Annotated in this window: 50 protein-coding genes and 2 pseudogenes (1 of these 52 cut by a window edge); 24 read left to right on the plus strand and 28 right to left on the minus strand. The window is 72.4% G+C overall.

All coding sequences use genetic code 11. From position 1 onward, the window contains the following. Positions 1-129 precede the first annotated feature (129 nt). From ACFWV2_RS09980 to ACFWV2_RS10000, 5 genes are all read right to left on the minus strand, one after another. Complete coding sequence (locus ACFWV2_RS09980) at positions 130-1275, minus strand: DUF475 domain-containing protein (RefSeq protein WP_384404408.1); 1146 nt, start codon at positions 1273-1275, stop codon at positions 130-132. Between the two features lie 29 nt (positions 1276-1304). Next, positions 1305-1880: a TerD family protein gene (locus tag ACFWV2_RS09985; RefSeq protein WP_360783773.1), complete on the minus strand. Its 576-nt coding sequence runs from the start codon at positions 1878-1880 to the stop codon at positions 1305-1307. Positions 1881-1962: 82 nt separating this feature from the next. Beyond that, the gene (locus ACFWV2_RS09990) at positions 1963-2538 is read right to left on the minus strand and encodes a TerD family protein (protein ID WP_384404410.1); all 576 of its coding nucleotides are present in this window, start codon (positions 2536-2538) and stop codon (positions 1963-1965) included. A 160-nt stretch (positions 2539-2698) separates the two neighbouring features. Then, entirely contained in the window at positions 2699-3157 is a 459-nt protein-coding gene (locus ACFWV2_RS09995) for a peroxiredoxin (protein ID WP_384404412.1), read from the minus strand. 116 nt (positions 3158-3273) lie between these two features. Beyond that, a complete protein-coding gene (locus ACFWV2_RS10000) occupies positions 3274-3696 on the minus strand; it encodes a DUF3052 domain-containing protein (RefSeq protein WP_384404414.1) in 423 nt (140 codons plus the stop codon). 427 nt (positions 3697-4123) lie between these two features. Here ACFWV2_RS10000 and aceE point away from each other — a divergent pair, with 427 nt between their 5' ends. Together aceE and ACFWV2_RS10010 are read left to right on the plus strand one after the other, a co-directional pair. After that, positions 4124-6856: a pyruvate dehydrogenase (acetyl-transferring), homodimeric type gene (gene aceE / locus ACFWV2_RS10005; protein ID WP_384404416.1), complete on the plus strand. Its 2733-nt coding sequence runs from the start codon at positions 4124-4126 to the stop codon at positions 6854-6856. A 98-nt stretch (positions 6857-6954) separates the two neighbouring features. Next, complete coding sequence (locus ACFWV2_RS10010) at positions 6955-7809, plus strand: ion channel (protein WP_384404418.1); 855 nt, start codon at positions 6955-6957, stop codon at positions 7807-7809. Here the strand turns inward: ACFWV2_RS10010 and ACFWV2_RS10015 are convergent. Next, positions 7790-8209 carry a peptidase inhibitor family I36 protein gene (locus tag ACFWV2_RS10015; RefSeq protein WP_384404420.1) on the minus strand — a complete coding sequence of 140 codons (420 nt, stop codon included), beginning with the start codon at positions 8207-8209 and terminating at the stop codon, positions 7790-7792. The genes ACFWV2_RS10010 and ACFWV2_RS10015 overlap by 20 nt on opposite strands. Before the next feature lie 186 nt (positions 8210-8395). Continuing rightward, on the minus strand, positions 8396-9889 hold the full coding sequence (locus ACFWV2_RS10020) for an MFS transporter (RefSeq protein WP_384404659.1): 1494 nt from the start codon (positions 9887-9889) through the stop codon (positions 8396-8398). Between the two features lie 246 nt (positions 9890-10135). On the opposite strand from ACFWV2_RS10020, the gene ACFWV2_RS10025 reads away from it, so the two are divergent. The 7 genes and pseudogenes from ACFWV2_RS10025 (at position 10136) to ACFWV2_RS10055 (ending at position 16748) form a co-directional block, all read left to right on the plus strand. Continuing rightward, positions 10136-10807, plus strand: coding sequence for a TetR/AcrR family transcriptional regulator (locus ACFWV2_RS10025; protein ID WP_384404422.1), 672 nt, complete (start codon positions 10136-10138; stop codon positions 10805-10807). 29 nt (positions 10808-10836) lie between these two features. Beyond that, positions 10837-11066: pseudogene (locus tag ACFWV2_RS10030) on the plus strand (hypothetical protein); the annotation flags it as partial. A gap of 65 nt (positions 11067-11131) precedes the next feature. Next, positions 11132-12160: a DUF4429 domain-containing protein gene (locus tag ACFWV2_RS10035; protein WP_384404424.1), complete on the plus strand. Its 1029-nt coding sequence runs from the start codon at positions 11132-11134 to the stop codon at positions 12158-12160. Between the two features lie 187 nt (positions 12161-12347). Beyond that, positions 12348-13706 carry a histidine kinase gene (locus ACFWV2_RS10040; protein WP_384404426.1) on the plus strand — a complete coding sequence of 453 codons (1359 nt, stop codon included), beginning with the start codon at positions 12348-12350 and terminating at the stop codon, positions 13704-13706. Continuing rightward, positions 13703-14383, plus strand: coding sequence for a response regulator (locus ACFWV2_RS10045; protein WP_384404428.1), 681 nt, complete (start codon positions 13703-13705; stop codon positions 14381-14383). Before ACFWV2_RS10040 ends, ACFWV2_RS10045 begins: the two co-directional genes overlap by 4 nt. A 191-nt stretch (positions 14384-14574) precedes the next feature. Further along, complete coding sequence (locus tag ACFWV2_RS10050) at positions 14575-15555, plus strand: alpha/beta hydrolase (protein WP_384404429.1); 981 nt, start codon at positions 14575-14577, stop codon at positions 15553-15555. Continuing rightward, positions 15552-16748, plus strand: coding sequence for an acyltransferase (locus ACFWV2_RS10055; RefSeq protein ID WP_384404432.1), 1197 nt, complete (start codon positions 15552-15554; stop codon positions 16746-16748). Before ACFWV2_RS10050 ends, ACFWV2_RS10055 begins: the two co-directional genes overlap by 4 nt. Positions 16749-16849: 101 nt before the next feature. Here ACFWV2_RS10055 and ACFWV2_RS10060 read toward each other — a convergent pair whose 3' ends face one another. The 6 genes and pseudogenes from ACFWV2_RS10060 to ACFWV2_RS10085 form a co-directional block, all read right to left on the minus strand. Then, on the minus strand, positions 16850-17803 hold the full coding sequence (locus ACFWV2_RS10060) for an SUKH-3 domain-containing protein (protein ID WP_384404434.1): 954 nt from the start codon (positions 17801-17803) through the stop codon (positions 16850-16852). A gap of 185 nt (positions 17804-17988) precedes the next feature. Continuing rightward, complete coding sequence (locus ACFWV2_RS10065) at positions 17989-18381, minus strand: YwqJ-related putative deaminase (RefSeq protein ID WP_384404435.1); 393 nt, start codon at positions 18379-18381, stop codon at positions 17989-17991. Continuing rightward, positions 18374-18844 carry an SUKH-3 domain-containing protein gene (locus ACFWV2_RS10070; protein WP_384404437.1) on the minus strand — a complete coding sequence of 157 codons (471 nt, stop codon included), beginning with the start codon at positions 18842-18844 and terminating at the stop codon, positions 18374-18376. The genes ACFWV2_RS10065 and ACFWV2_RS10070 overlap by 8 nt, the downstream gene beginning before the upstream one ends. A gap of 52 nt (positions 18845-18896) precedes the next feature. Further along, a pseudogene (locus ACFWV2_RS10075) lies at positions 18897-20615 on the minus strand (YwqJ-related putative deaminase); the annotation flags it as partial. A gap of 162 nt (positions 20616-20777) precedes the next feature. Beyond that, positions 20778-21839, minus strand: a complete 1062-nt coding sequence (locus tag ACFWV2_RS10080) for an aldo/keto reductase (RefSeq protein ID WP_384404439.1) — start codon at positions 21837-21839, stop codon at positions 20778-20780. Continuing rightward, complete coding sequence (locus tag ACFWV2_RS10085; RefSeq protein WP_384404441.1) at positions 21836-22258, minus strand: MerR family transcriptional regulator; 423 nt, start codon at positions 22256-22258, stop codon at positions 21836-21838. The genes ACFWV2_RS10080 and ACFWV2_RS10085 overlap by 4 nt, the downstream gene beginning before the upstream one ends. Before the next feature lie 52 nt (positions 22259-22310). Here ACFWV2_RS10085 and ACFWV2_RS10090 point away from each other — a divergent pair, with 52 nt between their 5' ends. Continuing rightward, the gene (locus ACFWV2_RS10090; RefSeq protein WP_384404443.1) at positions 22311-23141 is read left to right on the plus strand and encodes a serine hydrolase domain-containing protein; all 831 of its coding nucleotides are present in this window, start codon (positions 22311-22313) and stop codon (positions 23139-23141) included. A 95-nt stretch (positions 23142-23236) separates the two neighbouring features. Here the strand turns inward: ACFWV2_RS10090 and ACFWV2_RS10095 are convergent, their stop codons facing one another. Genes ACFWV2_RS10095 through ACFWV2_RS10115 form a run of 5 tightly spaced genes read right to left on the minus strand, consistent with a single transcriptional unit; the run spans position 23237 to position 28937 of the window. Beyond that, positions 23237-23878: a hypothetical protein gene (locus tag ACFWV2_RS10095; RefSeq protein WP_384404445.1), complete on the minus strand. Its 642-nt coding sequence runs from the start codon at positions 23876-23878 to the stop codon at positions 23237-23239. Further along, positions 23875-25410, minus strand: a complete 1536-nt coding sequence (locus ACFWV2_RS10100) for a sensor histidine kinase (RefSeq protein WP_384404447.1) — start codon at positions 25408-25410, stop codon at positions 23875-23877. The genes ACFWV2_RS10095 and ACFWV2_RS10100 overlap by 4 nt, the downstream gene beginning before the upstream one ends. Next, on the minus strand, positions 25407-26093 hold the full coding sequence (locus ACFWV2_RS10105) for a response regulator (protein WP_384404449.1): 687 nt from the start codon (positions 26091-26093) through the stop codon (positions 25407-25409). The genes ACFWV2_RS10100 and ACFWV2_RS10105 overlap by 4 nt, the downstream gene beginning before the upstream one ends. A gap of 55 nt (positions 26094-26148) precedes the next feature. Next, positions 26149-27765: a murein biosynthesis integral membrane protein MurJ gene (gene murJ / locus ACFWV2_RS10110; protein ID WP_384404451.1), complete on the minus strand. Its 1617-nt coding sequence runs from the start codon at positions 27763-27765 to the stop codon at positions 26149-26151. Further along, positions 27762-28937, minus strand: a complete 1176-nt coding sequence (locus ACFWV2_RS10115) for a lipid II:glycine glycyltransferase FemX (RefSeq protein ID WP_384404453.1) — start codon at positions 28935-28937, stop codon at positions 27762-27764. Before ACFWV2_RS10115 ends, murJ begins: the two co-directional genes overlap by 4 nt. A gap of 207 nt (positions 28938-29144) precedes the next feature. Here ACFWV2_RS10115 and ACFWV2_RS10120 point away from each other — a divergent pair, with 207 nt between their 5' ends. Continuing rightward, complete coding sequence (locus tag ACFWV2_RS10120) at positions 29145-30326, plus strand: Ig-like domain-containing protein (protein ID WP_384404455.1); 1182 nt, start codon at positions 29145-29147, stop codon at positions 30324-30326. A 15-nt stretch (positions 30327-30341) separates the two neighbouring features. Here the strand turns inward: ACFWV2_RS10120 and ACFWV2_RS10125 are convergent, their stop codons facing one another. Next, positions 30342-30995, minus strand: coding sequence for a pirin family protein (locus tag ACFWV2_RS10125; protein WP_384404457.1), 654 nt, complete (start codon positions 30993-30995; stop codon positions 30342-30344). Between the two features lie 81 nt (positions 30996-31076). On the opposite strand from ACFWV2_RS10125, the gene fasR reads away from it, so the two are divergent. The 5 genes from fasR to ACFWV2_RS10150 all read left to right on the plus strand — a co-directional run bounded on the left by fasR (position 31077) and on the right by ACFWV2_RS10150 (position 35986). After that, positions 31077-32258, plus strand: coding sequence for a fatty acid biosynthesis transcriptional regulator FasR (gene fasR, locus ACFWV2_RS10130; protein ID WP_384404459.1), 1182 nt, complete (start codon positions 31077-31079; stop codon positions 32256-32258). Between the two features lie 89 nt (positions 32259-32347). Beyond that, entirely contained in the window at positions 32348-33265 is a 918-nt protein-coding gene (locus tag ACFWV2_RS10135) for an ACP S-malonyltransferase (RefSeq protein WP_384404461.1), read from the plus strand. A gap of 18 nt (positions 33266-33283) precedes the next feature. Beyond that, positions 33284-34315 carry a ketoacyl-ACP synthase III gene (locus ACFWV2_RS10140; RefSeq protein ID WP_384404463.1) on the plus strand — a complete coding sequence of 344 codons (1032 nt, stop codon included), beginning with the start codon at positions 33284-33286 and terminating at the stop codon, positions 34313-34315. A 56-nt stretch (positions 34316-34371) separates the two neighbouring features. After that, complete coding sequence (locus ACFWV2_RS10145) at positions 34372-34620, plus strand: acyl carrier protein (protein WP_015033413.1); 249 nt, start codon at positions 34372-34374, stop codon at positions 34618-34620. Between the two features lie 79 nt (positions 34621-34699). Next, entirely contained in the window at positions 34700-35986 is a 1287-nt protein-coding gene (locus ACFWV2_RS10150; protein ID WP_384404465.1) for a beta-ketoacyl-[acyl-carrier-protein] synthase family protein, read from the plus strand. A 594-nt stretch (positions 35987-36580) separates the two neighbouring features. Here the strand turns inward: ACFWV2_RS10150 and ACFWV2_RS10155 are convergent. Beyond that, on the minus strand, positions 36581-37075 hold the full coding sequence (locus tag ACFWV2_RS10155; RefSeq protein ID WP_384404467.1) for a DUF3145 domain-containing protein: 495 nt from the start codon (positions 37073-37075) through the stop codon (positions 36581-36583). A gap of 259 nt (positions 37076-37334) precedes the next feature. Here ACFWV2_RS10155 and ACFWV2_RS10160 point away from each other — a divergent pair, with 259 nt between their 5' ends. Next, on the plus strand, positions 37335-38240 hold the full coding sequence (locus ACFWV2_RS10160; RefSeq protein ID WP_384404469.1) for an SGNH/GDSL hydrolase family protein: 906 nt from the start codon (positions 37335-37337) through the stop codon (positions 38238-38240). Between the two features lie 60 nt (positions 38241-38300). Here the strand turns inward: ACFWV2_RS10160 and ACFWV2_RS10165 are convergent, their stop codons facing one another. Then, positions 38301-40736: a glycoside hydrolase family 3 protein gene (locus ACFWV2_RS10165; RefSeq protein ID WP_384404471.1), complete on the minus strand. Its 2436-nt coding sequence runs from the start codon at positions 40734-40736 to the stop codon at positions 38301-38303. A gap of 152 nt (positions 40737-40888) precedes the next feature. Here ACFWV2_RS10165 and ACFWV2_RS10170 point away from each other — a divergent pair, with 152 nt between their 5' ends. Then, positions 40889-41494: a TetR/AcrR family transcriptional regulator gene (locus tag ACFWV2_RS10170; RefSeq protein ID WP_384404473.1), complete on the plus strand. Its 606-nt coding sequence runs from the start codon at positions 40889-40891 to the stop codon at positions 41492-41494. A 7-nt stretch (positions 41495-41501) separates the two neighbouring features. Beyond that, a complete protein-coding gene (locus tag ACFWV2_RS10175) occupies positions 41502-42215 on the plus strand; it encodes a carbon-nitrogen hydrolase family protein (protein WP_384404475.1) in 714 nt (237 codons plus the stop codon). Between the two features lie 83 nt (positions 42216-42298). Here the strand turns inward: ACFWV2_RS10175 and ACFWV2_RS10180 are convergent, their stop codons facing one another. The 4 genes from ACFWV2_RS10180 to ACFWV2_RS10195 all read right to left on the minus strand — a co-directional run bounded on the left by ACFWV2_RS10180 (position 42299) and on the right by ACFWV2_RS10195 (position 45603). Beyond that, entirely contained in the window at positions 42299-43117 is an 819-nt protein-coding gene (locus ACFWV2_RS10180; RefSeq protein WP_384404477.1) for a pectate lyase, read from the minus strand. A gap of 14 nt (positions 43118-43131) precedes the next feature. Then, the gene (locus ACFWV2_RS10185) at positions 43132-43974 is read right to left on the minus strand and encodes an EI24 domain-containing protein (protein WP_384404479.1); all 843 of its coding nucleotides are present in this window, start codon (positions 43972-43974) and stop codon (positions 43132-43134) included. A gap of 122 nt (positions 43975-44096) precedes the next feature. Then, positions 44097-44519 (minus strand): organic hydroperoxide resistance protein, encoded by a 423-nt coding sequence (locus ACFWV2_RS10190; protein WP_384404481.1) that lies wholly within the window; start codon positions 44517-44519, stop codon positions 44097-44099. A 64-nt stretch (positions 44520-44583) separates the two neighbouring features. Continuing rightward, entirely contained in the window at positions 44584-45603 is a 1020-nt protein-coding gene (locus tag ACFWV2_RS10195) for an NADP-dependent oxidoreductase (RefSeq protein WP_384404484.1), read from the minus strand. Between the two features lie 104 nt (positions 45604-45707). Between ACFWV2_RS10195 and ACFWV2_RS10200 the strand changes: the two genes are divergently transcribed. Further along, positions 45708-46136 (plus strand): MarR family winged helix-turn-helix transcriptional regulator, encoded by a 429-nt coding sequence (locus ACFWV2_RS10200; protein WP_384404486.1) that lies wholly within the window; start codon positions 45708-45710, stop codon positions 46134-46136. A gap of 19 nt (positions 46137-46155) precedes the next feature. Here the strand turns inward: ACFWV2_RS10200 and ACFWV2_RS10205 are convergent, their stop codons facing one another. Continuing rightward, positions 46156-47157 (minus strand): hypothetical protein, encoded by a 1002-nt coding sequence (locus ACFWV2_RS10205; protein WP_384404488.1) that lies wholly within the window; start codon positions 47155-47157, stop codon positions 46156-46158. A 245-nt stretch (positions 47158-47402) separates the two neighbouring features. Between ACFWV2_RS10205 and ACFWV2_RS10210 the strand changes: the two genes are divergently transcribed. The 4 genes from ACFWV2_RS10210 to ACFWV2_RS10225 all read left to right on the plus strand — a co-directional run bounded on the left by ACFWV2_RS10210 (position 47403) and on the right by ACFWV2_RS10225 (position 52955). Then, a complete protein-coding gene (locus ACFWV2_RS10210; RefSeq protein WP_384404490.1) occupies positions 47403-48491 on the plus strand; it encodes a rod shape-determining protein in 1089 nt (362 codons plus the stop codon). Between the two features lie 72 nt (positions 48492-48563). Further along, positions 48564-50099, plus strand: a complete 1536-nt coding sequence (locus tag ACFWV2_RS10215; RefSeq protein WP_384404492.1) for a GAF domain-containing protein — start codon at positions 48564-48566, stop codon at positions 50097-50099. A 167-nt stretch (positions 50100-50266) separates the two neighbouring features. Beyond that, positions 50267-51451, plus strand: coding sequence for a nitrate/nitrite transporter (locus ACFWV2_RS10220; protein ID WP_384404661.1), 1185 nt, complete (start codon positions 50267-50269; stop codon positions 51449-51451). A gap of 55 nt (positions 51452-51506) precedes the next feature. Then, positions 51507-52955 (plus strand): acyl-CoA synthetase, encoded by a 1449-nt coding sequence (locus ACFWV2_RS10225; RefSeq protein WP_384404494.1) that lies wholly within the window; start codon positions 51507-51509, stop codon positions 52953-52955. A 130-nt stretch (positions 52956-53085) separates the two neighbouring features. Here ACFWV2_RS10225 and ACFWV2_RS10230 read toward each other — a convergent pair whose 3' ends face one another. Further along, a complete protein-coding gene (locus ACFWV2_RS10230; protein WP_384404496.1) occupies positions 53086-56769 on the minus strand; it encodes a S8 family serine peptidase in 3684 nt (1227 codons plus the stop codon). A 155-nt stretch (positions 56770-56924) separates the two neighbouring features. Beyond that, positions 56925-57492, minus strand: the 3' end of a protein-coding gene (locus ACFWV2_RS10235; protein WP_384404498.1) for an MFS transporter. Its footprint extends 686 nt past the window's final position; the window shows 568 of its 1254 coding nt (coding positions 687-1254); its start codon lies beyond the right edge, outside the window; its stop codon occupies positions 56925-56927.

The following is a 57492-nucleotide window of genomic DNA, read 5'->3' on the forward strand; positions in this document are numbered from 1 at the left end:
GTAAACTGGTTGTCCCTCACGCCCTTGCCGCCTTCACCCCCCCCTGGTCGACACCCCCCCGCACACACCTGCGGGGCGGCGGGGTCCCCCGGCCGCCCCGCAGTGAAGCGTTCCTCGTCGTCGGGGGTGTCACACCCCGGACGACACCTCGGTCTTGTCACCGGAGGAACCGGACCCGCCCTCGGCCGCCGCCAGTGCCCTGTTGCGGCGGACGGAGGACCAGAAGGAGAGCGCGATCAGGATCACGCCGATGGAGCCCGTGATGAGCTCGCTGATCTCGTGCTGGATGGTGATGAGCAGGATGACGGCGAGCGCGCCGATCGCGTAGTGCGCGCCGTGCTCCAGGTAGACGTAGTCGTCCAGGGTGCCCTCGCGGACCAGGTAGACCGTGAGCGAACGGACGTACATGGCGCCGATGCCGAGGCCGAGCGCCATCCAGAAGATGTGGTTGGTGATGGCGAAGGCGCCGATGACACCGTCGAAGGAGAACGAGGCGTCGAGCACTTCCAGGTACAGGAACAGGAAGAACGCGGCCTTGCCGGCGAGGCCGACCGCGGAGACCGGCTTGCCCTGGGCCTTGGCCTTCTCCTCCTCCTCGTGCTCGCGCTCCTCCTCTTCCTCCAGCTTGCCCTCGAAGAAGCCCGAGAGACCGCCGACGATCAGGTACGTGATCAGGCCGGCGACGCCGGAGAGCAGGACGGTCGCGGACTTGTCCGCGTGACCGGTGCTGGTGTGCGCGTGGGTCGCGAAGGTCATCGCCGTGACGAGCAGGGCGATGAGCGCGACGCAGACCGACAGCATGTCGACCTTGCCGAGCTTGGCCAGCGGGCGCTCGAGCCAGCCGAGCCACTTGATGTCCCGGTCCTCGAAGATGAAGTCCAGGAAGATCATCAGCAGGAACATTCCACCGAAGGCGGCGATCGCCGGGTGGGCGTCCGTGACCAGGGCCTCGTACCGCTCGGGATTGTCCAGGGCCAGCTCGATGGCCTCGATGGGCCCGACCTTGGCGCTGATGGCGACGATCGCGACGGGGAAGACCAGCCGCATACCGAAGACCGCGATCAGGATGCCGATGGTGAGGAAGATCTTCTGCCAGAAGGCATTCATCTTCTTCAGGATTCCGGCGTTGACAACCGCGTTGTCGAAGGACAGCGAGATCTCGAGGATCGACAGGATCAGTACGACCCCGAACGCCTCCCACCCCCACTGCCAAGCGGCGAAGGCCAGGCCGAGCGCCGTGATGGCGAACGACCAGCCGAAGGTTTTCAGAACCACTGTCTACCCCATCGTGAAACTACTTGGCTTTACGAAACGTTGACCCCGAAGTCTAGAGCGATGCCCCGGAGCCCCGACGCGTACCCCTGACCGACCGCGCGGAACTTCCATTCCCCGTTGTACCGGTAGAGCTCGCCGAAGATCATCGCGGTCTCGGTCGAGGCGTCCTCGGAGAGGTCGTACCTGGCGAGCTCCTGCCCGTCCAACTGGTTCACCACACGGATGAACGCGTTGCTGACCTGGCCGAAGCTCTGGCTGCGGTTGTCGGCGTCGTGGATCGACACCGGGAAGACGATCTTGTCGCAGTGGGCGGGCACCAGGGAGAGGTCCACGATGAGGGACTCGTCGTCCCCGTCACCCTCGCCGGTGAGGTTGTCCCCGGTGTGTTCGACGGAGCCCTCGGGGCTGCGGAGCTGGTTGTAGAAGACGAAGTACTCGTCCCCGAGGACCCGCCCGGCCTGGCACAGCAGGGCGCTGGCGTCGAGGTCGAAGGGGGCTCCGGTGGTGGAGCGCGCGTCCCAGCCGAGCCCCACGAGGACCTTGGTCAGATTGGGTGCGGCCTTGGAGAGGGAGACATTGCCTCCCTTGGCGAGCGTGACGCCCATGATGCTGTTCCTCCCCGCTGGTGATGAGGCACGTCCGGCGCCGCACGAGACGTGCGGCGCCGGACGGTTCGAAGGGTTCGGCTCAGACGTTGACGCCGAAGTCCTGCGCGATACCGCGCAGGCCCGAGGCGTAGCCCTGGCCGACGGCGCGGAACTTCCACTCGGCCCCGTTGCGGTACAGCTCGCCGAAGACCATGGCGGTCTCGGTCGAGGCGTCCTCGGAGAGGTCGTACCGGGCGATCTCCGCGCCTCCGGTCTGGTTCACGACGCGGATGAACGCGTTGCGCACCTGACCGAAGGACTGCTGGCGGTTCTCGGCGTCGTAGATCGAGACCGGGAAGACGATCTTGGTGACGTCGGCCGGCACGGTGGCCAGGCTGACCTTGACCTGCTCGTCGTCACCCTCGCCCTCGCCGGTCGTGTTGTCACCGGTGTGCTCGACGGAGCCGTCGGCGCTCTTGAGGTTGTTGAAGAAGACGAAGTCCCCCTCGTTGCGGACCTTGCCCTCGTCCGTCACCAGGATGGCGCTGGCGTCGAGGTCGAAGTCCGTACCGGTGGTGGTGCGGACGTCCCAGCCCAGACCGACGGTCACGGCGGTGAGGCCAGGGGCCTCCTTGGTCAGCGAGACGTTGCCGCCCTTGCTGAGGCTGACTCCCACGAGTCCCTCCATAGGTTTTCAGGGGCAGCGCCCCCGGTCGTGCGTTGGCATTCGGATCAACGACTGGATCCTAGTGACGGGTTCCCGGTCGAAACAGTCGATTCGCCCCGCGAATCGGAGATGTCGCCGACGAATGCGGAGATGTCGCCCCCGCGGCGGCTCAGATGGCGTCGAGCGCCTTGACGTACTCACCGAGGTCGCGGGCGTCCGGCAGGGCGTTGACGACGGTCCAGCGGACGACACCCTCCTTGTCGATGATGAAGGTGCCGCGCACGGCGCAGCCCTTCTCCTCGTCGAAGACGTCGTACGCCCGGGAGGCCTCGCCGTGCTTCCAGAAGTCGGAGAGCAGCGGATAGTCCAGGGACTCCTGCTCGGCGAAGACGCGCAGGGTGTGGATGGAGTCGTTGGAGACGGCGAGCAGCTGGGTGTCGTCGTTGACGAAGGCGGCCTGGTTGTCGCGCAGCTCGCCCAGCTCGCCGGCGCAGACCCCGGTGAAGGCGAAGGGGTAGAAGAGCAGCACCACGTTCTTCTCGCCGCGGAAGTCGGACAGCCTCACGGTGCGCCCGTGGTTGTCCTTGAGCTCGAAATCCGGGGCCCTGGTGCCGACCTCGATCGCCATCGCGTACGCATCCCTTCGCCGGCCCGCCCTTGGGCCGTATCGGTGAATCCCACCCTACGGCCTGCGCGCGAAAGCCCCCGCCGGCGGACCGGCGGGGGCTCGTCGTCATGTGGTGATCAGCGCTTGGGGGCCGTCAGGCGGGTGCCCGTCCAGTCCTTGGCGACGCTGATGCTCTTGGTCTGGGAGAGACCAGCTGTCTGCGCGGCATCGTTGATGTCGCTCGGCTCGATGTAGCCGTCGCGGCCGGTCTTCGGCGTCAGCAGCCAGATGGTGCCGCCGTCCTCCAGAAGACCGATGGCGTCCACCAGGGCGTCGGTGAGGTCGCCGTCCTCGTCGCGGAACCAGATCACGACGGCGTCGGCGACGTCGTCGTAGTCCTCGTCCACGAGGTCGGCCCCGATGATGGACTCGATACCTTCACGGAGATCCTGGTCGACGTCTTCGTCGTAGCCGATCTCCTGGACCACCTGTCCGGGCTCGAACCCCAGCCTTCCGGCCGGGTTGGTCCGCTCCTCCGCGTGGTCCGCGGTCGCGCTCACGGCTTGCCTCCTGCTCATTCGGTTAAATGCTGTGGGCCGCACGTGCGCGCGGCGCTGGCCGTAGTCCACACGTGCCGGGGTGGATCGCGCAAGTGCCCGGCCGTGGAGACCGCCGAAACGGTGACGTTTGGGGCCGTCTCGCCGCAACTTCCGGCACCGCGGATCCCCGCTCCGTGATCAGGCACACATGATTCATCCCGGTTTACGGACTTCTGCGGTTTCAGTCTGCCGAACGCCCGGACGAAACGCATGCGCGGGTTGGGCGTAAGGTTGCGATTTGAGCGCCCCCCGGACATGTGGACGACACCCGAGAGACCCCCCGGGGGTTACCCCTCGGTAAATGTGACGCCTGGCGCCACCGGGGTACACGATGGACATCCCGACCACTCCGTGGCCCCGTGGGCACCACCGACAGTGAAGGAAGAGCGTGGCTCCCGGATCCGATCGCAACCCGATCATCATTGGCGGCCTTCCCAGCCAGGTCCCGGATTTCGACCCGGAAGAGACCCAGGAATGGCTCGACTCCCTCGACGCGGCCGTCGACGAGCGGGGTCGTGAGCGGGCCCGTTACCTCATGCTCCGCCTCATCGAACGGGCCCGCGAGAAGCGGGTGGCCGTGCCCGAGATGCGCAGCTCGGACTACGTCAACACGATCGCCACCAAGGACGAGCCTTTCTTCCCCGGCAACGAGGAGATCGAGCGCAAGGTCCTCAACGCCACCCGGTGGAACGCGGCCGTGATGGTGTCGCGCGCCCAGCGTCCCGGCATCGGCGTCGGCGGTCACATCGCCACCTTCGCGTCCTCCGCCTCGCTGTACGACGTCGGCTTCAACCACTTCTTCCGCGGCAAGGACGAGGGCGACGGCGGCGACCAGATCTTCTTCCAGGGGCACGCCTCCCCCGGCATCTACGCCCGCGCGTACCTCCTGGACCGGCTGAGCGAGACCCAGCTCGACGGCTTCCGCCAGGAGAAGTCGAGGTACCCCGACGGCCTGTCGTCGTACCCGCACCCGCGACTGATGCCGGACTTCTGGGAGTTCCCGACCGTGTCGATGGGCCTCGGCCCGCTCGGCGCGATCTACCAGGCCCGGATGAACCGCTACATGGAGGCCCGCGGCATCGCCGACACCTCCTCGTCGCACGTCTGGGCGTTCCTCGGCGACGGCGAGATGGACGAGGTCGAGTCGGTCGGCCAGCTCTCCATCGCCGCCCGCGAGGGCCTGGACAACCTGACCTTCGTCGTCAACTGCAACCTCCAGCGCCTCGACGGCCCGGTGCGCGGCAACGGCAAGATCATCCAGGAGCTGGAGTCGATCTTCCGGGGCAACGGCTGGAACGTCATCAAGCTGATCTGGGACCGCTCCTGGGACCCGCTGCTCGCGCAGGACCGCGACGGCATCCTGGTCAACAAGTTCAACACCACCCCGGACGGCCAGTTCCAGACGTACGCCACCGAGACCGGCGGCTACATCCGGGACCACTTCTTCGGCGACGACCACCGGCTGCGGGCGATGGTCGAGGGCATGTCGGACCAGCAGATCCTGCACCTGGGCCGCGGCGGCCACGACCACAAGAAGATCTACGCGGCCTACGCCGCGGCGAAGGCCCACACGGGTCAGCCGACCGTGATCCTCGCGCAGACGGTCAAGGGCTGGACGCTCGGCCCGAACTTCGAGGGCCGCAACGCGACCCACCAGATGAAGAAGCTGACGGTCGACGACCTCAAGCGCTTCCGCGACCGGCTGCACATCCCGGTGACCGACCGCCAGTTGGAGGACGGCCTGCCGCCGTACTACCACCCGGGGCGGGACTCCGAGGAGATCCAGTACATGCACGACCGGCGCAACGCGCTGGGCGGGTACGTCCCCAGCCGGGTCGTGCGGGCGAAGCCGCTGACCCTCCCCGACGACAAGGTCTACGCGGCCGCCAAGAAGGGCTCCGGGCAGCAGTCGATCGCCACCACGATGGCCTTCGTCCGCATCCTCAAGGACCTCATGCGGGACAAGGAGATCGGCAAGCGCTTCGTGCTGATCGCCCCCGACGAGTACCGCACCTTCGGCATGGACGCCTTCTTCCCGAGCGCCAAGATCTACAACCCGCTCGGCCAGCAGTACGAGGCGGTGGACCGCGAACTCCTCCTCGCCTACAAGGAGTCGCCGACCGGCCAGATGCTGCACGACGGCATCTCCGAGGCCGGCTGCACGGCCTCGCTGATCGCCGCCGGTTCCGCGTACGCCACGCACGGCGAACCGCTGATCCCGGTGTACGTCTTCTACTCGATGTTCGGTTTCCAGCGGACCGGCGACCAGTTCTGGCAGATGGCCGACCAGCTGGCGCGCGGTTTCGTGCTCGGCGCCACCGCCGGCCGGACGACCCTGACCGGTGAGGGTCTCCAGCACGCGGACGGTCACTCCCACCTCCTCGCCTCGACCAACCCGGCCTGTGTCGCCTACGACCCGGCGTACGGTTTCGAGATCGCGCACATCGTCAAGGACGGTCTGCGCCGCATGTACGGCCCCGACGCCGAGGACGTCTTCTACTACCTGACGGTCTACAACGAGCCGATCCAGCACCCGGCCGAGCCCGAGCACGTGGACGTCGAGGGCATCCTCGCGGGCATCCACCGCCTCAGGCCCGCCGAGGCGGGCGCGATCCCGGCGCAGATCATGGCCTCCGGTGTCGCCGTGCCGTGGGCGATCGAGGCTCAGCGGATCCTCGCCGAGGAGTGGAACGTACGGGCCGACGTCTGGTCCGCCACCTCCTGGACCGAGCTGCGCCGCGAGGCCGTGGCCGTCGAGGAGCACAACCTGCTCCACCCGGACGAGGAGCAGCGCGTCCCGTACGTGACGCGCAAGCTCCAGGGCGCCGAGGGCCCGTTCGTGGCGGTCTCGGACTGGATGCGGGCGGTGCCGGACCAGATCTCCCGCTGGGTGCCGGGCACGTACGGCTCCCTGGGCGCGGACGGCTTCGGCTTCGCGGACACGCGCGGCGCGGCCCGTCGCTACTTCCACATCGACGCCCCGTCGATCGTGCTCGCGGTGCTGACCGAGCTCGCCCGTGAGGGCAAGGTCGAGCGGTCGGTCCTCAAGCAGGCCGTGGACCGCTACCAGCTCCTCGACGTGGCTGCCGCGGACCCGGGCCCCGCGGGTGGCGACGCCTGATCGCCGAGGCATCCCCGTAGCCCCGTAGCACGGAGCTCCTGGTGAGGGCGGTGGGACCCTGGTCCCGCCGCCCTCCCGCGTTCTCTACGATTCCCCGCATGAGGGAACGCTGGGAAGAACGCACACAGGCACCGCTGCTCGTGCTCGCCGTCGCGTTCGGCGTCGCCTACGCCGTGCCGATCGTGGCTCCCGGCGCCGCGCCCTGGGTGCACCGGCTGTGCACCCATGTCGAGTGGGCGGTCTGGGCGGCCTTCGCCGTCGACTACCTGGTCCGGCTCTCGATCGCCCCGGCCCGCTGGGCCTTCGTCCGCTCCCACCCCCTGGATCTGCTCGCGGTCCTGCTGCCGATGGTCCAGCCGCTGCGACTGCTGCGGGTCGTGTCCACGCTCCTCCTCGTGGGCCGGCGGGCCCGGATGGCCCCGCAGGTGACGCTCACCACCTATGTGGCGGGCGCGGTCGTCGGGCTGATGATGTTCGGCTCGCTGGCCGTGCTGCATGTGGAGCGGGACGCCCCGGACGGCAACATCAAGACCCTCGGGGACGCGGTCTGGTGGTCGTTCACCACGATGACCACGGTCGGCTACGGCGACCACGCCCCCACGACGGGTCTGGGCCGGGTGCTCGCCGTGGGACTGATGCTGTCGGGCATCGCCCTCCTCGGCGTCGTCACCGCGAACATCGCGGCCTGGTTCATCTCCCGCTTCGAACGCGACGACGCGGCGGAGCGCCGGCAGACCGAGCTCCTGGAGACGCTGACCCGGGAGGTACGCGAACTGCGGGCCGAGGTGTCCCGGCTCTCGGCCCCGGTCGGGGCGCCCGCCCATGCCGGGTCACCGGGCGGGGCGCCGGGCTGCGCGTCGGCGGGGATGCCTGACGGGGTGCCGGGCGGCGCGCCGGCGGGGATCACGGACGGGATGCAGGGCGTTCCCGCGCCTACCGCTCCCACAGCTTGAACGCTCTGACCTCGTAGGGCGTCTGCGGCACCCAGGTGCCGCGCCCCGGGTAGGTCTCGAACTCGCCCGTCTCCGCGCACTCTGCCGACTGGTACGTGGTGACCGGACGGCCGGTGCGGTTGGCGAGGGACTGCGCCGAGGTCCCCGGCGGCAGGGCGACACAGCTGTCGATGTCGGTCGTGGCCAGCTCGTGCGTCTGCGCCCGGCCCCTGAAGTCCGACTTGGCCCAGAGGCAGAGCCGGCCGGGCCCGCAGGGCCCGAGCACGGTCCCGGACGGCACCGCCGCCGCCGGGGTGGCTGCCGGGGTGGCCCTCGGGACTGCCGCCGGGACTGCCGCCGCCGGGACCGCCAGGAGGGCGGTCAGGACGGCCGCGATGGCGAGAGCGGTCTTCGTGTACATACTGATGAACCCCCGTTTCGTCACTCTCTGTAGTCATGAGGATGGCGGAGGTCGCCGGGCAACGGAAGAGGGGCCGCCCCCGTTCACGCGAACGGGTGACGGCCCCCTACGGGAACCCTGAGGGACGAGCCGGCGGAGTCCTCACGGGCGGCCCGGCGGACGTCCTCACGGGCGGCCCGGTGGACGTCAGATGTGGCCGCCCATGCCGCCCGCCTCCGCGTTCTCGCCGCGCTTGGTGAGCGTGGCGACGAGGGCCGCGACGACGGCGACGGCACCGGCGACGGTGAAGGCCAGGCCCATGCCGTCCAGGAAGGTGTCGTGGATGACGCCGGAGATCTGCTGGAGCACGTCCGGGGTCATCCCCGGTGCCTGCGCCAGCTCCTGCGGGACCATGCCGAACTCGGCTGCCTGCTCCAGCTGCGGGTTCACCGGCGCCTGGATGCCGGCCTCCTTCCAGTTGTCCTCGAAGGCACCGGCGACCTTGGAGGACATGACGGCGCCGAGCACCGCCGTACCGAGGGCGCCGCCGACCTGCATCGCGGCCTGCTGGAGACCGCCGGCCACGCCGGAGAGCTCCAGCGGCGCGTTGCCGACGATGACCTCGGTGGCGCCGACCATGACCGGGGCGAGCCCGAGGCCGAGCAGGGCGAACCAGAGGGACATGGCGAACGTGCCGGTCCCGGACGACAGCGTGATCATGCCGAACATCGCGACGGCCGTGCAGACCATGCCGCCGACCAGCGGGACGCGCGGGCCGAACTTGGTGATCAGGGCGCCGGCCAGCGGCGAGGAGACGATCATCATCGCCGTCAGCGGCAGCAGGCGCAGACCGCTGTCGACCGGGCTGAGCCCCTTCACGCCCTGGAGGTAGAAGGTCACGAAGAACAGACCGCCCATGAAGGCGAAGGCCATGAGGACCATGAGCACCACGCCCGCCGAGAGCGGCACGGAGCGGAACATGGCCAGCGGGATCAGCGGCTCCTTGACCTTGGTCTCCCAGAAGGCGAAGACCGCGAAGAGGATCACCGCGCCGAGCAGGCAGCCCCAGGTCTTGCCGCCGGTCCAGCCCCAGGACTCGCCGGCCTTGATGAGACCCCAGACGAGGGAGGCCATGGCGCCGGAGAGCAGCACGATGCCGAGGACGTCGAAGGAGCGCGGCGCGTTCTCCGCGCGGTGGTCCTTGAGGATGACCAGGCCGAGGGCGAGCGCGACGACGCCGACCGGCACGTTGATGAAGAAGACGGACTGCCAGCTGACGTGCTCGACGAGCAGGCCGCCGACGATCGGGCCGCCGGCCGTGGAGGCGCCGATGACCATGCCCCAGATGCCGATGGCCATGTTCAGCTTCTCGGCGGGGAAGGTCGCGCGCAGCAGGCCCAGGGCGGCCGGCATCAGGAGGGCGCCGAAGAGGCCCTGGAGGACACGGAAGGCGATCACGGCCCCGATGCTCTCGGAGAGGCCGATGGCGGCGGAGGCGGCGGCGAAGCCGGCGATGCCTATGAGGAAGGTCTGCCGGTGACCGAAGCGGTCACCGAGCTTGCCCGCGGTGATCAGGGCGACGGCGAGCGCCAGCAGGTAGCCGTTGGTGATCCACTGGACCTGGGCGAGGGAGGCGCCGAGGTCGTTCTTGATGGCCGGGTTGGCGATGGCGACGATGGTGCCGTCGAGGGCGACCATCATCACGCCGACGGCAACGCCGAACAGCGTCAGCCAGGGGTGGCCGCGCAGTCCCTTCGCCGGGCCCGTAGCGGGTTCCCGGGCTCCGCCCTGACCCTGCGGGGCCTTTTCCACGGTGGTCTGACTAGTCATGCGAAGGAGATTAGTGACAGTCACTGACAATTGACAAAGTGATTCACACGCCGGTAACTGTCACATAGCTCACAGGTACGCTGAGCTGGAGGAAATGCCTGAAAAGAGGACCCCGACGTGACCCTGCCCGGCCTGCGCGAGCGCAAGAAACAACGCACGCGCGACGCGCTGACCCGGGTGGCCCTCGAACTCTTCACGGCCCATGGGTACGAGGGGACCACCGTCGACGAGATCGTCGACGCCGTCGAGGTCTCCCAGCGCACGTTCTTCCGGTACTTCTCCTCCAAGGAGGAGGTCGCCTTCGCCGTCCAGCACATGGTGGAGGAGCGTTTCGTCGAGGCCCTGGGACAGCGCCCGCCGGCGGAGGGCCCTTTCGACGCGATGCGCAACGCGGTGCTGTGCGCCTGGGACACCATCGGCGACGCCATCACCGAGGTGGTGCCGGTCGAGCTGTACCTGCGCAGCTTCCAGATGATCGAGTCGACGCCCGCGCTGCTCGCCGTCCATCTGCGCCGCTCCACGGAGATGGAGGAGACCATCGCCCGGATCATCGCCGACCGCGAGGGCCTCGACGTGGACGAGGACCCGCGCCCCCGGATCGCGGTGGCGGCGTTCAGCGGGGTGATGCGGGTCACGGCCCAGCTGTGGGGCCGGGGCACGGACCAGAGCCTGGAGGCCATTCGTGACCTCACCGAGAAGTACCTCGACCACCTCGGCCCGGCCCTGGCCCCCAGCTGGCGGGACGGGGGCCGGGGCTCCGGGGGCGAGGGGCCGGGCGGCGCTCCGTAGAGAGGCCGGGCGGCGCTCCGTCCCGTCCGGAGGTCGGCGGCATCGGGCACGGTGCCGACCCGGTGGCCCCGGCGTTCGGCGCCCCACTCCTGTCGGCGTGGGGGCGGTGGGCCCCAGCGGCTGTTTCGAGCCGGGTGCCCGGAGCCTGGGCACCTGCGCCGCGACCGGCGTCAGGGCCTGCCGGAGCCTGCTGTGCGCACCTGCCGATGGCGCTTGCCACGACGGAATATCCGGTGCGGAAGGGCGCCGACGCGCGTAGATCACGTAATTTCAGGACCTTTCGCAGGGGCGACGCCCGGGCACGCGCCGCTTACGATGAGGCGCATGGGTGATGTGCTGGCCGGAATTCAAGCCACCTGGGAGTTCGAGAGCGACGCCCTCGTCATCCGCTTCGATCGGGGGAACCGCACGCCGAGGCTCTTCAGCGTGCTGCGCGAACGACGCATACCGCACGAGGCGTTGGCGTCCGTGACGCTCACGCCCGGCAAGCGGGGCACGGTCGTGCTGCACGCCGTGCCGAGACCGGGCGCCGATCCCCTGATGGAGGCGGCCGCGGGGCAGCTCGCGGAGCACTGCGATCCGTACCGGCTGGTGCTGCCGGTGGAGTGCGAGACGCTCGCCGAGTACTACCGGGACGAGCTGCGGGCGGTTCTCGCGCGGCGGCCGACGAGCGCCTGGGGTCTGCCGGGCGCGGCGGGCCCCCCGGGCGCCTCCGACACGTCGGACCTGTCGGACTCGTCGGGGCTGTCGGACTCGACGGGGCTGTCGGGCCTGTCGGGCCTGTCTGACGCCTTCGCGACGTCGGGCGCTCCCGACCTGGCCGACGCCTCGGAGACCGCGAGCGCCGTCGACATGACTCCCGCCGAGCGTTTCCTGGTGGCGCCGCCCGCGGGGCCGCGGTCCTTCAAGGCGTACGACGGGAAGGCGAGCTTCGACGGACACGCGGAGGTCGCGTTCCGCTGGTCCTGGACGGGGGCGTCCTCCGAGAAGTGGAAGGCGGGCGACCAGACCTTCCAGGTGCGGGACCTCTGCGGGGTCGAGTGGCGCTCGCCGGAGGTCCTCGACGGGCACCTGCGCCTGTTGCCACGGGGCGGCGAACCCCGGGCGTCCCAGCCGGACCGGGATCCCGCCTCCGTCGTCTTCGGCCTCGGCTACGGGCCGGTGCACCTGTCGCTCCCCTTCGCGGCCGCGGTCCTCGCCGCGATCCGGACCACGGACCGCGTCCCCGCCCGCGTCGCCGCCCCCGGGGCGGTAGCGGAAAGGATTCGGCACCTGGGTGAACTGCACCAGGCCGGCCTCGTGACGGACGAGGAGTTCTCGGCGAAGAAGGCGGAGCTCCTGGCGGAGCTGTAGGCCTCCGGTCGGCCTCGGCGCCAGGTCTCCGGTCGAGTCGGACCTCCGGTGACTGCCGACGCCGGGCTTCCGGCGACCGCCGACGTCCAGCCTCGGTCGGCGTCGACGTCATACCCCGGTATCAGCCCGGAGCCCGGTCCCCGGTATGACGTCGGCGGCCGGGTCCCCTGCCTACCCTGGGCGGGTCATGGCTACCGAACCGCGGCACCGACCGCCCACCCTCCGACGGCTCAGCGCCGGGACACGCGAGATGTTCCACGGGCTGGGCACCGCGCTCACCACCCCCGCCGCACCAGGGGCGCCGCTCCTCGCCGACGCCTCCCCGCGCTGGGTGCGGCTGCTGCCGTACGCCGTCGCCGTCGCCCTCGTCGCCTCGCTGCTCCCCACCACGGTCCACCTCCTCGCCGGGGACTACGGCGTCAACGGCGCCCTCGCCGGGGCCCTCGGCACCGCCCAGACCGCGCCGCTGGTGCTCGCCGTCGCCCGCCCCCTCCAGGCGTGGTGGATCGTCTTCGCCGCCGATGTCCTCGGCGCCCTCGTCCTGCTCGCCGCGGACGGCCCCCGCGCCCACCTCTGGCCCTGGACGCCGCCGGCCGTCGTGGGCTACTGCGCGCTGATGATCGCGCTCGGCCTCCGCGAGTCCCGCCGGGCCCTGTTCGGGGTCTGGCTGGCGACGGGCGCCGCCGGATACGCCCTAGAGGCGTTCCGGCCGGCCGGGTACACCAGCGTCCATACCCTGTTGCTCGTCCTGAGCGGCGTCCTGCTGCTCCTCGCCTCTGCGGTACGCGCGCGTGGCGACGCCCAGCGGCGCCTCGTGGAGCAGGAGACCATCAGCGAGGCCGAGCGGGCCCGCCGCACCCTCCTGGAGGAGCGGGCCAGGATCGCGCGCGAACTGCACGACGTGGTGGCCCACCACATGTCCGTGATCACCGTCCAGGCCGACTCTGCCCCCTACCGCATCCCCGGGCTCCCGGACGCGGCCCGCGAGGAGTTCACCTCGATCGCGGCGAGCGCCCGCGAGTCGCTGGCCGAGATGCGACGGCTCCTGTCCGTGCTGCGCAGTGACGGCGGTGAGGGCGAGCGGGGCCCGCAGCCGGGGCTCGACCGGGTGCAGCAGCTGGTGGAGGCGACGGTACGGGCGGGGGTGCCGGCCGAACTGCGGCTCGCCGCCGACCTCGGGGACGTACCGCAGGCGGTGGACCTGTCCGCGTACCGGATCGTGCAGGAGGCCCTGGCCAACGTCGTCCGGCACGCGCCCGGGGCGTCCACCCGGGTGTCGGTGCGGGCGGACGCGGGCTGGCTGACGGTCCTCGTCGTCAACGGGCCGTCCACGGAGCCGGGTTCCTCGGTCGAGCGCGGCGCGTCCGGTACCGGGCACGGGCTGGTCGGCATGCGGGAGCGCGTACGGTTGACGGGCGGCTCGCTCGACACCGGGCCGCTGCCGGACGGCGGATTCCGGGTCGCCGCGCGGATGCCGCTGACCCCCGACCCGCTCCCCTCGGCGACGACGCCCCCGACCGCCACGACCGCCAAGGAACCCGAGTGACCATCCGCGTGATCATCGTCGACGACCAGGCCATGGTGCGGGCCGGTTTCGCCGCGCTGCTCGCCGCCCAGCCCGACATCGACGTGGTGGGCGAGGCGCCGGACGGGCGGCAGGGTGTGGACGTGGCACGGTCGACGCACCCGGACGTCGTGCTGATGGACGTACGGATGCCGGAGCTGGACGGACTCGCCGCCGCCCGGGAGATCCTGCATCCGCCCGTGGGGGTCACGCACCGGCCGAAGGTGCTGATGCTGACCACCTTCGACGTGGACGACTACGTGTACGAGGCGCTACGCGCGGGTGCGTCCGGTTTCCTCCTCAAGGACGCGCCGCCGGCCGATCTGATCGCGGCCGTACGGGTGGTGGCGGCGGGCGAGGCGCTGCTCGCCCCGTCCGTGACCCGGCGGCTCATCGCCGACTTCGCCGCATCCCGGCCCGCCCCGCGCCGGGACACCACGGCGCTGCGCCTGAACGGACTCACCCCGCGCGAGACGGAGGTTCTGGAGCTGATCGCCCGGGGCCTGTCGAACCAGGAGATCGCGGACCACCTCGTCCTCGCCGAACAGACGGTGAAGACCCACATCGGCCGGGTCCTCGCCAAGCTGGACCTGCGCGACCGGGCACAGGCGGTGGTCTTCGCGTACGAGTCGGGGCTCGTGACCCCCGGCACGTCCTGAGCCCGCAGCGCCGCCCTCCCGCCACCCCCCGGGGGAAAACCCCACCATCTAGCGGGTGTTGGCTGCTCCTCCACCCCCTACCCCGGTATCCACCGAGGGTTGGCTCCCCGGTGTGACGTGCCGTCACCCGTCGTCTTCCTACCTTCCTCTCGCCGACGAACGAGTGAGAACCGGAGAGGGAGGGCGACCCCATGCGCCGCTTTGCGAGGACCCTGACCACCGTGGCCCTGGTGGCCACCGCGATCGCGGGGACGGCCGGTTGGGCGTCCGGGGACGCACAGGAGGCCGTCACCGGTGCGCCGGTCGGGACGGTGGGGTGGCGGGCTGCGGGGTTGCCGGACCCCGAGCGGATGAGCCCGGACGGGATCGCGCGGTTCTTCGCGGGACTCGACCCCGTAAGACAGGAAGAGCTGGCCCGCACCCACCCCGGGGTCGTCGGAAACCTCGACGGGGCTCCGCTGGAGCTGCGGTACGCGGCCAACGCCCGTTCCACGCGCGGGGAGTTCGGCGGGGCGCGGGTCCTGGCACACGATCCGCGCGGCCGGGGGCAGGTCGCCCTGGTGTACGGGGACCTGGCGCGGGCCGCGCACGTGGCGGTGATCGTGCCCGGCTCCGACATCGACGCCGACCACGTCCGGCCGCTCGCGGACATGGCGACCGCCCTTCGCCGGGCGACCGGCGGGCGTACGGCGGTCGTCGCCTGGGCCGGGTACACCACCCCCGTCGGCGTCGGCCTGGACGCGGCCACCGGCCGGCTCGCCGAGGCCGGAGCGGACCGGCTCACCCGCTTCGTCGACGGCCTCGGGGCCGTCGGCGCGGCCGAGCCGTCCCTGTTCTGCCACAGCTACGGCTCCGTGGTCTGCGGCCTCGCCGCCCACGACCTGAAGGCCAAGGACCTGGTGGTCCTCGGCTCCCCCGGAATGCGCGCCGAGAACGTGGACGCGCTCGGCACCTCCGCCCGCGTCTGGGCCGCGAAGGACCCCACCGACTGGATCGACCGGGTCCCGAACGTCGAGTTCGCGGGCCTCGGGCACGGCGCCGACCCGGCCGACCCGGCCTTCGGCGCCCGCCGGATCCCGGCCGAGGACGCCACCGGCCACGGCGGCTACTTCGCGCCCGGCACCGCCTCGCTCCGTACGTTCGCCGCGATCGCCGAGGGGGACGTCCGATGAACAGGCTCATCGAGAAGATCGAAGCGGGCACCCCCACCCACCGCGACCGGGCGATCGACGGGCTGCGCGCCCTGGCCCTGCTCGCCGTGCCCACCGGGCACTGGCTGCTCGGCGGCTTCACGCTCTCCTCCGACGGCGCCCTCCACAACGCGAGCCCGCTGGGCGCCTTCGCCGGTCTCGCCCCGGTCAGCTGGGTCCTCCAGATGCTCGGCATCTTCTTCCTCGTCGGCGGTTACGCCTCGGTCCTGTCGTACCGGCGGAGGAAGGGCTCCACGGGTGAGTGGCTGAAAGGGCGTCTCGCCCGGCTCGGCAGGCCCGTCCTCGGGGTCACGGCCGTGTGGGCGGCGCTCCTGCCGGCGCTCCACTTCGGCCTCGGGGTGCCGGTGGACACCCTGCGGACGGCGTCCACGCTGGTGATCCAGCCGCTCTGGTTCGTCGGTGTGTACACCGTCGTCACCGCGCTCACCCCGTTGTGCGTCCGGGCGGCCCGCCGCCTCGGGGTGTGGGCCGCGGCTCCGCTGCTCGGCTCGGTCGCCGTCGTCGACCTCCTGCGGTACGGGCCGTACGCCGACGCCGTGCCGTCCTGGCTGAGCCTCCTGAACATCCTGCCCGGCTGGCTCTTCGCGTATCAGCTCGGCGTCTCCTGGGGCGAGGGCCGGGTCACCCGGCGGCACGCGTGGGGTCTGCTCGTCGGCGGGGCGGCCCTGTTCGCCACCCTGCTGCTGGTCTTCGGCTACCCGGCGTCGATGGTCGGCGTCCCCGGCGAGGCCCGCACCAACTCGCACCCGCCGTCGCTGCTCGTCCTCGCCCTCGCCGCCGCGCAGAGCGGAGCGGCGGTCCTGCTCCGGGACCGGATCGGCCGACTGCTGAGGCGGCCCGCGCTGTGGGCCCCGGTCGTGGTGGTCAACCTGTCCGCGATGACGCTCCTGTGCTGGCACCAGACGGCGATGCTCACCGCCGCGATCCCCGCCGCGTTCCTCGGGGAGGTCCCGGGCCTGGTCGGCGCGCCGGACTCGGTCGGCTGGATCCTCGCCCGGCTGGCGTGGATGCCGGTCTTCGCCGCCCTGCTCGTCCTGATCGGCCGGTACGCCCGGTCCTTCGAGTCCCCCTGGACGACCACCGGCCCGGCCCGCCGCACCCTGGCGGGACTGCTCGCGGCGGGCTTCGCGGTGTTCGCGCTGGGGCTGGGTTAGGAGGGCGGACGGGGCGGGGGCGTGCGCCCCGCCCGGACCGGACGGGGGCGCGTGCGTCCCGCGACGGGTCCGGACGAGAAGGCGTGCGTATGCCGTGGCGGTCAGGCGGTGGGCGCCCAGGCGTCGAAGGCGGCCACGCACCGCTCCACGAGGGCGGCCGGGGATCCCACGGAAGCGCCCGCGCCCGCCGAGAGGGACAGGGCGAAGCCCGCCGAGCCGCCCACCGTGACCTCGCAGGCCAGCTCGGCCAGGGGCGCCGGCGTGCCGGCCGGCGGCGGTACCGACAGCACCAGTTCGCAGGAGTGGGCTCGCTGCGACAGTGCGGACAGGTGGCTCTCCATCGCCGTGACCAGGGGTTGCGCGCTGTCCTCCAGGCGACCGGGGCTCAGGCGGAAGACCTCGTCCAGGACGGTCACGCCGATCCCCCGGAGGGTGGTGGCGCGCAACCGGAGCCTTCGGGCGTCGAACACCTCGTGGGTGTGCAGGACGTAGACGGCGACCAGTGCCGCCCGGACGCCGCCGGCCAGGTCGGCCCGTGTCGCGTCCAGCGGCCACTGCCACGACCGCGCTCGCAGGCGTACGGGGCGCAGGCCCTCGGTCAGCGCGGTCAGCCCGGCCCGCACGCTGTCGCCGAGGAGCCAGGCGCCCCCGACGTCCAGGGAGAACAGCCGGCCCTCCTCGTCCACGGCGAGTGTCGCGTCGGCGTCGGTGCGGCCCAGGGGGAAGAGGCGGGTGCCGAGCGTTCCGGCGAGCCGGTGCAGGGAAGGGCCCGAGTAGCGGGCCTCCCGGGGGTCGACGACGCAACCGGTCGCCGCGACCTCACGGCCGCCGTGGGCGGCGGGCTCCAGGCGCAGCCCGTGGAACTCCCGGGCCGCGCGCTCGGCGGCGGGAAAGAGCGCCCAGGGGCCCAGGCCGGCGGTGGTGAGGAGCGCGAGCATCGCGGCGTCACCGGCGTCCCGGCCCTCCGGCGGGCCGGCCGGGGCGGCCGGGGCGGCCGGGGCGGGCACCTTGACGGACGGGGGCCGGTGGTCGGGCGTCACGCCGGACCCGGACACGGACGCGTGATCAGAGGTCCCGGCACGCCCGGCGTCGCGGTCAAGCACCCCGGCGGGCTCAGCTTCGCGGTCGGGCGTCACGCCGGACCCGGACACGGACGCGTGATCAGAGGTCGCGCCGCGCTCGGCGTCACGGTCGGGCGCCCCCGCGCGCTCGGTCAGGTGGTCAGGGGTCATGGCGGCGGTCAGGCGCCCTGGACGACGGTGATGCCCAGCGCCTCGACGAGGGCGGTGCAGCTTCGGCAGAGACGGGCCGGTGTGCCGTGCTCGGGGTCGCCCTGGGGCCGGATCTTCCGGGAGACGAGGGCCGCGTTCGCGAAGTGCGGCAGGGCGTCGGGGAGCGTGGTCGTCCCGCCGTCCGCGCGCTGCGCGTCGAGGGCGTACAGCTGGTCGGAGACGAGCGCGGATTCGGCGCAGTGGCCGAGGAACGGTTCGCGCAGGCGCGTCGGGAGCGCGTCGAAGAACTCCTGGACGGAGGGATGGAGGCGCGGCTCGCCCTCGCCGGTCAGGTTGGTCTGGGTGGTGATCGTCCCCTGGACCAGCAGGGAGGCGGCCGTGCCGGGGATGACGTCAGACAAAGTACTGCCCCGCTTCCTGCTGGGGGCCGCGGAGCAGGCAGCTGATGGCCTCGTGGGTGTTCGCTCCGAGGAAATAGGGACCGGTGTGGTGCATGAGGAAGAAGCGCCCGGTGTCGTCGATGAGGATCATCGCGCCGTCGAACTCCTCGTATCCGACCGGGAACAGTCTCCGGCCCAGGTTCTCGGCGAGCTCGGCCACGTCCTCGCCGCTCTCCTCGTAGATCCAGTGCGGGGTGAAGCCGACGGCGTCCGGCGGGTCCCCCGGAACGACCAGGCGCAGCCCGCCGAACTCGCGCACGAAGTCCTCGGCCGCCCCGAAGGGTTCGACGGGGTGCCCCTCCTCGGCGAAGCGTTCCGTCACGACCCGCAGGAGTCCGGGCAGCTCCGCGCCGATGTCGCGTCCGCGGGACCAACCCGCCTCGGTCAGGGCGGCCTCGACCTGCTCCGCTGTCATTCTCGGCATGCCTTGCTCTCTCTCAGTGGTGCGCGATGACGCCGGCCAGCGGCAGCATCTTCGAACAGGACCGGCACGGCGGCTTGTAGTCGCCGTGGAACAGCTGGCCCTCACCGGGTCGCAGGTCCCCGATCTGCACGGAGTACACGAGCGACCCCTTCATGGCCTGCTGGACGTCGTCGCCGGAGACTATTTTGGTCCCGTCGGGGTCCAGCTGGTGCAGCCGGTCCGACACCAGCGCGACCTCCGCGCATTTCCCGTGGCCGTTGCCCGGGTTCTGGTCGGCCGCCTTCAGGTCCCTCTCCACCTGGTCCAGGATCTGTTTCAGGGCCGGGTGGGTGGACATCTGGGAGTCGCCGAGGCCGGTGTTGCTCGTGTGGGAGGACAGGACGCCGTCGTGGAGGAGCGTCCCGGCGCAGGCGGTCTTCAGCCGGTGCTTGCCCTCCGGGTAGGGGTTGCTGGGCGGCTGGTTCTTGGCGTCGTTCGCCAGCTTGTCGGCCTCGTCGACGAGCAGCTTCCGCTGCTCCTCCGGACTGAGGTGCTTGACGTCCAGCGCGTCCCTGCGGTGGTTCTTCATGCCCTTTCCGGTCTGGCCGTGCCAGCCGGGCTGGGGGGTGAGGGGGTTGCCGCGGGGCCCGTTGCCGGATCCGCCGTTGTTGTTGCCGCCACCGGTCGGGGGCTTTCCGCCGCCCGTGCCTGTCGGCGGCTTGCCGCCGGTTCCGCCCGCGCCGCCCCTGCCGTCGCCCGCGTCGTCCTTGCGCTGGCGGGCGAGGCGCGCGCGGATGTCGTCGTCGTTGTTCTTGTGGGTGGTCGAGATCTGCTTGACGGCCTTGGGCAGGGTCTCGCCGATGTGGTCGCCAATGGTCTTGGCGGACTTCGTCAGCGCGCCCATGGCCTTCTCGATGACCGGATCCAGGGCGTCGGCGATGTCGTCCCTGCCCTTGTTGCGGCCCTGGGCCGTCTTCGCCTTGGTCAGCTTGCCGGAGGTCTTGCCGTGGATGCCGACGCTCACGCCGTTCAGCCGGGTACTGGCCTGATCGTGCTCGTCGTGTTCGATGTGGAAGCCCTTGCCCTTGCCCCCGCTGCCGCTACCGCTACCGCCGGCGGAGGCGAGGTTCAGGCCGTCCTTGGCGCTCTGCACGCCCCCGTCGAAGCCGTCCTTGCCGGCCTGCTTCGTCTGGTCGAGGTTCACACCGTCCTGCACGCCCAGGGCGTCCATGCCCACCTGGACGACGAGGTCGGCCGCCATGCCCTCAAGGGCGGCGACGGCCGGCTCGGTCATGACCGAGACGATGTGCCCGACCGCCTCCTGCATGGCGTTCGTGATGAGCTTCAGCAGCTGCTTCTTGGTGAGCGCGATCGCCCCCGCGCCGAGCAGTGCGGACAGGCCACCCGTCACCGGGATCAGCGCCATGGCGAGTCCGGTCTGGCCGGCCAGGATCCCGAGCTCGGCGACCGCCTTCCACTTCATGGCCTCGATCGCGCCTGCCGCCATGTCCAGGGCACCGGCGATGGTCCGGGCCGCGGATACCGTGTCCTTGAGGTGTTTGCCCTTGACCTTGACCCAGTGCGCGTTCAGCGCGTCGATCGCCTCGCCGTGCCCGGACGACAGCAGGCGCTCCATCTGGTTGTTGGCGAGCTGGCCGTCGTCGGCGAGGTCGTCCGCGAACTCCCGGAGGGCGTCCGCCATCTCCCGGTAGGCGTCCTCGTCGACGTTCGGCCAGTTCACCCCCACCAGGTCCAGCAGCGTGTCCGCCCAGTCCGGCACCGTGACAGCCATGGTCTGAAATCCCCCCGTGCGCAAAGGCGTTCGCATGACGAAAGCGACAACACTGTGTCATGGGAGGCGGGGGGCGATCAACGCGTCATCCCCTTCCCGCGCGCACGGGAAGGGGACTTCTTCGCACATTACCTACTGCACATGCCCGTTACCCCGCAGCCGTCACGAAGTACCCGGCGCAGGTGTCCCGGACGCGTCTGTGACCTCGCGCGACACCGACGTGAACCGCATGTCCGGGTAGCGGTCGCCCGTCACCAGGCTCGCGATCGGTTCCAGTGCGGCGAGTTCGGACTCCGTGAGGGTGATGCGGGTGGCGGCCGCGTTCTCCTCCAGGCGGGAGCGCTTGCGCGTGCCCGGGATCGGGACGACCGTCAGGCCGTGCACGGAGGCCCGGTGGTGGACCCAGGCCAGGGCGATCTGCGCCGGGGTCGCGCCGTGCGCCGCGGCGATCCTGCGGACCGGGTCGAGCAGGGCGGCGTTCCGCTCGGCGTTCTCGCCGGTGAACCGCGGCTGGTACCGGCGGAAGTCGCCGCCCTCCAGGTCCTTGGCGGCGTCCGCGAACGACCCGGTCAGAAAGCCGCGGCCGAGCGGGGAGTACGGCACGAAGGTGACGCCGAGTTCGGCGGCGGCGCCGACGGCGCTGCGCTCCACGTCCCGGGAGAAGAGCGACCACTCCGACTGGAGGGCGGCGATCGGATGCACGGCGTGGGCCTCGCGGAGTTCCGGTCCCGTGACCTCGCTGAGGCCGAGGTGGCGGACCTTGCCCTCCTTGACGAGTTCGGCCATCGCGCCGACGGACTCGGCGAAGGGGACCTGCGGGTCGCGGCGGTGCATGTAGTAGAGGTCGATGGTCTCGACGCCGAGGCGGCGCAGGCTGTCCTCCGCGGCCTTCCTGATGTAGGCGGGGTCGTTGCGGACGGCCCGGTGGGCCGGGTCGTCGGCGCGCCGCTCGATGGCGAACTTGGTCGCGAGGACGACCTCGTCGCGGCGGGCGGCGAGGAAGGGGGCGAGGAACTCCTCGTTGGCTCCGCTGCCGTAGATGTCGGCGGTGTCGATCAGGGTGACGCCGGCCTCCAGGGCCGCGTCGAGGGTGTCGCGGGCGGCGGCCTCGTCGGTCTCGCCGTAGAACTCGCTGATGCCCATGGCCCCGAAGCCCTGGACGCCGATCTCGGGTCCGTCCTGGCCGCCGAGACGTACGGTGTCGATCCTGGTCGCGCTGGTCATGAAGATGTGCCTCCGCAGGGGGTGCCGTAATGGCTGATCTTGATGTCGAGCACGGCGAGCGTGTCCTGGAGCTCGGTGATCCGGGAGAGCACGTCCCGCCTGGTGGTCTCCAGGAGCTCCCGTCGCGCGTCCCGGGTGTGGTCGCCCTCGCGGACCAGTTCGGCGTACCGCACCATGTCGGCGACCGGCATCCCGGTCAGCCGCAGTTTGCCGACGAAGCCCAGCCAGCCCAGGTCCTGTTCGGTGAAGCGGCGCTGGCCCGTGTGCGAGCGGTCGACGTGCGGCATCAGGCCGATCCGCTCGTACCAGCGCAGGGTGTGCGCCGAGAGGCCGGTCAGTGCGGCGACCTCGCTGATGGTGTAGTGGGTCCGGGCCGCTCCCGGGTTCACGCTCGTGCTCGTGCTCGCCATCACGCTCATGACCCCCACGCTAAAACGTTGGAGTGCACTCGAAGCAAGTAGGCTCGGCCGCATGCAGAGCAGCGTGCCGAGCCTGGCGTCGATCGAGAACTGGCCCGTCCCCACCGCGGCGGCCGCCGTCGTCCGCGCGGACGGCACCCTGGCCGGGTCCCACGGCCCCACCGGGCGGCGGTTCCCGCTCGCCTCGGTCACCAAGCCGCTCGCGGCGTACGCCGTCCTCGTCGCGTACGAGGAGGGGGCGATCGACCTCGACGAGCCCGCCGGGCCCGAGGGCGCGACCGTCCGCCATCTCCTCGCCCACACCTCGGGGCTCGCCTTCGACGAGAGCCGGGTCATGGCCGCGCCCGGCACCCGCCGGATCTACTCGAACACGGGCTTCGAGGCGCTCGGCGACCATGTCGCCAAGTCGACCGACATCCCTTTCGCCGAGTACCTGCGCCAGGCGGTCCTGGAGCCGCTCGGCATGGCCTCCACGTCCCTGGAGGGCTCGCCCGCCAAGGACGGTGTGTCGACCGTGGACGACCTGGTGCGGTTCGCCGCCGAGGTGCAGGCGCCGAGGCTGCTCGACCCGCGTACCGTCCTGGACGCGATGAGTGTCACGTACCCCGGTCTGACCGGCATCCTGCCCGGTTACGGGCACCAGAGGCCGAACGACTGGGGCCTCGGCTTCGAGATCCGCGACGGCAAGTCCCCGCACTGGACGGGCGCCACCTCCTCGCCGCGCACCTTCGGGCACTTCGGGCAGTCCGGCACGTTCCTGTGGATCGACCCGGACGCGCGGGCCGCCTGCGTGGCGCTCACCGACCGGCCCTTCGGGACGTGGGCGATCGAGGCCTGGCCGCCGTTCACGGACGCGGTGCTCGCGGAGCTGCGGGCGGCTTGAGCTGCACGTGCCGGGGACTTGAGCGGGACCTGCGGGGGGCCTGAGCTGCACGTGCCGGGGTTTGAGCGGCGGGTTCGTCGCCCGGGCCCCGTTCGTCAGTCGTCGCAGCGGGTGTTCGGCAGGGTGCCGTCCGCGCCGGCGACGGACACCTCGACCGCGCCGGCCGGGTGCGCCGCGTACGCCGCCGTGCACACCAGCTGGCGGACGGCCGTGTCGGAGAGGCTCCGGACGGGGAACGGGGCCCGCAGCCGGAGCGCCAGGCGCCCTTCCGTCACGGTCCCCTTCGCGCCGGTCCCGATCGCCTCGACCCGCGGCGCCTGCCCGCTCGTCGGCAGGGCGCTGGTGATGCCGACGTCTGCCTCGGCGGGCCCGGGGCCCGCGACGAGGGCGGCGAGGACCTTGTCGGTGGGCAGGCCCCGGACGGTCAGGGCGTCGGCGGCGACCTCGTACCCCGGGCCGAACCCCTCGTAGGGGACGGCGGCGTCGTCGGGGTCGTCCGGCGTGGGGGTGGGCTCGGGGCCCGTGGGGCCGGCCTCGCGGACCACCGGCATCGGCAGGCCGTCGGGGCCGAGGAAGAAGAGCACCATCCGCTCCTCGGGGATCGGCGCGACGACGACGGTCGCGGCCTCGCCCGCTTCGACGACGTCGCTCTCCTGTATGCCGCAGCCGGCGAGCGCCGCCAGGCCGCCGACCGCCACCACGGACGCCAGGGCCGAGCCCACCGGCCGGCGCTTCACCGGGGCATCCGTACGGTGAAGACCGCCCCGCCCCCGGGGTGGTCGGCGGCCGTGACGGTGCCTCCGTGCAGCCGGACGTTCTCCAGGGTGATCGCGAGCCCCAGGCCGCTGCCCGCCGAGCGGGTCCGGGCCTGGTCCGCCTTGTAGAAACGGTCGAAGACGTGCGGCAGGACGTCCGGGGGGATGCCGGGGCCCCGGTCGGCGACCTCCGTCACCAGCTCGTCCCCCTCCGCGTACAGCCGGACCGTCACCGGGGCGGCACCGTGCCGCAGCGCGTTGCCGACGAGGTTGGCGACGACGACGTCGAAGCGGCGCGGGTCGAGCCTGGCCCTGATGCCCTCGGTGAGGTACGGGACGACCTGCCGCGGATCGGTCCAGTGCCGGTGCTGGAGGGTCTTGCGGACACAGTCGGCGGCGTCGACCTCGTCCGTGTGGAGCTCGGCGGCCCGCGCGTCGAACCGGGAGATCTCCATGAGGTCCTCGACGAGCACGGCGAGCTTCCCGGTCTCGGCACTGATCAGACGGACCGCGCGGGCGGTGTCGCTGTCGAGGCTCCCGGCGTCCTCGTCGAGGACCTCGGTGACGGCGAGCATCCCGGCGAGCGGGGTGCGCAGTTCGTGCGAGACGTCGGAGGCGAAACGGCGGGCGCGGGCCTCGGCGTCGCGGAGTTCCGCGACGGAACGTTCCAGCTCGGCGGCGGACTCGTTGAACGTCCTTGCGAGGTCGGAGAGTTCGTCGCTGCCCTTGGCGTGGATACGGGTGTCGAGGCGGCCGCGCCCCATGCTGTGGGCCGCGTGGCGCAGCTCCCGTACGGGGCGGAGCACACCGCGCGCGGCGATCAGCGCGGGGATCAGGGCGACGGCGAGGGCGGGGAGGGCGCCGTCGCGGGCGGCGGCGACCATGGCCTCGATGTTCGCCTCCTCCTCCGTGAGGTCCAGGACCGCGTAGACGACGAGGCCGGTGCGCTGGGGCGGGCCCGCGGGTGACCGGGCGTGGAAGACGGCGGGCACGGCGATGGTGAGGTACGGGGTGCCACCCTTGACGACCCGCTGGAAGCTGCCGTGCGGGGTGGTCTGGTCGGTGGCACGGTCCCGCAGCTCCTGGGTGATGACGGAGGAGGTCGGCCGGTCGGTGGACGAGACACGGAGGGTGCCGTACTCGGCGTAGACGCGCCAGGGGCGGGGCTTGCCCTGGCGGGCGATGTGGAGGAGCGCGGTCCGCAGCTGTTCCGCCTCGACGGGCAGCGCGACGGACAGGTTGTCGACCTGCTCGCGGAACGCCGAGACGGCGGTGTCCTGGGTCTGCTCCAGGACGGCGGTGCGGGCGGCCCGGTAGGTGAGGGCGGCGGTGGTGCCGCAGCCGACGGCGGCGACGAGCAGGAACGCGAGGACGAGACGGGTGCGCAGCCCGAAGGGGTGGGGGCGGAGGCGGGGCGCGCGTGCCTTCCGTCGCGGGGCCCGGCCGGACTCGTCCCGGTCCGTGTCCTGAGCCCCGTGCCCGGTGTCCGGCTCCGGGCGCAGACAGGCCTTCACAGGGGTCCGAAGCGGTAGCCGAAGCCGCGCAGGGTCTGGATGTAGCGGGGCTCGCCCGGGGTGTCCTCGATCTTGTTCCGCAGGCGCCGGACGCAGGCGTCGACCAGGCGGGCGTCGCCGTGGTAGCTGTGCTCCCAGACGTGTTCGAGGAGCTGCTGACGGCTGAAGACCTGATCGGGCGCGGCCGTCAGGTGCAGCAGCAGCTTCAGCTCGGAGGGGGCGAGGGCGATGCGCTCGCCCGCCTTGGCGACGGTGAGTCCGGCGCGGTCGATGGACAGTTCGCCGTGGGACTCGACGGCCGGCCTGTTGCCGGCCGGTGGTTCCTCGATGCGGCGCAGGACGGCTCGTATGCGGGCCTCGATGACCTCGGTACGGGCGGGCTTGACGATGTAGTCGTCGGCGCCGGCCTCCAGGCCGATGACGACGTCGAAGTCGTCGCCGCGGGCGGTCAGCATGATGATCGGCAGCTGGCTGCTCTCGCGGACGCGGCGGCAGACCTGGACGCCGTTCATTCCGGGCAGCATCAGGTCGAGCAGCAGCAGATCGGGCCGGAACTCGGCGAGCGCGTCGAGCCCGGCCTCCCCGGTGGGCGCGGTGCGCACCTCGTGCCCGCGGCGGCGGAGGCCGAGCTCGACGCCTTCGCGGACGGAGGGGTCGTCTTCTATGAGGAGCACGCGGGGCATCTGTGGAGTATCCCAAGGTGGACGGGGTGGAACGTGACGGGGGCGGGCGCCCGCGTCAGCGGCGGTGGAGGCGGGTCGTGCCGGACCTCAGGAGCGTCTGGAGTTCGGTGAGCCGGAGGGGGTGGGCCAGGGTCGCGAAGGCCGTCAGGATCGTCAGCGCGCCCGCCAGCCCGGCCGGCACCGCCCCCGCCGGGCCGGTGAGGTCGGTGACGAGGAACCCGTATCCGGCGGCGGGCACGGCCGCGGCGAGGAGCCGTACGAGCGCGGGTCCGGCGCCGCCGCCGGACGGGGTCCCGCCGAGCCGGCGCCGCAGGACGTACGCCGTGAGCCCCCAGCCGGCCCACAGGGCGAGCGAGTACCCGGCCGCCATGCCGACGACGGCCCAGCGGGTCGGCAGGTACTGGTGGGCGGCGAACGACAGCGCCGCGTTCAGTCCGGCGATCACGAGGTTGAGCAGGAACGGGGTGCGGGTGTCGCGCAGGGCGTAGAAGGCGCGGGTGCACACGTACTGTCCGGACAGGGCGACCAGGCCGGGCGCGAAGGCCATCAGGATCCAGGACATCGCGCGGATGTCGTCTCCGGTGGTCGCCCCGTACCGGAAGACCACCGTCATCAGTGGTACGGCGAGCGCGAGGAGGGCGCAGGCCGCGGGGACGACCGCCGCCGAGCTGGTCCGCAGCGCGTACGAGACGTCCCGCCGGACCGCCGCGAGGTCGCCGTCGGCGGCCGCGCCGCTCATCCGGGGCAGCAGCGCGGTGACGAGGGAGACGGTGATGATGCCGTGCGGGACGGTCCACAGGAGGTAGGCGTTGTTGTACGCGGCGAGGCCTCCGCCGCTGACGGACTCGCCCGCCGAGGTGGCGAGCAGGGTGGTCACCCAGTACGCGGCCTGGTTGGTGAGGACGAGCAGCACCAGCCAGCCGGCCGAGCGCAGCGGCTCGCCGAGACCGCTGCCGCGCCAGTCGAGGCGGGGCCGCCAGCGGAAGCCGGCGGCGCGCAGCGAGGGCACGAGGGCGAGGGCCTGGAGCGCGATGCCGGCGGTGGTGCCCCAGCCGAGGAGCGCGGCCTCGCCGGGGCTGAGGGTCCCGCCGTCGCTCAGCACGAGGAAGAGGGCGAAGACGGCGACGACGACCACGTTGTTGAGGACGGGCGTCCACATCATGGCGCCGAACCGGCCGCGGGCGTTGAGGACCTGGCCGAGGAGGGTGAAGAGCCCGAGGAAGAGGATCTGCGGCAGGCACGCGCGCGCGAAGGCGACCGTCATCTCCCTCTGCGCGCCGGCGTAGTCGGTGTACGTGTCGACGATCAGGGGCGAGGCGAGGACCGCCCCGGCCGTGATCACGGTCAGGGCCAGCGCGCAGAGGGTGAGGAGCCGGTCGGTGTAGGCGACTCCGCCGTCCTCGTGTTCCTTGGCGGCCTTGACCAGTTCGGGGACGAAGACCGCGTTGAGGGCGCCGCCGAGGAGCAGCATGTAGACGATGGTGGGGACGGAGTTGCCGACCGCGTAGCCGTCGGCGACGTAGCCCGCGCCGAGGGCGGCCGCGACGGCGGCCGCGCGGACGAAGCCGGTGGCGCGGGAGACGAGCGAACCGGCGGCCATGAGCGCACCGCTGCGGAGGGCGGACGGCGTGGCCTTCGCCCGGGGGCGTTCGGCGGTGAGCGTGGCCGTCATCGGCGGGCCAGGTACGCCTGGAAGGCGCGGTACAGCGCGTGGTTGGTCGTGCCTCGCATCGGTGTCTCCCACTCCCCCAGCGTCTCGACGACCTGGCCGCCGGTGCCGAGCTTCCAGCGGAGGAGCCCGTGGGCGCGGTCGTCCGGATCGAGGGTGGAGGGTACCCCGCGCAGGTCGTAGACGGCGGCGCCGAGGGCGTGCGCGTCGAGCAGCATGCGCCATTGGAGGGCGTTGGAGGGGCGCACCTCGCGGCGGTGGTCTGCGGACGCGCCGGTCTGGTACCAGACGCGTCCGCCGACGGTGACCATGGTGTGGGCGGCGAGGATCTCGCCCTCGTGGCGGGCCAGGTAGAGCTTCATGCGGCCGGGCTGTTCGGCGTTGAGGACGGCGTACTGGCGCTCGTAGTACGCGAGGGAGCGGCCGAGCCGGAAGCCGTCGCGTTCCTCGGTGACGCGGAGCAGCCGGTAGAACTCGGGCAGGTCGGCGGCCGATCCGAGGGTGACCTCGACGCCGGACCTGCGGGCCTTGCGGACGTTGCGCCGCCACTCCTGGTTGAGGCCGCTCCACAGGTCGTCGGGGGTGCGTCCGGTGAGGGGGACCTGGAAGACGTGCCGGGGCTGGGCGTCGGCGCCGTCCTCGGACTCGCCGCCGCAGCGGCGCCAGCCGCGTGCCCGCAGGCGTTCGGCGACGACGGTGCCGAGCGGGTCGACCTCGTCGGCGAGGACGTCGGCGAGTCGGCGGCGGGGCCCGGTGCCGGCCTTGACGGTGGCGGCGGTCCACCGCCGGTGGGCCGGCCCGGGGCCGATGCGTACGGCGAAGGCGCCCGAGGCGCGCAGATGCCCGAGCAGCGGGTCGAGCCAGCCGTCGACGTCGGGGTCGGACCAGTCGGCGACGGGCCCTTCGGGAAGGTAGGCGAAGTACTTGCGGGTGCCGGGGAAGGGCCGGAGCAGCACCAGGGCGACTCCGTTCAGCTCACCGGACTCGGGTCCCCAGCCGATGAGTTGGTGACTCCAGCCGTCCTTCACCTGTGCCCAGGAGGGGACTTGGAGGAAGCTGGGTCCGTCGGCGCCGGAGCGGGTGGCGAGGAAGGCACGGTAGGCCTCGGGTGTCACGGGGCCGAGCCGCAGGGCGCGGTGGTCGGCGGGTGCGGCCGTCACGAGCAGCGCTGACACAACGGGAGCCTCCTTGTTCCGCCCCTCGGTGGTGGGGCGCACAGCAGGCTCACAGCCGGATTCGACGGAAGCGCGCGGTCAATGTGACCGGACCATGACCGTTCCGTCGCAGCCCTCGTCACAGGGGCTCCGCACGGCCGTCTCGGGCCGTCTCCGCCCTACAGTCCGGAACATCCCACTCGCTCCTCTCTCCTGCGGAGGTCCTCCGTGCCGCGCACCCACACCCGCATACGCACCCCCCGTCCCCTTTTCGCCGCAGTGGCGCTGAGCGTCTCCCTCACGGCCTGTTCGGCGCAGGCGGCGGACGGCACCCCACGGGCGGGTGGCCCCGCGTCAGCCGCTCCCCCGGCGAAGGTGACCGTCGTGGACCCGGCGGCCGGCCGGCCGGTGACGGTGACCGCGTCGGGCGGCACGATCGCCGCGGTGAAGGTGGCCGACGCGGACGGCGGAGCGCTCACGGGCCGTACGGGCGCGGGCGGCACCCGCTGGGTCTCGGACCGCAGGGCGGCGCCCGGTTCCTCGTACACGGTGGAGGTGACCTCCCGTACGGCCGACGGCGAGGAGTCGACGACCCGGTCCTCCTTCACCACTCCGGAGCCGGAGCGGGTCAACAAGCTGACCCTGGCGCCGGGCAGGAACAGCACGGTGGGCATCGGGCATCCGCTGTCGATCGTCTTCGACCTGCCGGTGACGCGGAAGGCGGACGTGGAACGGCAGTTGAAGGTGACGACGTCGAACGCCACCGAGGGGTCCTGGGGCTGGGTCAAGGACTACTCGGGCCGGGACCGGGCCGACTGGCGGCCCCGGGAGTACTGGAAGCCCGGCACGAAGGTCACCCTGGAGGCGGACCTGAACGGCACGGACTCGGGCGGCGGTTGGTTCGTACGGGACTACCGCACGGGCTTCACGATCGGCGCCGCGCAGATCGTGGGGGTCGACCTGGACCGGCACACGCTGACCCTGCGGCGGGACGGCCGCACCGTCCGTACGATCCCTGTCTCCGGGGGCACCCCGGGCGGCGACAAGCGGTCCTGGCGGGGCACGGCGGTCCTGATGGCGAAGGAGGGCACCATCAACATGAACTCGGAGACGGTGGGCCTCGGAGACGCGTACGACAAGGACGTCGACCACTCGATGCGGCTGACGTGGTCGGGGATGTACGCGCACGCGGCGCCGTGGAACGCGAAGTACTTCGGCAACGCCAACATGAGCTCCGGCTGCATCGGCATGAGCGACGCGGACGCGGCGTCCTTCTACGCCTCGGTGAACGTCGGTGACCCGTTCGAGATCACCGGCCGCGACACGAAGGGGGTCGTCGCCGAGGGGAACGGCTACGGGGCGTGGAACCTGAGCTGGGCGGACTGGCAGCGTAGGAGCGCGGTGCGCTGAGGTCCGCGCGGGGGGCTAGCGCGCCCCCATCTCCCAGAGCAGGACTTCGGCTTCCTCCGTCGCGGCCAGCCCGAGACCCCTGGCGTCGGTGAGCCTGGCCGCGTCGCCGGGGGCCAGGTCCTCGTGGCCGAGCCGTACCGTCCCCCGCACGACGTGGACGTAGACGTCACCCGCCTCCGGTACGGGGGTGGTGGCGCCCGCCCCCAGGCGGTGGACGTGCAGGACCGCGCCCGCAGCCGGCAGGGCGTACGCGCCGTCGAGGCCGCGGACCACCTCGTACGACGGCTCCCCGGCCGGTGACAGCGGCGCGAGCCACATCTGTACGAAGACCAGGGGCACGTCGGCGTCGTTGCGCTCGACGTGCCGGACGCCGTCGGCGGCGCTGAGCCGCTGGAGGTCGCCCGCGCGGACGACCGTGGTGTGGCCGGCCGTGTCGTGGTGGGTCAGTTCGCCCTCGACGACCCAGGTCACGATCTCGGTGTGGCTGTGCGGGTGCTCGTCGAAACCGGCGCCGGGCGCGAGCCGCTCCTCGTTGCAGGCGAGGAGGGCGCCGAAACGGAGGTTGTCCGGGTCGTAGTGCGGCCCGAAGGACAGGGCGTGCCGGGTCTCGATCCCGGCCGCGGGGTCGCCCCCGGGGTACCGCTCGGCGGCGCGCTGGATACGTGTCACGGGCCCCACGGTAGTGCCGCACCCGGAGGGGAACACGCCCCGACCCCGCACGCCGCCGTCCCGATAAGGCAGTCTTGTCCCGTGCCAGAACCCACGAACGTCCCTCACCCGCACACCGCGACCCTGAAGCGTCTCGAACAGTCCTCCGGGCGGCTCGCCGCCAACGCCATCGCCCGCATGGACGAGACGTTGCCGTGGTACCGGGCGATGCCGCCCGAGAACAGGTCGTGGATCGGTCTGGTCGCCCAGGCCGGTATCGCCGCGTTCACGGAGTGGTTCCGGCACCCCGAGACCCCGCAGGCGATCTCGACGGACGTCTTCGGCACGGCGCCCCGCGAGCTGACCCGGGCGATCACCCTGCGCCAGACCGTGGAGATGGTCCGCACCACGATCGAGGTCATGGAGTCGGCGATCGAGGAGGTCGCCGCCCCCGGCGACGAGTCGGTGCTCCGTGAGGCCCTTCTCGTCTACGCCCGGGAGATCGCGTTCGCGACGGCCCAGGTGTACGCGCAGGCCGCCGAGGCCCGGGGCGCCTGGGACGCGCGCCTCGAATCGCTCGTGGTGAACGCGGTCCTCTCCGGCGAGGCCGACCAGGGCGCCGTCTCCCGCGCGGCGGCCCTCGGCTGGAACTCCCCCGACCATGTGTGCGTGATCCTCGGCACGGCCCCCGACGGTGACAGCGAACTGACGGTGGAGGCGATCCGGCGGGCGGCCCGGCACGCCAAGCTCCAGGTCCTCACCGGTGTGCTCGGCGACCGTCTGGTCGTCATCGCGGGCGGCAACGACAACCCGCTGGCCGTGGCGAAGGCCCTGATCGGCCCGTACGCGGCGGGCCCGGTCGTCGCGGGCCCCGTCGTCCCCGACCTGCTCGCCGCGACCCGCTCCGCGCAGGCGGCGGCGGCCGGCCTCAAGGCGTGCACGGCCTGGCAGGACGCCCCCCGGCCCGTCCTCGCGGACGATCTGCTGCCGGAGCGCGCCATCGCCTCCGACCCTTCGGCGCGCGAGCAGTTGGTGGAGGAGATCTACAGACCGCTGGAGGAAGCGGGCTCGGCGCTCCTCGAAACTCTCAGTGTCTACCTGGAGCAGGCCAGCAGCCTGGAAGGCGCGGCCCGGATGCTCTTCGTCCACCCGAACACCGTGCGCTACCGGCTTCGACGTGTGACCGACGTCACCGGCTGGTCACCCTCCGATGTCCGCTCCGCGTTCACCCTGCGGATCGCGCTCATCCTGGGACGCTTGGCCGACGGAGATCCGCAGTCCTAGACTTTTGTCGAACACCAACAATTACCCCGACGGTTCTTCGTCCCTGTCCCCACGGGCGCTCGGAGCCGTCCCCAAGAGAGAGTGTGAGGGTGCTCGTACTCGTCGCTCCCGGCCAAGGCGCCCAGACGCCCGGCTTCCTGACCCCCTGGCTCGAACTCCCCGGTGCCGCCGACCGCGTCGCGGCCTGGTCCGACGCCATCGGGCTCGACCTCGCCCACTACGGCACGAAGGCGGACGCGGACGAGATCCGTGACACCGCCGTGGCACAGCCCCTCCTCGTCGCCGCCGGCCTGCTGTCCGCCGCCGCGCTCGGCGAGTGGTCGCCCGGCATCGTCGCCGGTCACAGCGTCGGCGAGTTCACCGCCGCCGCGTTCGCGGGTGTGCTCGACGACACCGCCGCGCTGCGTCTCGTACGGACCCGCGGACTCGCCATGGCCGAGGCCGCGGCGATCACCCCGACCGGTATGTCGGCGCTGCTCGGCGGCGACCCCGACGTGACCGTCGCGCACCTGGAGAAGCTGGGCCTGACCCCGGCCAACGTGAACGGCGCCGGCCAGATCGTGGCCGCCGGCACGCTGGAACAGCTGGCGGCCCTGGAGGGCGACATGCCCGACGGTGTCCGCCGGGTGGTCGCGCTGAAGGTCGCCGGCGCCTTCCACACCCACCACATGGCCCCGGCCGTGGCGAAGCTGGAGGCGGCGGCGAGTGAGCTGTCCCCGGCCGCGCCGACCACCCGTTACGTCTCCAACAAGGACGGCCGGGTCGTCAGCGACGGCGCCGAGATCGTGGCGCGTCTGGTCGGCCAGGTCGCCAACCCGGTCCGCTGGGACCTGTGCATGGAGACCTTCCAGGAGCTGGGCGCGACCGCGCTGATCGAGGTGTGCCCCGGCGGCACCCTCACCGGCATCGCCAAGCGGGCCCTGAAGGGCGTCGCCACGGTCGCTCTCAAGACTCCTGACGACCTCGACGCGGCCCGTACGCTCATCGCCGAGCACGCGGCCGTCTGACAAGGAGTGTCGAGAAGCATGTCGAAGATCAAGCCCAGCAAGGGCGCCCCGTACGCACGGATCCTCGGTGTGGGCGGCTACCGCCCCACCCGGGTCGTGCCGAACGAGGTGATCCTCGAGACGATCGACTCGTCCGACGAGTGGATCCGCTCGCGCTCCGGAATCGCCACCCGGCACTGGGCCTCGCCCGAGGAGACCGTCGCCGCCATGTCGGTGGAGGCCTCGGGCAAGGCCATCGCCGACGCCGGGATCGACCCGGACAAGATCGGCGCCGTGATCGTCTCCACGGTCTCGCACTTCAAGCAGACTCCGGCCGTCGCCACCGAGATCGCCGACAGGATCGGCGCCGGGAAGCCGGCCGCGTTCGACATCTCCGCCGGCTGCGCGGGCTTCGGCTACGGCCTGACCCTCGCCAAGGGCATGATCGTCGAGGGTTCCGCGGAGTACGTCCTGGTCATCGGTGTCGAGCGGCTCAGCGACCTGACGGACCTGGAGGACCGCGCGACGGCCTTCCTGTTCGGTGACGGCGCCGGCGCCGTGGTCGTCGGCCCCTCCGACGTACCGCACATCGGCCCGACCGTCTGGGGCTCCGAGGGCGACAAGTCCGAGACGATCAAGCAGACCGTCCCGTGGAACGAGTTCCACGTCGGCGACGTCTCCAAGCTGCCGCTCAACGAGCGTGGCGAGATCAAGTTCCCCGCCATCACGCAGGAGGGTCAGGCGGTCTTCCGCTGGGCCGTCTTCGAGATGGCGAAGGTCGCCCAGCAGGCGCTGGACGCCGCCGGCATCTCGGCGGACGACCTGGACGTCTTCATCCCGCACCAGGCGAACATGCGGATCATCGACTCGATGGTGAAGACGCTGAAGCTTCCGGAGCACGTCACGGTCGCCCGCGACGTCGAGACCACCGGCAACACGTCGGCGGCGTCGATTCCGCTCGCGATGGAACGACTCCTGGCGACCGGCCAGGCGAAGAGCGGCGACACGGCGCTCCTCATCGGCTTCGGGGCGGGTCTCGTCTTCGCCGCGACGGTCGTTACCCTCCCCTAGGCACTCCGGTTCTCCCGGAAGCCCGTACCCAAGCAATCACAAGAAGGAGCGCCACCATGGCCGCCACCCAGGACCAGATCGTCGAAGGCCTCGCCGAGATCGTCAACGAGATCGCCGGCATCCCGGTCGAGGACGTCCAGCTGGACAAGTCCTTCACCGACGACCTGGACGTCGACTCGCTGTCCATGGTCGAGGTCGTCGTCGCCGCCGAAGAGCGCTTCGACGTCAAGATTCCGGACGAGGACGTCAAGAACCTCAAGACGGTCGGCGACGCTGCCGACTACATCCTGAAGCACCAGGCCTGATTCGGCCCCAGCTGACTCGGTCCGCCACCCGGCGGTGGCGCCGTATTCCGACCATCACACACATGGAGAACGAATTCCTGTGAGCTCGACCAATCGCACCGTGGTCGTCACCGGTATCGGCGCAACGACACCGCTGGGTGGCGACTCCGCATCGACCTGGGAAGGTCTGATCGCGGGACGCTCCGGCGTCAAGCCCCTGGAGGGCGAGCGCTTCGCCGAACTGCCCGTCCAGATCGCCGCGACGGCCGCCGTCGACCCCGGCGACGTCCTTCCCCGCCCGCTCGCCCGCAAGCTGGACCGCTCGGCGCAGTTCGCCGTGATCGCGGCCCGTGAGGCGTGGGCCGACGCGGGCTACACCGCTCCGGCCGGCACGGTGACATCAGACGCTGACGCGTCGGGCTCAACGGTCGTTCCCGAGCGGCTCGGCTCCGTCATCGCCTCCGGCATCGGCGGTGTCACCACCCTGCTCGACCAGTACGACGTGCTGAAGGACAAGGGCGTCCGCCGCGTGTCCCCGCACACCGTGCCCATGCTCATGCCGAACAGCCCCTCCGCCAACGTGGGCCTCGAGGTGAACGCCCGAGCCGGTGTCCACACCCCGGTCTCCGCGTGCGCGTCGGGTGCCGAGGCGATCGGTTACGCCGTCGAGATGATCCGTACCGGCCGCGCCGACGTGGTCGTCGCCGGTGGTACCGAGGCCGCGATCCACCCGCTGCCGATCGCCGCCTTCGCCAACATGATGGCGATGTCCAAGAACAACGACGAGCCGACGAAGGCCTCGCGTCCCTACGACACCGGCCGTGACGGCTTCGTGCTCGGCGAGGGCGCGGGCGTCGTGATCCTGGAGTCCGAGGAGCACGCGAAGGCGCGCGGCGCGCGCATCTACTGCGAGGTCCTCGGCCAGGGCCTGTCGGCCGACAGCCACCACATCGCGCAGCCCGAGCCGACCGGCCGGGGCATCGCCGCCGCGATGCAGAACTTGCTGGACGCGACGGACCTCAAGCCGTCGGAGGTCGTCCACCTCAACGCGCACGCCACGTCGACGCCGCAGGGTGACGTCGCCGAGATCAAGGCGCTGCGGAAGGTCCTGGGCGACGACCTCGACCACGTCGCGATCTCCGCGACGAAGTCGATGACCGGCCACCTCCTCGGCGGCGCGGGCGGCATCGAGACCGTCGCGACGGTCCTGGCGCTCCACCACCGCCTGGCCCCGCCGACGATCAACATCGACGACCTGGACCCGGCCGTCGACGCGGACATCGTCCGCGACGAGCCCCGCGAACTCCCGCAGGGCACGATCGCCGCGATCAACAACAGCTTCGGCTTCGGCGGCCACAACGTGGTCCTGGCGTTCCGCACGGTGTGACGCCACCCGGCATCTGACGAAGGCCCACCCCCGGCTCGGGGGTGGGCCTTCTCGGTGGGTCAGCGCAGTGCGAAGGCGTGGGTGCCCCGGGCGTCCGCCTCGTCGACGGCGACGACGGCCGGGGACACGGAGACGATCGACGCCGAGGCCTTCGACTCGACGGGCACGTCCCGGACCCACCGCTGGGTTCCGGTACGGGGGTCGAGGGCGAGGAGCCGGGCCTTCTTGCCGCACTGCTCGACGACGAGGGTACGGGTGGCGTCGGCGTCGAGCGCCAGGGGCCCTCGCCGTCGGCGGCGGCTCCGGGTCCGCCGCCCCCGGGCTCACGGACGGGTCCGTGGCCCCCGGGCTCACGGACAGGTCCGTGCCGCCCAGCCGTACCGCGCGGACGGTGACCCCGAGGGCCGTGAGGACGAGGGCGCACACCAGCGCCGCCCAGCCCGTCGGCCAGGCTCCGCCGGCCACTCCCGCCCCCAGGAAGGCCGCCCCCGCCCCGAACGCGGCGCCCGCCGCAACCTCACGTGTCACGTCTCTCCCGCCCGGCGTGCCCCTGCCCGCCCGGTGCGGAATCTACAGCGCGCCGGTGAAGGCCCGTCAGACGACCTGGTGGAGCCAGCGGACGGGTGCGCCCTCGCCCGCGTACCGGAAGGGCTCCAGTTCGTCGTCCCAGGGCTTCCCGAGGAGTTTGGCGATCTCCGCCTCCAGCTGGGTCTCGCCCTGCGCGGAGCGCGCGAGGGCCGCCCGCAGCCGGTCCTCGGGGATCAGGATGTCGCCGTGCATGCCGGTGACGGCGTGGAAGATGCCCAGGTCGGGGGTGGCGCTGTAGCGCTCGCCCTCGGCGGTCGGGCAGGGTTCCGCGGTGACCTCGAAGCGGAGCATCTGCCAGCCGCGCAGCGCGGAGGCGAGTTCGGAGGCGGTGCCGGTGCGGCCCTGCCAGGAGAACTCGGCTCTCCAGGTGCCGGGGGACGCCGGCTGGCGGACCCAGTCGAGCTGGACCCTCGCACCGAGGACACCCGCGACCGCCCATTCGACGTGCGGGCACAGCGCGCGCGGGGCGGAGTGAACGTACAGGACTCCACGTGTCGTCACCGGGACCTCCAGTGTGGGACGAGGTTCGCCTTTCCCAGCGGCCTCAGTAAACATCATCAGAATCAAAACATCGCAAACCCTTAAAAAGGGGACAGCATGTGACGTGATGTAATTTACCGGAGCCGGTCGGCAAAGGCGCCTCTGGTTCGACGGGGGAAAAGCTACCGTGCCGCACCGGCGTCGGTGTGACGTACGGTCGGTCCGAGGCCGGGTGAACACCAAGCTTTCACTCGCCAGGACGCCGAAGGAGGGGCCGGGGATGCGTGGCCGACGCCGATTCCGTGGTGCCGTCGCCGCCGCGACGGCCGCTCTGCTGTGCGGGGGCGTACTGTCCGGCTGCACCTCGGGCGAGCCCGCGGCCGAGGAGGCGACCAGGGCGGCCACGACGCGGCCGACGCCGAAGCCGGCACCCGAACGAGAACCCCTGTGGGACGTCTCCCCCTCCTCCGTCGCAGCCGTCGGCGACTCCGTCACCCGGGCGTTCGACGCCTGCGACGTCCTCGCGGACTGTCCGGAGGTGTCCTGGGCGACCGGCACCGACACCACCGTGAACAGTCTGGCGCTGCGCCTTCTCGGCCCGGCGAAGGTGGCCACCCGCAGCTGGAACCTGGCGCGGACGGGCGCCCGGATGGCGGAGCTTCCGGCGCAGATGACCGCGGCGGCGGCCGAGAAGCCCGAGCTGGTGACGGTGATGATGGGCGCGAACGACGCCTGCCGGCCCACCCCGGATCTCATGACCCCGGTCGCCGACTTCCGCTTGTCCTTCGAGACGGCGCTCGCCCGGTTGCGCAAGGGCGCCCCGACGGCGCAGGTGTACGTGGCGAGCGTGCCCGACCTCAAGCACCTGTGGTCGACGGGGCGGATGATCCCCGAGGGGCTGGAAGTGTGGAAGCTGGGGATCTGCGGCTCGATGCTGGCGGACGCGACGGACCTCGGTCCGGCGGCTGAGCGGCGGCGGGCGACCGTCCATGAGCGGGTGGTCGCGTACAACACGGTCCTGAGGGATGTCTGCGCGAAGGACGCGCGGTGCCGGTACGACGGCGGGGCGGTCTTCGGTTTCCGATTCGACGGCGGGCAGTTGAGCCCCTGGGACTGGTTCCATCCGAGCAAGGACGGCCAGGCGCGGCTCGCGGAGCTGGCGTACCGGCGGGTCACGGAGGAGTGAGGGGCCCCGGGGCGGCTGTCAGGTGCGGCCCCGGGGCCGGTCCCGGGGACCGTCGGGAGGTCAGACCTCCAGGGTGGCGGTCAGGCGGGTGTCGCTGAGGGAGCGGGCGGCCCGCACCTCGTAGGTGCCGGGGACGAGGGTCCAGCCGTTCTTCTCCTCGTCCCAGATCTGGAAGGCGCGGCGGGGCAGCGCGATCCGCGCCTCGACGGTCTCGCCGGGTCCGGCCTCGACGCTCGCGAAGCCGGCCAGCCAGCGGTGGGGGCGGTCGGGTCCGTGGGTGCGCGGCGCCAGGTAGATCTGGACGACCTCGCGGCCGGGCCGGTCGCCGGTGTTCGTGATCCGCACGGTGGCCGCCTCCGGTCCCGCGACGAGGGAGTCGTACGACCAGGTGGTGTAGCCGAGGCCGTGGCCGAAGACGTACGCGGGGGCCTCCTGGATCCGGTCCCAGGCGCGGTAGCCGATGAAGAGGCCCTCGCTGTAGGCGAGTTCACCCTCCAAGGGGGTGACGTCGGTGACGGGGACGTCGGCGAGGGTGACGGGCCAGGTGGTGGGGAGGCGGCCGCCGGGCTCCTCGGCGCCGGTGAGGACGTCGGCGAGGGCGGCGCCGCCCTCCTGGCCGGGGAACCAGGTGAGCAGGATCGCGGCGACGTCCTCGCGCCAGGGCAGTTCGACCGGGGAGCCGGCGTTGACGACGACGACGGTGTTCGGGTTGACGGCGGCCACGGCCCGTACGAGTTCGTCCTGGCGTCCGGGGAGGGCGAGGTCGGTGCGGTCGAAGCCCTCGGACTCGACGCGTTCGGTGGTGGCGACGACCACGACGGCGGTGTCGGCGGCGCGGGCGGCTTCGACGGCCTCGGCGATCAGTTCGTCGGGGTCACGGCGCGGACCGAGGTGGACGAAGGAGAACATGACGGCCGGCAGCGGGGTCGCCGACTCCTTGTCCAGGGTGTGGAGGAGGGACACCTCGACGGTCTCGCCGGCGGTGAGCCCGACCCTGGCCCGCTCGACCGGGGAGCCGAAGAACGCCTCGAAGGGGTCGGTCTCGGGGCCCATCGCCTGGACGCCGTCGAAGACGGTCCGGCCGGCGACGGTGAGGGTGTAGCCGCCGAGGCCCCGGGTGCCGAAGGAGTGCGTGCCCGTCTCCCGCGGGGTGAACGTGCCGACGACCTCGACGGAGGCGAGGGCCTCGTGGGTGACGCCGGCTGGCAGGTCGTCGCCGATCCACTGGACCTGCCCGTTGGGCAGGGATCCTTCGCCGAGGAGTCGGCCCTCGGCGTCGCGGCAGCGGGCGCGGAGGGTGAACCCCTGGTCCGCGGGAGCGAGTTCGTCACTGGGGTCGGCGCCGACGGTGAAGGTCAGAGCGCCTTCCGGCAGGGCGGCGGTGAGGCCGTCGAGCGGGGAGACGACGTGCTCGGGGAAGACCTGGGCGGAGCCGCCGCCGAGGACGCGGGCGTCACGGGCGGCGGCGCCGGAGAGGGCGACGGTACCGGGCCGCAGCGGCAGGGTGCCGTTCTCGTTCCGTACGAGGACGAAGCCGCGGCGGGCGATCTCGCGGGCGAGGGCGTCGCCGTCGATCACGGCCGGGGGCTCGGTGACGACGGGAGGGGCTCCTTCGAGGGCGCCGACGCGGGCGGCGAGCCGCAGGACGTTGCGTACGGCCGTGTCGACGGCGGACTCCTCGACCTCGCCGGTGCGGACGGCGGCGGCGAGGGCCTCGCCGTAGACGGTGACGGGGCCGGGCATGGCGACGTCGAGCCCGCCCTCGATGTCGCCGGTGGTGGAGCGGGCGGCCATCCAGTCGGAGACGTTGACGCCGTCGAAGCCCCACTCGCCGCGCAGGACCTCGTTCACCAGGTGGTGGTGCTCGGTCATGGTCACGCCGTTGACCCCGTTGTAGGCGGTCATGATGCCCCAGGGGTGCGCGTTCTCGACGATGGCCTCGAAGGGGGCGAGGTAGAGCTCGCGGAGTGGGCGCGGGTCGATCCTGTTGTCGACGGTGAAGCGGTCGGTCTCGGCGTCGTTGGCGACGAAGTGCTTGACGGTGGTGCCGACGCCGCCGTCCTGGACGCCCTGGACGTAGCCGGTGCCGACGGCTCCGGTGAGGAGCGGGTCCTCGCTGTAGGCCTCGAAGTGGCGGCCGCCGAGCGGGGTGCGGTGCAGGTTGACGGTGGGCGCGAGCAGGACGTGGACGCCCTTGCGGCGGGCCTCCTGGGCCAGGAGGCGGCCGGCGCGGCGGGCGAGGGCGGGGTCCCAGGCGGCGGCGAGCGCGGTCGGGGACGGCAGGGCGACGGACGGGTCGTCGGCGGTCCAGCGGACGCCGCGGACGCCGACGGGCCCGTCGGACATGACCAGGGACTTCAGGCCGATCTCGGGCAGGGCGGGCAGGGACCACATGTCCTGGCCGGCGAGCAGCCGGGTCCTGGTGTCCAGGTCGAGCTCGGCGAGTGCCGCCTCGACGACCTCTTCGCGTGCCGTGTCCGCGCCCGTCTCCGTCATGGCCGTACCTCCTCGTTGACGTACTGCTGACCCCCGATGCGCTCATCGTGCACCCGCCTACCTGTAGATCGGTAGGTAAGGTTATTGATTCGTTATCTTGAGGGCGGGGTACGGTCCTGTCGGAAACGGGGAAGCGGAAGGGGGCCACGGCGATGGTGCGGGCCAGGAGCGAGGAGCGGCGCACGGACATCCTGCGCGCCACCCTCGAGGTGATCGCGGAGCGCGGCTACCGGGGCGCCACCCTCGGCTCCGTCGCCGAGCGGGTGGGGCTGACGCAGCAGGGACTCCTGCACTACTTCCCGACGAAGGAGGCGCTGCTCGTCGCCGTCCTGGAGGAGCGCGACCGCTGGGACACGAGCGGCGGCCGGGACCCCGAGGGCTGGCGGCTCGACCTCCTGGAGTCCCTCGTCGAGTACAACGCGATGCGGCCGGGCATCGTGCAGACCTTCTCCGCGCTGCTCGGCGAGAGCGTCACGGACGAGCACCCGGCGCGCGCCTTCTTCACCGAGCGGTACGCGCAGGTGCGGGGGAACATGGCGCGGGTGCTGCGCCTGGAGTTCGGGGAGCGGCTGCCCGGCGGCCTCACCCCCGAGCGGGCCGCCCCGCTCCTGACGGCCGTGATGGACGGTCTCCAGTACCAGTGGCTCCTGGACCCGGCGGCGGTGGACATGCCGACCGCCTTCCGGGACTTCCTGCGGCTGCTGTACGGCGGCGGGGGCCGGGGCCCGGATCCCGGCACCACAGGGGGCACGGGATGATGGGGCCATGATCGTCGCAGCCACCCAGTTCGCCCCGGTCGCCGGGGACATCGACGCCAACGTACGGACCGTCGCCGGTCTGGTCCGGGACGCCGGGGCCGAGGGCGCCCGGGTGGTCGTCTTCGCCGAGCTGTGCCTCAGCGGGTACGAGCCGACCCTGATCCGGGACGCTCCCGGGCTCGTGCTCTCCGAGGACGACCCCCGCCTCGAACCCGTACGGGAGGCCTGCCGCGCGGTCTCGGCGGTCGCCGTGGTCAACGGGCCGGTGCGGACGCCCGGTTCGCGCCCGGGGCTCGCCACACTGGTGATCGGCCCGGACGGCTCGCTCCTCACCCGCTACGACAAGCGGCATCTGTACGGGATCGAGCGGGAGGTCTTCGCGCCGGGCGCCGTTGACGGGCGGTTCGCGCTCGACGGCGTCCGCTTCGCCCTGGCCACCTGCTACGACAACCGCTTCCCGGAACTGGCCGAGCGGGCCGCGGCCGACGGCTGCGCGGTCTACCTGGCGAGTTCGGTGCTCTCCGCCGACAACGACTCGTTCGAGAAGGTGTATCCGGTGCGGGCCCGGGACTTCGGTCTGTACGTGGTGCTCGGCAACGTCCTGGGGCCCAACGAGGACGGGGTCGGCTGCGGCGGGGCCGGGGCCTGGGGGCCCGGCGGGGAGCGGATCGCGGACGCGGGGACCGACGGGCCGGGCTTCGCGCTCGCCGAGGTCGGCTGAGCACGCCGCCCGGCCCGGAGCCGGCAGGGCCGGGCGGCCCGTTCGGTCAACCGCGTCGACGGCCGTTCGGGCCGTCGTGACCGTCAGTCGTAGGAGACGTCTCCGGCCGAGTAGCGGCAGGTGGTGCCGTCGGGGCCGGTGCCGATCTCCTTGGGCTCCTTGCCGGTGTTGTTGCCGGTGAAGCGGACGCACGGCTTGATCTTCTTCTTGGGGTCGCCGTGGACGCGGACGTTCCGCAGGCTCGCGGTGTCGCCGTAGTTGGCGTTGACGCCGACGATCGACGTGCCGGGTGCGGTGATGTCGACGTCGTTGATCAGGATCGTGCGCGGGTACTGCTTCTTGCAGTTGCCGCAGGAGCGGACCAGCTTTCCGAAGTCGGAGACCTGGAACTTGTTCACGACCAGCTTGCCCGCGCCGTTGAACTGGAAGACCTTGTCGGACGCGCTCTTCGCGCCGCCGCCGTGGACCGCGTACACGGCGGACGCCGAGGTGCCCTTGAAGGTGGCGGCGTCCTCGCCGACGTTCTCCCACCAGACGTTCTGAAGGGTGCAGCTGCCCAGGCAGTGGACACCGTCGGCGGCCGGCGCTCCGATGACGACGTTCTTGAGGACGGCGCCGTCCTTGAGGACGAAGAGGGGCTTCTGGCTCTCGTCCTGGCCGTCGGAGCCGAGCGCACCGGTGCCGTAGTGGCGCTGGAGCTTGCCGTCGTACGTGCCGGAGAACTCGATGCTCGCGGGGACCGGCTTGCTGCCCTTCGCCTGCGGCCAGGCGGCCACCGCGCTCGCGGCGCCCGCGGGGGCGAGCAGGGTGGTGGTGACGACGGCCGCCCCGGTGATGCCGAGGGCGCTCAGTCCGCCGATGACCGCGCGCCGGCGGCCGGTCTTCCGCTTGTGTGACGTCATGGATGTTTCTTCCTTCAGTGGGGGAAGTGGTGCACCCCCTGGTCGCCACCGGAGGAAGGAAGGTTGCCGCCTGCGTGACCGTTCTTCCGGAAGGGATCATTCCGGTCGTCGTCGCCGGCCGTCTCGCCCCGCAGGTCCCGGGCCATCAGGGTGGCGCCCGCGACGGCTCCCGGCATCAGGAAGACCGCGACGAGGGGCACCAGGAAGGAAAGGGTCAGCGGGACGCCGAAGCCGAGGACGGCCGTCCGGCGGCCGCGCAGCAGCGCGAGGCGCTCCTTGAACTCGACGCCCCGGCGCTGGAGCGCGACGGACGTCAATTCCTGGGTGAGGAAGAAGCCGGAGACGCAGAAGCCGACGACGGGCACGACGGTCTGGCCGACCACCGGGATGAAACCGCAGGCGAAGAGCAGGATGCCGTAGAACGCGACCCGCAGCAGGACCCGCAGGCTGTCACGGGCCGAGATCAGCAGCTCCCGCCAGAGCGGCAGCCCCGACTCGGGCACCTCGCCGCCCTCGCTGCGGTCGACCGCCTCCGAGAGGGACTCGTAGAACGGCTGGCCCACGAGCAGGGTGACGGCGGTGAAGGTGACGACCGCGAGGAAGAGCCCGAAGACGAAGACGAGCGCGGTCAGGGTGCCGCGAAGGGCGCCGAGCCACGGCGAGGACCAGTCGTCGGCGAACGGGGTCGCCCAGGCGGCCAGGTCGTCGGCGCCGTAGCCGAGGCCGACGAGGGCGCCCGCGTAGAGCACGAGGGTCACGAGCCCGGGCAGGAGCCCGAAGCCGAACCACCGTCCGTGCCGACCGACCCACTTCTGACCCTTTACCAGGTACCCGAAACCCACCCCGAGATCACGCATGGCCCCACTTTATCGGTGACGCTGACGGGCGGGCCGGGCGCCCGGCGCCGGTGCCACGGGTACGCGACGAGGACCGCGCCCCGGGTGGGACGCGGTCCTCGTGCGGTCCTGCGGGTCCGGACTCAGGCGGTCAGCTCGACCGTGATGTTGCCGCGGGTCGCCTTGGAGTACGGGCAGACCTGGTGGGCCTTCTCGATCAGGCTCTTGGCCGTCTCGGCGTCCACGTTCGGAAGGGTCGCCGAGATCTTCACGATGATGCCGAAGCCGTCGTCGTTCTTGCCGATACCGACCTCGGCGGTGACCGTCGAGCCGGAGATGTCGGCCTTCTCGTTGCGGGCGACGACACCGAGGGCGCCCTGGAAGCAGGCGCTGTAGCCCGCCGCGAAGAGCTGCTCGGGGTTGGTCCCCGCACCGGAGCCGCCCATGGCCTTGGGCGGGTTGACGACGAGGTCGAGCTGACCGTCGTCGGTGGCGACACGGCCGTCACGCCCGCCCTCGGCGGTGGCGACGGCGGTGTAGACGACGTCGGAGTGCTGGATCGACATGCGAGGTACTTCCTTCATGGGTTCGCCGCGACTCGCGCCCACGATCGCGACGGCTGAGGGAAGACTAGCGGGTCACCGAGACGATCATCTTTCCGGTGTTGTCGCCGCGCAGCAGACCGAGGAACGCCTCCACGCCGTTCTCGATGCCCTCCACGAAGGTCTCGCGGTGCTTCAGCTCGCCGGATCCGAGCCAGCCGCCGACCTCCTGGACGAACTGCTGCTGCAGGCCGTAGTGGTCGCCGACGAGGACGCCCTGGAGCCGCAGCCGCTTGCCGATGATCATCGCCATGTTGCGCGGGCCGGGCACCGGCTCCGTGTCGTTGTACTGCGCGATCATGCCGCAGATGGTGGCGCGGCCGTGCACCTTCAGCGAGGAGATCGCGGCTTCGAGGTGGTCCCCGCCCACGTTGTCGAAGTAGACGTCGATGCCGTCCGGGGCGGCCTCGCGGAGCTGGTCCTTGACCGGGCCGTCCTTGTAGTTGAAGGCGGCGTCGAAGCCGAGCTCCTCGACGAGCCACTTGACCTTCTCGTCGGAGCCGGCGGAGCCGATGACCCGGGAGGCGCCCTTGAGCCGCGCCATCTGGCCGACCTGGCTGCCGACGGCACCGGCGGCGCCGGAGACGAAGACCGCGTCGCCCTCCTTGAAGGAGGCGACGTCGAAGAGGCCCGCGTACGCCGTGAGGCCGGTCATGCCGAGCACGCCGAGGTAGGCGGAGAGGGGGGCGAGCTCCGGGTCGACCTTGGTCGCGTGCTGGGCCGGCACGTCGGCGTACTCGCGCCAGCCGAGGCCATGCAGGACGTGGTCGCCGACGGCGAATCCCTCTGCGTTCGACGCGATGACCTCGCCGACCGCGCCACCGTCCATGGGGTGGTCGAGCTTGAACGGCGGGACGTACGACTTCACGTCGTTCATCCGGCCGCGCATGTACGGGTCGACCGAGAAGTGCAGGTTGCGCACGAGGACGCGGCCCTCGGCGGGCTCGGCGACCGGGGTCTCGCGCAGGGCGAAGTCCGTGGGGGCGGGCCAGCCGTGCGGCCGGGCGACGAGGTGCCACTCACGGCTGGACGCGGGAAGAACGGACATGAGCACGGCCTCCGGAAAGGTTGAGATCACAAAAGATTAACTACCTGAAACAACCATGCGCCTCGATATTTCATGTTGTCAAGTATCTGGGTAGGATGTGCCCCATGGCCCCCTCACGCACGGACCCGCTGACCGTCGAAGTCGTCGAGCTGATCGGCTCCGTCGTGGCGCGCTACTACGAGGAGTACGAGCAGGCCGCCGCGCAGCACTCGCTGACCGGCGCCCAGGCCCGGGTCCTCGGCCTGCTCTCGCTCGACCCGCTGCCGATGCGCCGCATCGCCAAGAAGCTGAAGTGCGAGCCGTCCAACATCACCGGGATAGTGGACCGCCTGGAGGCCAGGGGCCTGGTGGAGCGGCGCCCGGACCCGGCCGACCGCCGCGTGAAGCTGGCCGCCCCCACGGAGCAGGGCCGCGACACGGCCCGTCGGCTCCGTGAGTCCCTCGATTTCGCCCGCGAGCCGCTGGGCGAGCTGACCGACGCCGAGCGCACGCTCCTGCGGGACCTCCTGAAGCGCATGCTGGGCGAGGCCTGACCGGGGGGCCGGAGAAGCCCTAGACGCACCACCAGAGGAAGTAGCTGCAGGTCGGCTCCGGCTTCGGCGGTGCGGGGGTGGCGGTCGGCGTCGGCGCGGTCGTCGACGGGGCGGGGCCGCCGGTCGTCGACGTGGGGGACGGGGTCGCCCCGCTCTCCGTGGCGGACGCCGTCGCGGTGGGGGTGGACGACGGCGACGCCGGATCGGTGGAGGGCGGGGAGGGTGACTCCGCTGGAGCTCCCTCGTCCCCGTCTCCCGTACCGGGGCCGGGTCCGGTCCCGGGCCCCGTACCCGATCCCGTCCCGGATCCGGGACGGGAGCCCGCGCCGGAGTCCGCGCTCGCGCCCGGGCCGTCGCCCGTACCCGGCCCCGCACCCGATTCCGCGCTCACTCGGCGGGGCCGCGTCGGCGTCTGCGAGACCGGAGAGGGGCCCGAGCCGTCCGGGAGGTCGGCGCTCTCGACGGCTTCCGGGGAGACCGTGACCTCGGGGACCTCCTGCTCCTCGACGGCCGTGGCGGCGCCCAGCGCCTCCGGTTCCTCCAAGGCCAAGCGGGCCAGGGTCAGCGACCCGGCGGCGAGCACCAGACCCAGCGTCCCGACCAGGACCGTGCGGCCCCGGCGGCCCCGCGCCCGCCTGCTCCCCCGAGCGGCGGACCGGCCACCGGCGGCGCGGCGGGCCTGGTCGCCGGAGCGGGCCCGGTCGCCGGAGCGGCCCCGGGCGGCACGGCGCCCACCGGCCGCACGACCCGGGAGCTCGACGACGTCGAGTTCGTAGTCGAGTTCGTAGACGTGCTCGGGCTCGACCGGCCGCACGGGCTCGACCGGTTGCACAGGCTGCGCCGACCGTGCCGACTGCGCCGGTACGGACGGGCGCGCCGGTTCGGTCGGAGGGGCCTGCTGGACGGGTGTCCAGGCGGGTATGTGGGGGGTCTCGTACCGCAGTTCCTCGACGGGAGTCCCGCACCCGGCACAGGCGAGGGCCCCGTTGAGATGCCGCCGGCACGCGTGGCAGTAGTCCATGGGCCCCGCAGGCTATGCGGCCGGGCACGGCCACAGGTAGGCGCGGACGTGAGGATCCTGTGAGGAAGCCGCAGGTGGGCGGCGGTGCGTCGCGATTCTCCCGCTTCGGTACGACCCGGAGGCCGCGCGGGGCCGGGCCCCGGGCGGCGCATCCCAGCGCGCGCCGCGCCCCGGACGGCCGGACGATTCCACCAGGACCGCGAAACACCTCGCCCGTGCCAGCACCGCACTCCGGAGGATCCGTCGTGACCGTCAGCCTTGAGCAGCTGCGTCGTTGCCATGTCGCCGTCGACCTGGGTGCCGCCCGCACCCGGGTCTTCGTCAAGGGCGCCGGACTCGTCGTCGACGAGCCCAGCGTCGCCGCCGTCAACACCCGTACCGGAGCGCTGATCGCCGTCGGCGCGCTGGCCGAGAAGATGACCGGCCGCACCCCCGACTACATCCGGGTCGTCAGACCCGTGTCGGGCGGCACGGTCGTCGACATCGAGATGGCGCAGCGCATGCTCCGTCATCTCCTCGGCGAGAAGCTCCGCCGCCAGCTGCGCCGCAAGCCCCGGCTGCGTGCCGCCGCCTGCACCCCGCACGACAGCGACCCGCTCGCGCAGCGGGCCGCCGTGGAGACCCTCGTCGGTCTCGGGGCGCGCCGGGTCGAGCTGGTCGACACGCTGATCGCGGCGGCCGTCGGCTGCGGTCTGCCGGTGGAGCAGCCGACCGCGACGATGATCATGGTGTGCGGGGCGGCGACCACGCAGGTCGCGGTGCTCTCGCTCGGCGCGATCGTCACGGCGGAGCGGATGCCGGTCGGCGGTGACGCCATCGACCACGCCGTCATCCAGCACCTGCGCCACCACCACGAGCTGATGCTGCCGAGCCAGTCGGTGCGCCCGCTCCAGCTGGCCCTCAGCGGGAACGGTCTGACACCCCACGGTCCGGCCTGGACCGAGATCCACGGCCGGGACGTCGCCACGGGCCTGGCCCGTTCGGTGACCGTCGACACCGCCGCCGTACGGGAGGCGATCCACACCCCGCTGACGGCGGTGCTCGACGGGATCGGGAAGGTGCTGCGGGACTGCCCGCCGGATCTGGTGGCCGACCTCGCGGACCGCGGGATCATGATGGTGGGCGGCAGCGCGCTGCTGCCGGGGCTCGACCAGATGCTGCGCGCGGCGACCGGCATGCCGGTGCACATCGCCGAACGCCCGGACGTCTGCGCGGTCCTGGGCCTCGGGGCGATGCTGGAGGGCAAGGTGCAGCCGATGGTCCTCGACCCGTTGTCGGAGCGGGACCCGCTCGCCGAGGAGAGCCGTGTGGGCGGAGAGAGCCGCGTGGACTGAGGGGGGCCCGAGCGGCGGACCGACATGGGACACAAGCCGACGAAACCTCATGATTCGTACGACAATGAGACCATGGCGATCATGGATGAGGACACGGACGCGGGACCGGACACGCCCCGGCTGCCCATGCTGCTCGAAGCGGTCCTCAGCGTCGGCACCGATCTCGAACTCCGCACCACCCTCCAGCACATCGTGGACTCCGCCACCGAGCTGACCGGGGCCCGCTACGGCGCGCTCGGGGTCGTCGACCCCGAGCGCGGCCGGATCACCGAGCTCTTCACCTCCGGCATGACGGACGAGGACCGGCAGCGGATCGGCCGTCTCCCCGACGGCCACAGCGGGCTGCTCGGCGTCCTGGTCCAGGACCCGCAGCCGCTGCGGCTCGACGACCCGACGGCGGACCCGCGCTCCTCCGGTGTCCCCGCGGGACACCCGGAGACGCGCACCTTCCTCGGCGTCCCCATCCGGGTCCACACCGAGGTCTTCGGCAATCTGTACCTCACCGGGAAGCCCGGGGGTCCCTTCACCGAGGAGGACCTCGCCCTGCTCCGCGTCCTCGCCTCGCAGGCCGGGATCGCCATCGGCAACGCCCGGCTGTACGAGACCGCGCGCCAGCGGGAGCGCTGGATCGAGGGCGCGGCCGCCGTGACCACGGCCCTGCTCACCGGCGCGTCCGCCGCGAACGCCCTGATGACCGTCGCCGAGCGGGCCCGCATCCTCGCCGGCGCCTCGGCCGGGGTGGTCCTCCAGCCCACGCCGGAGGGCGGGATGGAGATCGTCGCCGCGTCGACCACGGACGACCCGGGTGATCTGGTCGGCACCGCGATCGCGCCCGGCTCCCCCGTCCTGGCGCAGCTGCTCGGCGGGGAGCCGGTGTTCGTCGAGGACTCGGCGACCGATCCCCGGATGACCACCCACGTCCGGTCCCGGTTCGGCCCGTCGATGATGCTGCCGCTGCAGAGCGGCGGGAAGCTCATCGGCACCCTCGCCCTCCCCCGGCGGCGCGGCGGGCCGCCGTACAGCGCGGTGGAGCGGCTGCTCGCCTCGCAGTTCGCCTCGCAGGCGGCGCTCGCCCTGGTCCTCGCGGACGCGCGGCACGACAGGGAGCTGCTCGCGGTGTTCGAGGACCGGGACCGGATCGCGCGGGACCTGCACGACCTGGTCGTCCAGCGGCTGTTCGCCACGGAGATGATGCTGGAGTCCACCCGGCGGCGGGCGGCCGGCTCCTCCGACGAGAACGCGCTCCTCGAACGGGCGGTAGACGAGCTGGACTCGACGATCCAGGAGGTCCGTACGACCATCTTCGCGCTCCAGCAGCCGCCGGCCGAGGCGCCGACGTCCTTCCGGGGGAGGGTGCTGCGCGAGACCGGCGGGGCCGCGGTCCTGCTCGGTTTCCAGCCGTCCGTGCACTTCGCCGGGGCGGTGGACACCCTGGTGGACGAGGAGACGGCGGGGCGGCTCCTCGCCGTCCTGCGCGGGGCGCTCGCGGCGGCGCACCGGCGGTCCGGGGTCGGCGCGATCACGGTCGAGGTGTCGGCCGGGGACGAGGGCGCCCGCCTGCGGGTGGAGGACGACGGCACTCCGCCGACCGTGGTGACCTGGCCGTAGGGCACGGACGGGCGACCGCCGCACGACGCGGACGGGTCCCGGGTGGGGTGCCGTCCGCGCACCCGTACGGAGCAGTCCGGCGCGCCGCCGCACCCGTGCCGATCTTCACTGGAGGGGTGACCTCCGAGACCACTCCCCCGTCAGCGGCCGCCTACCGCAACCTGGCGATGGCCACCATCGGCTTCACGCTCACCTTCTGGGCATGGGACCTGATCGCGCCGCTCGCGAGCTGGTACGGCGACCGGCTCGAACTGAGCTCCTTCCAGCAGTCGCTGCTGGTGGCGGTCCCCGTCCTGGTCGGCTCCGTCGGCCGCATCCCGGCGGGGGCGCTGACCGACCGGTACGGGGCGAAGGTGATGTTCCCGATCGTCTCGGCGCTGACGATCATCCCGGTGCTGCTGCTGATCGTGGTCAAGGACAGCTACGGTCTGATGCTGGTGGTCGGCTTCCTCCTCGGCCTGGGCGGCACCACGTTCGCCATCGGCATCCCGCTGGTGAACTCCTGGTTCCCGCCGGAGAAGCGCGGTCTGGCGCTCGGGGTGTTCGGCATGGGCATGGGCGGTGTGGCGCTCTCCGGCTACTTCACCCCCCGTATCGCCGAGCACGGCGAGAACCTGCCGTTCATCGTCGTGGCCGTCGCACTCGCCGCGTACGCCGTGCTCGCCATGTTCCTCATCACGGACCGGCCCGACCGGCCCGTGCCCTCGGCGTCCCTCGGGACCCGGCTCGCTTCGGCCGGTCGGCTGCGGGTGACGTGGGAGCTGTCGGCGCTGTACGCGATCGGCTTCGGCGGCATCGTCGCGTTCGGCGTCTACCTGCCGACGTATCTGAAGACCTGGTACGAGCTGGACCCGACCGACGCGGGGACGAAAGCCGCCGGGTTCGCCCTGGTCACCGTCGTCTTCCGGCCGATCGGCGGCTGGCTCTCGGACCGGCTCCACCCGGCGGTCGTCACGGCCTGCGCACTCGGCGTGGTCGCCCTCTTCGCGATCGTCCAGGCCTTCGACCCGCCGCTGAACCCCGGCGGCACGGTCGCCCTGCTGGTGATGGCCGCCGGTCTCGGTACGGCGAGCGGTTCGGTCTTCGCGCTGGTCTCCCAGGTGACCCCGCAGGCCAAGGTCGGCAGCGTGACCGGGATCGTCGGCGCGATGGGCGGGCTCGGCGGCTTCCTGCCGCCGCTGGTGATGGGCGCGATCTACAGCGCCAAGGACTCGTACTCGATCGGCTTCATGCTCCTCTCCGACCTGGCGCTCGCCGGATGTGTGTACGCGTACGGGCGGATGCGCGCGATCCGGCCCGACGGCGGGGAGCCGACGCAGGAGGCGACGAAGGTCACGGCCGGCCGACCCTGACACCCCGGCAGAATGCCTCCGGCAACCCTCGACCCCGACCCGAGGAGTACGACCGGTGAGTGCGCTCTTCCCGGCCCTTGCGGCCCCTTCCGCCCGGCCCGCGCTCCGCTGCGGCGCGGACAGCCTGACGTACGAGGAACTGGCGCGGGCCGCCGGGGCCCTCGCGGCCCGGATCGGGGGCGCGGGGCGGGTCGCCGTCTGGGCCACGCCGGCCGCGCGCACCGCGGTCGCGGTGGTCGGCGCCCTGCTCGCGGGCGTGCCCGCCGTACCGCTCAACCCGCGGACGGGCGAGCGGGAGCTGGCGCACATCCTCGGGGACAGCACGCCCGGGGCGGTCCTCGCGGACCCCGGGGACGAGCTGCCCGAGGGTCTCGCGGGGCTTCCCCGGATCGACGTGGAGCTCACCGGCCCGGCCGGTCCCGCTCCCACGGGGCCGGCTGATCCCGAATCCCCCGCCCTGATCGTCTACACCTCGGGCACCACGGGGCCGCCGAAGGGCGTGGTCCTGTCCCGGCGGGCCCTCGCCTCCTCGCTGGACGCGCTCGCCGAGGCCTGGTCCTGGACGGCCGACGACGTCCTCGTGCACGCGCTGCCGCTGTTCCACGTCCACGGGCTGGTCCTCGGGATCCTGGGGCCGCTGCGGCGGGGCGGCGAGGTCCGGCACCTGGGCGCGTTCTCGGTGGAGGGCGTGGCGCGGGAGCTGGGCGCCGGGGGCGGCACCGTGTTGTTCGGCGTACCGACCATGTACCACCGGCTCGCCGACGCGCTGGCCGACGATCCGGCGCTGGTCGCTGCGATGGCGGGCGCGCGGCTCCTCGTCTCGGGGTCGGCGGCCCTCCCGGTGCACGACCACGAGCGGATCGCGGCGGCGACGGGCCGGACGGTCGTGGAGCGGTACGGGATGACGGAGACGCTCATGAACACGAGCGTGCGGCCGGGCGCCGGGCCGCGCCCGGGGAGCGTCGGGACTCCGCTGGCGGGGGTGGAGCTGCGGCTGGTGGACGAGGACGGCTCGGTGCTGGGGGCGTACGACGGGGAGACCGTCGGTGAGGTGCAGGTGCGGGGCCCGAACCTGTTCTCCGGCTATCTCGGGCGCCCGGAGGCGACGGCGGCGGCCTTCGACGGCGACTGGTTCCGCACCGGCGACGTGGCGGTCCGCGAGGCGGACGGCGCGGTGCGTCTGGTGGGCCGGAAGGCGACGGATCTGATCAAGAGCGGCGGCTACAAGATCGGGGCGGGCGAGATCGAGAACGCGCTCCTCGACCACCCCGGCGTCCGCGAGGCGGCCGTCACCGGGGAACCCGACCCGGACCTGGGCGAGCGGATCGTGGCCTGGGTGGTGCCGGTGGACCCTTCGACGCCTCCGGCGGTGGCGGAGCTCGCCGACCATGTGGCGCGGCTCCTCGCCCCGCACAAGCGGCCCCGGGTGGTGCGCTGTCTGGACGCGCTCCCCCGGAACGACATGGGCAAGGTCCTGAAGAAGGCGCTTCCGGGAGCGGGGTGAACGCGCGAGGGCCGGGCCCCCTCCTCGCGGGGAGGGGGCCCGGCCGTCGGTGTGCTCCCCCTCGCGGGGAGGGGCCCGGCCGTCGGTGCCCCTCCCCGCGGGGAGGGGGCCCGGCCTCGGTGCCTCTCGGTTACCGCACGCCGATCGCTCGGATCAGTTCCTGCTTCACCGCGCCGCCCCGGTCGTCGCTCGCGCCGGCCCGCAGCGAGACGGAGTGCGCGCCGGACGGGATCCGCAGCTCGCCGTTCCAGGCGGCCCCGTGGCGGGCCTTCCTGAGGGCGACCTTCGTCCAGGTCGCGCCCTCGTCGTAGGAGACCTCCAGGGTGCCGCCGCCGATGGTGCCGGTGCCGGTCGCGCCCTGGACGTACTCGGCGAAGATCCCGACGGGCAGCCTGCCCCCGGCGCGGACGTCGCCGTGCAGGTCGGTGTCCACGTCGAAGCCGAGGTTGAGCATCGGGAGGTACGTGATCCGGTCGGACGGGGTCTCGGCGGAGCGGAAGGTCCACTCGCTGCGGCCCTCGGTCCCGAGCCGCCAGCGGTCCGCGTCGAGCGCGGTCTCGGTGACGACCTTGTACGTGGCCTCCGCCGCCGGGGCGTCCCAGGCGTAGGCGCCGGAGCTCATCTTGCGGTCGACGCGGACGCCGTCGACGTACACCTCCGTGAACTGGGTCATGGAGTCGTCGTTCCACACGTTGCCGAAGCCGGTGTGGTCGGTGCCGGAGTCGCCCCAGCCGGGGGTGTTGAAGCTCAGGTCGTTGCCGGTGCGCTGCTGGCCCCAGCCGAGGCCGGTGCCCAGCCACGGGTGCCAGACGGGGCCGAACCAGTCGAGGTCGACCCGGCTGCCGCCCCGGTAGGACGGGGTGCCGCCGCGCTGCTCCAGGGAGTCCCCGAGGTCGACGGACTCGTGCCAGCGCTGACCGGTGCCGGTGGAGACGTACTCGGTGCGCTCGGTCGGGAAGGAGATGTGCTCCTTGAAGCCGAAGCCGACCGGGAAGGTGTCGGTGATCGAGTAGCGGAACTCGCCGCCCAGCTCCGTGCGTCCGGTGGGCGCGTGGAAGGTGGAGCTGATCGTGGCCAGTTCGTCCTCGTCGGGCCGGAAGACCAGGTCCCGGCCGATGGCGCCGGGGTGTCCCTCGGACAGGTCGTAGGTGAACGGCGTGAAGCGGGTGCCGGTCAGGTCGACGCGCTTGCCGCGGGCCGCGCCGGCCGCGAGCCGCCGGGCGTCGGCGGAGTCGACGGTGGCGACGGCGAGCGGCCGGTCCTCGTAGTCGGCGGTGCCGAACCACTTCATGAGGCGGCCCGGCCGGTCGTCGGTGACGAACAGGGCCTTGGCGCCCGCGTCCTGGGCACTCTGGGCCAGCCGCACCGGGTCGGCGCCGTCGGTCAGCCGGACGAGGACGGCCTTCCCGGTGACGTCCTTCCCCGTGTACTCGGCGGGGGTGCCGGTGCCCGCGTCGACGAGGCCGAGGCGGTGGCGGCCCTCCAGGAGCGTCGCCCCGGCCTGCGGGGTGGCGCCGGAGAGCCGGGTGCCGTCGACGGTCGTCTCCAGCATCGGCTTGCCGAGGCGCCACACGGTCCGGTACTCGAAGGTGCCGGTGGCGGGCTTCCGGGTGGGCGCCGCGAAGACCGAGTCGTACAGCGGCGGGACCTGGACGGCTCCGCCGTAGGAGGCGCCGTTCGCGTCCCGGTCGAACTCCATCAGGAGCTGCCGGGTCTCGGTGCGCTGCTCGACCTCGGCACGGATCTCGCGCAGCTGCCGCCCGTCGAGGGTGATCTCGCGGTCACGGTCGAGGGTGATCTCCGGCTCGGTGAGGAACCCGAGGCCGAGGGAGTCGGCGCCGTGCGAGCCGCGCACGTCGAGGAAGGTGTCGACGGTGTACGTGCCGGGCTTGAGGCGCAGTTCGAGGGTGCCGGACTCGCCGACCGTCGCCGGGAAGGGGTCCTCGTCCTTCGCGAGTTTCTGGACGCCGAGGAAGGCGGGGGCGGGGGCGCCGTCACGGTCCTTGACGTGGACGGTGAGGGTGTAGCGCTCCTCCTCCTTGACCATGCCGAGCGCGGTGTGCGCGACGGGCGCGCCGCCGGCGGTCGCGGTGATCCGGCCGGACGACCGGCCCACGGGCGCCTTGGAGCCGTCGCCGGTGACGGTGGTGCTCGCGGAGCCGTGGGCGGGGACGGTGAGGCCGGTGTCGGCGAGGGCGGCGACCCCGGCGGGCATGCCCTCCACGGCGAGGTCCAGTTCGACGGCCGTGTCGGAGGAGTTGGTGTAGGTGACGGTCCTGGTGACCGGCTTCGTCGCGTAGGGCCAGGCGACGAAGCCGAGGTCGGCGGAGCCGGTCGCGGTGATGTGCGCGGAGATCGCGGCGGCCACGTCGACCCGCCCGGAGCCGAGCGCGTACGGGGAGGCGTCGAGCGTCTTCGACGACGACATCAGCGCGTCCTTGAGCTGGGCGCCGGTCCAGTCGGGGTGCTTCTCGGCGAGCAGGGCGGCGACACCGGCGATGTGCGGGGTCGCCATCGACGTACCGCTCATCGAGGTGTAGAGACCGCTTCCCTCGACGAGCTGGGAGCGGGCCGCGAGGATGTCGACGCCCGGGGCCGACAGGTCGGGCTTGAGGCCCTGGTCGCCGAAGCGGGGGCCCTGGCTGGTGAAGTACGCGGCCTGGTCGGCGGAGTCGACGGCGCCGACGGTCAGCGCGGAGTCGGCGGCGCCGGGCGAGCCGATGGAGCCGGGGGCGCCGGAGTTGCCGGCGGCGATGACGAAGAGGGCGCCGGTCTCAGCGGTGAGCGTGTTCACGGCCTGGGCCATGGGGTCGGTGCCGTCGCTCGGTTCGCGGGAGCCGAGGCTCATCGAGACGATCTTCGCGTCGATGTCCTTGGCGGCCCACTCCATACCGGCGATGATCTGCGACTCGGAGCCGGAGCCCTCGTCGCTGAGGACCTTGCCGACGGCGAGGGTGGCGCCGGGGGCGACGCCCTTCTCCTTGCCGTCGGAGGCCGCGCCGCTGCCGCCGACGGTGGAGGCGACGTGGGTGCCGTGGCCGCCGCGGTCGGCGACCTCCTGGCCCTCGATGAACGACCTGGACTCGGTGACCCGGCCCGCGAGGTCGGGGTGGCCGAGGTCGGCGCCGGTGTCGAGGACGGCGACCTTGACGCCCTTGCCGGTGAGGCCGGCCTCCCAGGCCTTCGGGGTGCCGATCTGGGCGTTCGACTCGGCCATGGCGGCCTCGACCCGGCCGTCGAGCCAGACCTTGGCGGGCGCGGTGGCGGCGCGGGTGTTCGGAGCGGCCGTGAATCCGCGCCAGAAGGCGGCGGGGTCGGTGGCCGTGACCGCCGCGCCGCCGATGCTGGGCAGGGCGCGGACGGTCTCGGCGCCGCGCGGCGCGGGGGCGGCGGACCGCGCGTTCCGGCCGCCGTACGTGACGATGAGCGGGAGTTCGCCGGTGACGCCCTGCTCGACGAGGCCGGTGACGTCGAAGAGGCGCGGGTCGAGCACCCCGGAGGCCAGGTAGGGGCGGGCCTCGTCGGGGACGACGGTGACCCGGCCGTCGGCGATGTGGCTGCGTATCGCGCCGGTGGCGCCCTCGGCCCGGTCGACGGTGACGGTCTGCTGTCCGCCGCCGAGGTCGGTGAGGGTCACGCGGTCGCCCGTGACGAGGGTGACGGTGGCGCTCGCCGCCGCCTTGAAGGTGTCCGGTACGGCCGGGACGGTGGTCCCGGCGGCGGCGGTCTGCCCGGCCGAGAGCATCACGAGGGAGACGCCCGCGGCGAGCAGCGCGGCCCTCCCTCTGTCGAAGGGTGTGGACCTCGACGTCATCGTTCGAACTCCTCGCGGACCCGGGGTCGGGGGTGTTTTCCGGGTCCGCGAGGAGTCTCGGCCTTGGAGAGGGGAGTTGGCTCCGGTCACTCCTGGCGGTTATGCGCCGTGGCGGCGAACCGCCAGAACAGGACGTACCGTTCGGGGAGAATTGCTCACGGAGTCGGGTCGAGCGCGTCGTACCGGCGGAAACCGCGCCCGTACACGGCGAGGACGCCGACCGCGAGGACACAGGCGATTCCGCCGCCCGTCACGGCGACGGCGGGCGAGGTGAGGTCGGCGACCGAGCCCGCGAGGAAGTCACCGAGCCGCGGTCCGCCCGCGACGACCACGATGAACACTCCCTGGAGCCGGCCGCGCATCTCGTCCGGGGCGGCGACCTGCATCATCGTGTTCCGGAAGATCATCGAGACGGTGTCGGAGTAGCCCGCGAGGGCGAGCAGGAACAGCCCGAGCCACAGGTTGCGGGTCAGCCCGAAGGCGGCGACGGCGGTGCCCCAGCAGGCGACGGCGATCAGGATGGCCTGCCCGTGGTGGCGGATACGGCCCTGCCAGCCGGAGAGGACCCCGCCGAGGAGCGCCCCGCACGCCGGGGCCGCCACCAGGAGTCCGGCGGTCTTCGCGTCACCGCCGTACCAGAGGACGGCGATGGCCGGGAACAGGGCCCGGGGGTGGGCGAGGATCATCGCGCAGAAGTCCGAGAGGAACGTCATGCGCAGGTTG

It is taken from the genome of Streptomyces sp. NPDC058671 (assembly GCF_042716475.1).
Taxonomy (GTDB): Bacteria; Actinomycetota; Actinomycetes; order Streptomycetales; family Streptomycetaceae; genus Streptomyces.

Coding starts and splice junctions, on each gene's coding strand:
- ACFWV2_RS09985 (WP_360783773.1), bottom strand. CDS start 1,880: ATGGGCGTCACGCTCGCCAAGGGAGGCAATGTCTCCCTCTCCAAGGCC.
- ACFWV2_RS09995 (WP_384404412.1), bottom strand. CDS start 3,157: ATGGCGATCGAGGTCGGCACCAGGGCCCCGGATTTCGAGCTCAAGGAC.
- ACFWV2_RS10010 (WP_384404418.1), top strand. CDS start 6,955: ATGAGGGAACGCTGGGAAGAACGCACACAGGCACCGCTGCTCGTGCTC.
- ACFWV2_RS10015 (WP_384404420.1), bottom strand. CDS start 8,209: ATGTACACGAAGACCGCTCTCGCCATCGCGGCCGTCCTGACCGCCCTC.
- ACFWV2_RS10020 (WP_384404659.1), bottom strand. CDS start 9,889: ATGATGGTCGCCCTCGACGGCACCATCGTCGCCATCGCCAACCCGGCC.
- ACFWV2_RS10035 (WP_384404424.1), top strand. CDS start 11,132: ATGGGTGATGTGCTGGCCGGAATTCAAGCCACCTGGGAGTTCGAGAGC.
- ACFWV2_RS10040 (WP_384404426.1), top strand. CDS start 12,348: ATGGCTACCGAACCGCGGCACCGACCGCCCACCCTCCGACGGCTCAGC.
- ACFWV2_RS10050 (WP_384404429.1), top strand. CDS start 14,575: ATGCGCCGCTTTGCGAGGACCCTGACCACCGTGGCCCTGGTGGCCACC.
- ACFWV2_RS10055 (WP_384404432.1), top strand. CDS start 15,552: ATGAACAGGCTCATCGAGAAGATCGAAGCGGGCACCCCCACCCACCGC.
- ACFWV2_RS10070 (WP_384404437.1), bottom strand. CDS start 18,844: ATGCCGAGAATGACAGCGGAGCAGGTCGAGGCCGCCCTGACCGAGGCG.
- ACFWV2_RS10080 (WP_384404439.1), bottom strand. CDS start 21,839: ATGACCAGCGCGACCAGGATCGACACCGTACGTCTCGGCGGCCAGGAC.
- ACFWV2_RS10085 (WP_384404441.1), bottom strand. CDS start 22,258: ATGAGCGTGATGGCGAGCACGAGCACGAGCGTGAACCCGGGAGCGGCC.
- ACFWV2_RS10090 (WP_384404443.1), top strand. CDS start 22,311: ATGCAGAGCAGCGTGCCGAGCCTGGCGTCGATCGAGAACTGGCCCGTC.
- ACFWV2_RS10105 (WP_384404449.1), bottom strand. CDS start 26,093: ATGCCCCGCGTGCTCCTCATAGAAGACGACCCCTCCGTCCGCGAAGGC.
- murJ (WP_384404451.1), bottom strand. CDS start 27,765: ATGACGGCCACGCTCACCGCCGAACGCCCCCGGGCGAAGGCCACGCCG.
- ACFWV2_RS10140 (WP_384404463.1), top strand. CDS start 33,284: ATGTCGAAGATCAAGCCCAGCAAGGGCGCCCCGTACGCACGGATCCTC.
- ACFWV2_RS10145 (WP_015033413.1), top strand. CDS start 34,372: ATGGCCGCCACCCAGGACCAGATCGTCGAAGGCCTCGCCGAGATCGTC.
- ACFWV2_RS10160 (WP_384404469.1), top strand. CDS start 37,335: ATGCGTGGCCGACGCCGATTCCGTGGTGCCGTCGCCGCCGCGACGGCC.
- ACFWV2_RS10165 (WP_384404471.1), bottom strand. CDS start 40,736: ATGACGGAGACGGGCGCGGACACGGCACGCGAAGAGGTCGTCGAGGCG.
- ACFWV2_RS10170 (WP_384404473.1), top strand. CDS start 40,889: ATGGTGCGGGCCAGGAGCGAGGAGCGGCGCACGGACATCCTGCGCGCC.
- ACFWV2_RS10175 (WP_384404475.1), top strand. CDS start 41,502: ATGATCGTCGCAGCCACCCAGTTCGCCCCGGTCGCCGGGGACATCGAC.
- ACFWV2_RS10180 (WP_384404477.1), bottom strand. CDS start 43,117: ATGACGTCACACAAGCGGAAGACCGGCCGCCGGCGCGCGGTCATCGGC.
- ACFWV2_RS10185 (WP_384404479.1), bottom strand. CDS start 43,974: ATGCGTGATCTCGGGGTGGGTTTCGGGTACCTGGTAAAGGGTCAGAAG.
- ACFWV2_RS10190 (WP_384404481.1), bottom strand. CDS start 44,519: ATGTCGATCCAGCACTCCGACGTCGTCTACACCGCCGTCGCCACCGCC.
- ACFWV2_RS10195 (WP_384404484.1), bottom strand. CDS start 45,603: ATGTCCGTTCTTCCCGCGTCCAGCCGTGAGTGGCACCTCGTCGCCCGG.
- ACFWV2_RS10200 (WP_384404486.1), top strand. CDS start 45,708: ATGGCCCCCTCACGCACGGACCCGCTGACCGTCGAAGTCGTCGAGCTG.
- ACFWV2_RS10205 (WP_384404488.1), bottom strand. CDS start 47,157: ATGGACTACTGCCACGCGTGCCGGCGGCATCTCAACGGGGCCCTCGCC.
- ACFWV2_RS10215 (WP_384404492.1), top strand. CDS start 48,564: ATGGCGATCATGGATGAGGACACGGACGCGGGACCGGACACGCCCCGG.
- ACFWV2_RS10220 (WP_384404661.1), top strand. CDS start 50,267: ATGGCCACCATCGGCTTCACGCTCACCTTCTGGGCATGGGACCTGATC.
- ACFWV2_RS10230 (WP_384404496.1), bottom strand. CDS start 56,769: ATGACGTCGAGGTCCACACCCTTCGACAGAGGGAGGGCCGCGCTGCTC.